We start from the raw sequence: 55955 nt of genomic DNA on the forward strand, positions 1-55955 counted from the left end.
TCGGCTCGCAGGAAGGCGGGCTGGGCCTTGCCGCGGTGGCGGGGATCCTGATTGCGCTCTATTCGGCGTCCAAGGGCATGAACAGCCTGATCGAAGGCATGAACGTGGCCTATGACGAGGAGGAGAAGCGCGGCTTCTTCATGAAGACCTTTGTTACGCTCACCCTGACCTTGTTCCTGATCACCGGCTTGCTGATGGGGCTGCTGGCGACGCTGGCGGTGCCTTCGGTCATCGCCCTGGTGGACGCCGGGCCGGTGACCGAGATCCTCGGCACGCTGCTGGTCTGGGGCGTGCTGCCGCTGATGACCATGGCCGGGCTTGCGGTGCTGTACCGCTTTGGCCCGTCGCGGGACAAGCCGCAGCTGCTGTGGGCATCCCCCGGCGCGATTGCCGCCTGTGTGCTGTGGCTGGCGGGGTCGGCGGGGTTTGCCTTTTACGTTGGCAATTTCGGGTCCTACAACGAAAGCTTCGGCGCGCTGGCCGGGGTTGTCGTGCTGCTGATGTGGCTGTGGATTTCCGCCTTCATCGTGCTGCTGGGTGCCGAGATCAACGCCGAGGCCGAGGCGCAGACCGCCTACGACACAACCGTTGGCCCGGAGGAGCCGATGGGAGAGCGCGGCGCGGTCAAGGCCGACAAGCTGGGCGCAGCGCAGGACACCTAGGCCGTCCGCCGCTTATGCAGGCTGTCTGCCCGCGGCAGGCTTCGCTGCACGATGCAGGTTTGACCGGATTTTCAGGGAAGGGTGGTAGCGGAGGAGGGACTTGAACCCCCGACACGCGGATTATGATTCCGCTGCTCTAACCAACTGAGCTACTCCGCCGCTCGCTGTGTGGACGCGATTTAAGGAATGCCGGCGGTGGGGTCAAGCGGAAAAGAAGGGGAAATGCAAATTCTTCCGAAATTTTTCCAGCGCGGAAGAAAAACGTCGTGAAAACAAAGGATTGCAGGCTGGCGTGCACTTCGCGTGCCGGGGCGTGCTGCAGAGCGTTCGGACTGCAGCGGAGCCTTCCGGTTAATCGGTCTGGGCGTCCAGGGCGGACAGTTCTGGCCGCGGCAGGCGGTCCAGAAGCTGGAACACCAGGGCTCGGCAGGTTTCCCCGGCCCAGTTCTCCGGGTGGAAGCCGGGCGGCAGGTCCGGGTGGCGCAGCACCACGCGGCGCCAGCGGTGCACGATCAGCGTCCGCAAGGTCCCGGTCTGCGCCGGTGTCAGGCCGCCAGGCGGCGGGGCGATCTGTTCGAGGTCGCGCTGCAGCGCGGCGCAGGCGTCCTGCAACGGTTCCGGAAACAGCCGGGCCTTGAGCCAGCCCGGCACGCTCATGCTGCTGACCCCGACGGCCATCAGGTCGTCCAGGTTGCGCGGCATCGGGCCGCGGCCAAGCGCGGTGGTGCGGTTCACGGCGACGTAGTTGGACAGCAGCAGCACCTCGTCCAGGGTTGCCTGGCCGGCGCCGTCCTCGGCAATCAGCAGGTGCCAGTCGCCGGGAGCCGCGGCGCGGCGCTCGTAGATCCGGGGCGTCACCGCGGCCGATTGGCTGCGGCCGTATTCGGTCAGGTAGTGGACCGAGGCGCGGCCCGCGCGCTCGCTCTCGATCCAGCCGTCCTTGCGCAGCCGGTGCAACGCCACCCGGATTGCCTCGGGCTTGATTCCCATCGGGGTGATGATGCGGGTCAGGGCGCCGCCGCTGATCTGGGCGCCCTTCTCCTGCGCCAGATCGCCGAACAGGGAAACGATCACCGACCAAACCCGCTGGTTCTGCGGGTCGTTCAGCTGCTGGACGGTGGTGTCAAACCAGGGGTTTTGCTGTTCGTTCATAGGGATAAACATAGTTCGCCCGGACCGGATAGGCCAGTCCGGGCGGGTGGCAGCGGTGCCGCTGCCTGGCTCTTTTTCGCAGCCTTAAAAGGCGTTCATTGTCAGCAGTTCGTACTCTGCGGCAATCTCGCCGTCCTGGTTGGTGAGAGTCACGTGCCAGCGGACCTCGCCGTACTCCTCGTTGCGCGGAGTCTTCTTCTTGACGGTCAAACGCACCTTGATGCTGTCGCCTGCCGAAACCGGCTTCATGAAGCGCAGATTGTCGAGGCCGGTGTTGGCCAGAACCGGGCCCTCGTCCGGCTGCACGAACATGCCGGCGGCGAAGGACAGCAGCAGGTAGCCATGTGCGACGCGGCCCGGGAAGAACGGGTTCCGCTTGGCGGCTTCGTCGTCCATATGGGCATAGAAGGTGTCGCCGGTGAAATGAGCGAAGGTCTCGATATCCTCCAGCGTGACGGTGCGCGGCGCGGTGTGCAGGGTCTCGCCGATGGACAGCTCGCCGAATTTGCGGGTGAAGGGGTGCGCCGGGCCTTTGACCTCGGTGCCGCCGGGGACCCATTTCTCGCCGATGGCCGACAGGATATCGGGCGAGCCCTGGATGGCGGTGCGCTGCATGTAGTGTTTGACGCCGCGCACGCCGCCCATTTCCTCGCCGCCGCCGGCGCGGCCCGGGCCGCCGTGCACCATGTGGGGAAGGGGGGAGCCGTGGCCGGTCGATTCCTTCATCGAGTCGCGGTTGTTGAAGTAGAGGCGGCCGTGGTAGGCGCCGGCGCCGATGGCGACCTCGCGGGCGACGGCCGGGTCGTGGGTGATGACCGAGGCCACCAGGGAGCCCTGGCCGCGGTTGGCCAGATCAATGGCGTGGTCTAGATCGCGGTAGCCCATGATGGTGGAGACGGGGCCGAAGGCCTCGGTGTCGTGCACGCGCTGTGCCTTGTCCGGGTCGGCGCAGTGGAACAGCATCGGCGGCACGAAGGCGCCTTTATCGGCGTCGGCGCCGTCTACGGAGAAGTTCGCCGGGTCGCCAAAGACACGTTCCGCTTCCTGGCCGATGATTTCGGCCTTTTCCAGCACGTCGCGTTTCTGGCTGTTGGAGACCAGTGCGCCCATGCGGGTGGTTTCCAGACGCGGGTCGCCGATCTGGGTTTTTGCCAGGCGGGCCGACAGGGCCTCGATTACCGCGTCCACCTGTGCTTGCGGTGCGATGATGCGGCGGATGGCGGTGCATTTCTGGCCCGCCTTGGTGGTCATCTCGCGGCTGACTTCCTTGACGAAGAGGTCAAACTCCGGCGTGCCGGGCTGGGCGTCGGGGCCCAGGATCGAGGCATTGAGGCTGTCCTGTTCGGCGACGAACCGGACCGAGTTTTCCAGGATCACCGGGTTTGCGCGCAGCTTCAGCGCGGTGCTGGCGGAGCCGGTGAAGCTGACCACGTCCTGCATGGTCAGATGGTCCAGCATGTCGCCGAGGCCGCCGGAAACCAGCTGCAGCGCGCCCTCGGGCAGGATGCCGCTGTCGAGCATCAGTTTCACCGCCAGTTCCGTGACATAGCAGCTGTTGGTGGCGGGTTTGACGATGGCGGGAACGCCGGCCAGCAGGGTGGGGGCGAGTTTTTCCAGCATGCCCCAGACCGGGAAGTTGAAGGCGTTGATATGCACCGCGACGCCGCGCAGCGGGGTGCAGATGTGCTGGCCCAGGAAGGTGCCGTTGCGGCTGAGCTGCTCCACATCGCCGTCGAGGTAGACGTGGCCGTCCGGCATCTCGCGGCGGCCCTTGGAGGCGAAGACGAACATGGTGCCGATGCCGCCGTCGATGTCGATCATGTGGTCGGACTGGGTGGCGCCGGTGTTGAACGACAGGTCATAGAGCGCCTGCTTGTGCTGGTTCAGGTGGCCTGCCAGCGCCTTCAGCATCCGGGCGCGGTCGTGGAAGGTCAGCTTGCGCAGGTTGGCGCCGCCCACGGTGCGGGCGTAATCGAGCATCGCCTGCACGTTAAGCGCGTCATTGCCGGCGCTGGCGATCACCTCGCCGGTGATGGCGCTGGCGATGTTGCGGGCACCTGCGCCCGGTGCGACCCATTGACCCGCTGCAAAGCTGGAAATCTCTAGAAGGCTCATGATGCTGTCCTTTTCGTCAGGCCGGCAGGGGGCCGGCTGGCTGGAATCCGATGCTGAGATATATTGACCGTCCGGTCGGTTTATGCAAGGAATTTGTCAAATGCACCGCTGACAGGGTGAGGGAGCGATGAGCGATACGATTCTGGTGGAGGACCACGGGACCTGGGTGGAGATCACTCTGAACCGTCCGGACCGGCTGAATAGTTTCAACGAGGAAATGCACAATGCCTTGCGTGGCGCTCTGGAGGCGGCGCGTGACGGGGGCGCCCGCGCGGTGCTGCTGACCGGGGCGGGCCGTGGCTTCTGCGCCGGGCAGGATCTGGGCGACCGTGATCCGCGCAAGATGGACGGGCCGCCGGACTTGAGCCAGACCGTGCGCACCTTCTATGCGCCGCTGGTGCGGCTGATCCGCTCGCTGGACTTCCCGGTGATCTGCGCGGTGAATGGCGTGGCCGCCGGGGCAGGTGCCAATCTGGCGCTGGCCTGCGACGTGGTGCTGTCGGCGGAAAGCGCCAAGTTCATCCAGTCGTTCTCCAAGGTCGGCCTGATCCCGGACACCGGCGGCAGCTGGCAGCTGCCGCGGCTGCTGGGCGAGGCGCGCGCCAAGGGGCTGGCGCTGACCGCTGAGCCGTTGCCTGCGAAGAAGGCCGAGGACTGGGGCCTGATCTGGAAGTCGCTGCCGGATGACGAATTGATGGCAGAGGCCCGCGCCATGGCTGAGAAATTCGCTAACGGCCCGACGCTGGGGCTGGGGCTGACCAAACAGTGCATCCAGGCCGCGGCGGTCAACACGCTGTCCGACCAGCTGGAGATCGAGGCGGACGCCATGAAGACCTGCGGCGAAAGCGCGGATTACGCGGAGGGGGTTGCGAGCTTCCTGGAAAAACGCGCGCCCGAGTTCAAGGGCAAGTGACCATGACCCCGAAAGAACGTGCCGAGAAATCCGCCGCCGCCATGTGGGCCGATGACCACGCGTCCAAGTGGGCGGGCATGGAGATTACCCATGTGGATGAGGGCGAGGCCACGCTGGAGCTGACCATCGCCCAGCACCACTGCAACGGCCACGGCATCTGCCACGGCGGCGTGACCTTCATGCTGGCCGACAGCGCCTTTGCCTTTGCCTGCAACAGCCGCAACCAGTCGACCGTGGCGCAGCACAACGTGATCAGCTTCACCGCGCCGGGACGGCTGGGCGACAAGCTGATTGCCACGGCCCGCGAGATTTCCCTGACCGGGCGCAGCGGCATCTACGACGTGACAGTGACCAACCAGGACGGCCAGCAGATCGCTGAGTTCCGGGGCTTCTCCCGGGCGGTCAAAGGCCAGTTGTTTGACGAATAAGGTGTGGAGGACGCCATGGAAGACCTGAGCCCCAAGAAGGGTGAACTGGAGCCGATCGAGATCGCCTCGATCGACGAAATCCGCGCATTGCAGCTGGAGCGGCTGAAGTGGTCGGTGCGCCATGCCTATGACAACGTGGCGATGTACAAGCAGCGGTTTGACGAGGCAGGCGTGCATCCGGACGACCTGCAACAGCTGTCCGATCTGGCCAAGTTCCCCTTCACCTACAAGAACGACCTGCGGGACAATTACCCGTTTGGCCTGTTTGCCGTGCCGCGCAGTGAAATCATCCGTCTGCATGCGTCCTCCGGCACCACCGGCAAGCCGACCGTGGTGGGTTACACCGCGAATGACATCAGCAACTGGGCCGATCTGGTGGCGCGGTCCCTGCGGGCCTCGGGCCTGCGCAAGGGCGACATGGTGCATAACGCCTATGGTTATGGCCTGTTCACCGGCGGCCTGGGTGCGCACTACGGGATTGAGCGCTTGGGCGCGACCGTGGTGCCGATGTCGGGCGGGCAGACCGAAAAGCAGGTTGGCCTGATCACCGATTTCAAACCCGACGGGATCATGGTGACGCCGTCCTACATGCTCAACATCCTGGAGCAGTACCACAAGGTCGGCATGGACCCGCGGGAGTGCTCGCTGAAGGTTGGCGTCTTTGGCGCCGAACCCTGGACCGACGCGATGCGTAAGGAGGTCGAGGAGGCCTTTGACATGCACGCGGTCGATATCTACGGCCTCAGCGAGATCATGGGGCCGGGTGTGGCCAATGAATGCGTCGAGACCAAGGACGGTCCGGTGATCTGGGAGGATCACTTCCTGCCGGAAATCATCGACCCACAGACCGGCGAGGTGCTGCCGGACGGGGAGCTGGGCGAGCTGGTGTTCACCACGCTGACCAAGGAAGGCCTGCCGATGATCCGCTACCGCACCCGCGACCTGACCCGGCTGCTGCCGGGCACCGCGCGCTCGATGCGGCGGATGGAGAAGATCACCGGCCGCAGCGATGACATGATCATCCTGCGCGGCGTCAACGTCTTCCCCAGCCAGGTGGAGGAGCAGCTGCTGGCGACCGGCGGCCTGGCGCCCTACTACCAGATCGAGCTCTACAAATCCGGCCGCATGGATGCGATGCGGGTGTTTGTGGAGGCCAATCCGGATGCCACCGACGAGCTCAGCAAGACCGCAGCGGCGCGGATGCTGACCAAGCGGATCAAGGATATGGTTGGCGTTTCCACCGAGATCATTGTAGGCGACCCGGGATCCGTCGAGCGCAGCCAGGGCAAGGCCAAGCGCGTCGTCGACAACCGCAGCAAGTCCTGAACCGGGGAAGTGAGCCTTGGCCCGCACGATCGCAAAAGACCACGATGAGAAACGCGCACAGATCCTGAAGTCGGCGGCCAAGGTGTTTGCCGAATCCGGTTACGACCGCGCGTCGATGACCCAGCTGGCGCGGGAATGCGGGATCTCCAAGGCGAATATCTATCACTATTACGACAGCAAGGACGCCGTTCTTTTCGGCGTCCTTGACACCTATCTGAGCGAGCTGCGCGACCGGGTCTGCGAGGTGGAGCTGGACGGTTTTGGCCCGCAGGAGCGGCTGCGCCGTATCGTTTCGGAAATCCTGCTGGCCTATCAGGGCGCGGATCACGAGCACCAGGTGCAACTGGGCGCGATGGGGGCGCTGCCCGAGGAGCAGCAGAAACATCTGCGCGGCTATCAGCGCGAGATGGTTCAGTTCATGAGCGATGCGCTGAAGGAAGTAGCCCCCGAGGTCTTTGACGGCGACAGCGCCAAGCTGCGCGGCGCCACCATGTCTGTCTTCGGGATGCTGAACTGGTATTACATGTGGAATACCGGCGCCGGCTCCAAGGCGCGCGAGGATTACGCCCGGCTGGTCTCAGATCTGACCCTGCACGGGGTGAAGGGGCTGTAACGGCGCTTTTGCGTTTCCGCTGTTTCGCGCTAGCTTTCTCCGCCAAGGGAGGATGCGATGCAGAGACCTGAGAGCTTTAAGAGTTTCTATTACAAGAAGGTGGGCCTGGGCGAAGCCTGCGGCTGCGCCGAACGTGCCATCGACATGTATGAGTTCGACCGGACCACGGGCGGGCGGAAGGGCGCAAAAACCGGAAGGCGCCGGTTCTCCCTGAAGTCATTTGCCCTGAAATACGGGCTTTGGTCCCGGCGCAGGACACCGGCGGAATAGGAATGAAATCGCACCCGGCGGGGGAAAGTCCCGCCGGGTGCGGCTGTTCAGGCTAATGGATCAGCCTTCGCTGCCCAGCAGCGGTGTGATCCGGCGCACGGCGACGCGGCGGTTGACGCGTTCAGCGGCCAGGGTCTGCACGGCCAGGTCGCTTTCGCCATAGCCCTGCACCACCATGTTTTCCGGCGGCACGTCGAAGTATTCGGTCAGCGCCAGCGCCACGGTTTCGGCGCGCCGGTCTGACAGCGCCAGGTTATAGGTCGCTGCGCCCACCGCATCGGTGTGGCCTTCGATCAGGAACACCTCGCCCGGGTTGCGGTCGATCAGCTCGCGCAGCGCGTTGCCCAGGGCGGCCAGCTCTTCGGCCTCCTGCGGGCGGATCACTGCGGAGCCGGTGTCGAAATTCACCGAATCCACATTGATCACCGGCACCAGGCGGCGCACTGCGTCAATGTTGCGTATTTGCGCCAGCGAGAAGCGGCGGTCCACGTCAGGCGCCTGCTGCGCGGCCAGCGCTGCGGCCAGGTCCTCAGCCGAGACCGCGCCGGTGCTGGAGAAGGCGCGGCGGTTGTCCTGCACCTGCGGCAGTTCGTTGATGACGACCTTTTCGGCCTTTTGGGTGTCGTCGAACAGCACCACGCTGCGGCCGTCCGGCAGAATGCGGGTGCGGCGCAGCACGCGGCCCTCGGCGGAGCGGATGGTTTCCACTTCCACCCCGTTCTCGCGGGTCACGACGGTGCGGGTGGAGCCGTCCTGGAAGCGGTAGGTTGTCACGTTCGAGCCCGGCTGGCGCAGCAGCGCGTCGTCGTCTTTCAGCACGCGGTACTGGCCGTCCTGCTCCACAATGGCGCGGTCGCCGGTGTTGGAGACAACCTTGCCGCCGTTGTTGAGCAGCGTGCCGATGGCCAGGGCGCCAAGGCCGAGCAGGGCGTTGCGCTGCTGGTCGGACAGGCCGCTGTCCTCTTCGGTGGCGGCATTGGCCTGCGGGGCAGGGGCTTCTGCCGCAGCTTGGATGTTTTCACCGGCTTTGGTCTCGAACTCCTCGTCTGAGCTGCGCACGGTGTCTTCGGTCACCGTTTCCTCGATCACCTCAGCTTCGCCTTCGCTGCTGTCCGCGGCGGCAGCGGCAGCTGCTGCGGTCTCAGTCTCAGCTTCGGCCTGTGCGTCGGCCTGGGCCTGGCTGTCCATCTCCACCAGTTCCGGGTTGTCGGCGGCTTCGCTGACCTCGCCCTGCGACTGGGCCAGATCGGCGGCAATGGCTTCTGCAGTTGCGCCGGTGCTTTCAGCCGCGGTGTCCTCTGCGGGCTGGTCAGTTTGCACATCGGCCTGCTGTTCAGCCTGAGCGGCGTCCTGTTGTCCGGCATCAGCCTCGGGCTGCGGTTCTGCCTGGGCCTCAGTCTGCTGGTCAGCCTGGGCGTCGGTCTGCTCTTCCTGAGCTTCGGCCTGCTGTTCCAGTGCCTCTGCCAGAGCTGCGGCTTCGGCGGCAGCCTGCGTCTCAGCGTTGGCCTCTGCGCCGGCCTCAACATTGGCCTCGGCGCCTGTCTCAGCCGCGGCGGCCTCTGCGGCCTCTGCCTGCTGCTGGGTGTCCTCACCGCCTGCCGCCTGGGCTTCCGCGGCGGCCTGTGCTTGCACCTCTGCTTCGGCAGCGGCCTGTGCTTCGGCGGTGACTGCGGCTTCCGCCTCAGCCCCGGCAGTCATCTCCGCCACGCTGGCCAGCACGCTGGCGGATTGCAGTTCAGCCGGCAAATCCGCGTCAAAGGCGCCAGTGCCATAGGCCTGGCAGAACTTTGCGACCGGGCCGGTTTTTTCTTCGATTTCCGCGCCAGCGGCCAGTTTCTTCTGCCGCCTCTCAGCGCGTTTCCGGCAGCGGTCGACAAGATCGCCGATCTCGGCAGCGGTCATCTGGGTGAGGTCAATGCGCTTGTTGCCCGTGTCCTGCGACAGGGCGGGCAGCGGCGCTGCCAGCGAGACCATCACTGCCAGCGCCGTGGTCGATTTGAAAATTCCCGGTTTCATTGCGGTTCCTTCCTTGTTCCGGCACAGGGCCGTACGGGGGTAACCGCTGAGTGGCGGAAAAGTTTCCGCGCGTCCCGGCAAAAAAGAAGCCGCCCCGGAGGGGGCGGCTGAAATCTGGCCGTTTTCCGCCAGCGGCGTCCCGTTTCAGAGGCTTACGGGCGGAACCATGCCGACAATGTCATAGGTCTTGCGCAGGATCGGCGCGGTGATTTCGCGCGCACGCTCCGAACCGCGGGAGAGAATCTTGTCGATCTCGTCCTGGTTCTGCATCAGCCGAGCCATCTCGGTCGAGATCGGCGCCAGTTTCGACACCGCCAGGTCCGCCAGCATCGGCTTGAATTCCGAAAACTGCCTGCCGCCGACATCTGCCAGCACCTGTTCCACGGTCTGCTCGCTCAGGGCAGCGTAGATGTTGACCAGGTTGCGCGCTTCGGGGCGGCCTTCCAGGCCCTCGGCCTCGGACGGCAGTGCCTCGGGGTCGGTCTTGGCTTTGCGGATCTTCTTGGCGATGGCGTCGGCGTCATCGGTCAGGTTGATGCGGGAGGCGTCGGAGGCATCCGATTTCGACATCTTCTTGGAGCCGTCGCGCAAGCTCATGACACGGGTGGCCGCGCCTTCGATCACCGGTTCGGTTTCCGGGAAGAAATCAACACCAAAGTCGTGATTGAACTTGATAGCGATATCGCGGGTCAGCTCCAGGTGCTGCTTCTGGTCCTCGCCCACCGGCACATGGGTGGCGTGGTAGACCAGGATGTCCGCCGCCATCAGCGCCGGGTAGGCAAACAAACCCAGCGAGGCGTTCTGCTGGTTCTTGCCGGCCTTGTCCTTCCACTGGGTCATCCGCTGCATCCAGCCCATGCGGGCGACGCAGTTGAAGATCCACGCGAGCTGTGCGTGCTCGGGCACCTGGGACTGGTTGATCAGGATCGACTGCTCCGGGTCGATGCCCGCTGCGATGAAGCCCGCGCACAGCTCCCGGGTTGATTTCATCAGGTCCTTGGGATCCTGCCAGACGGTGATCGCGTGCAGATCGACCATGCAGTAGATGGTCTCAAAGTCCTGGCCCTGCATGTCGACAAAACGCTTCATCGCGCCGAGGTAATTGCCGAGGTGCAGGTTGCCCGTGGGCTGGATGCCCGAGAACACACGCGGGGTGAAGGCGGATTCGCTCATATGGGCGTAACTCCCGTCTGGAAATAGCAACCCCGGTGGCTTACCCATGGGGCCAGGATAGGTCAACAGGCGCGGGGGATTCCGTGCCGCAAGGAGCCCGGATGAGCAGCCAGCCCCACAATGCCCCCGTCAACCCTTTGCCCGCCGCCGTGGTGGCGCTGGTGCTGATCATCATGGGGATTGAGGCCGTGTTTTCGCTGGGCGCCCGCGGCATCCTGGGCGGGCCGGAGGCGATCGGCTGGCGGCTGGAGGCGATCCAGTCCTATGCGTTTTCCAGCGAGATCTTCTGGTGGATGCAGGAAAGCGGCCGCTGGCTGCCGGAGCATCTGAAGCGCTTTGTCTCCTACACCTTCGTGCATGGCGCCTTTACCCATGCGCTGTTTGTCTGCGTCTTCGTGCTGGCGATGGGCAAGATGGTGGGCGAGGTGATGGGCGATCTGGCGATGGTCATCATCTTTGTCCTGTCCGGCGCCGGCGGCGCGCTGGGTTATGCGCTGCTGATCAGCGGCGGCCAGCCCCTGATCGGCGGTTTCCCGGCGGTCTACGGGCTGATCGGGGCGTTCACCTTTCTGCTGTGGCGCTCGCTGGCCTCGGTCGGGGCGCAGCAGAGCCGGGCGTTTTCGCTGATTGCCTTCCTGATGGGGGCGCAGCTGCTGTTCGGGCTGCTGTTTGGCGGCCAGAAGGACTGGGTTGCGGATCTGAGCGGCTTTGCCACCGGATTCGGGCTGTCGTTTTTCCTGGCGCCGGGCGGCTGGGCCCGCATCCGAAACCGCATCCGCCACGATTGAAGCCACCACGATTGAGACGGCGCGCTCCCGCCCGCTGGTGAAGCCCCTTAGGGGGCATCACCAGCCGTTGGGCCGGGCCGCGCTGACGCGCGGCAGGAAGAGCTGCTGAGAAGCGCTTCAGGGGCAGGTTTGCCCTGAAGGCGCCATCGCTATTGTGTGATTGGCCAATCCCGCCTCAAGAGTGAACCGCGCGTGCCGCGCGGCGGCTATGCCGCTCTTGACCCGGGACTGGCCGGGAGGGTCAGCCTTGCTTCTTCAGCGGGCAGGTGTTCAGGCCGAGGATCTGGTAGAGCGGGCAGTAGCCCATCAGGCCGGTCAGCAGCGGCACCAGGCCGATCAGCCCCCACAGGGTTTGCGGGCCGGTGAAGACCAGCGACAGCAGGATCAGGCCGAGGATGATGCGCAGGGCGCGGTCGAGAGTGCCTTCGTTGCGGGGCATTGTTCTGTCCTTTCGAACTCACTTGCGGAATTGCGAGTCCTTTCTAGGCCAGTTGCGGAGCCCTGTCGGTGACAGTGTCACCAAAGCTCAGCTTTCATCCTGAGCCACCCGCTCCAGCCCGGTACGGTCGAGGATACGCAGGTGTCCGCGCTGTGTTTCCACCAAGCCAAGGCGGGCGAACTCGCGCAGGCGGCGGGTCACGAAGGCGCGGCCAGAAGCGGTTTCCGCGGCCAGCGCGTCATGGGTGATGCGGATCTCGCCGCTGGTCTGTGCCAGCCGCAGAAGCACCCGGGCGAGACGTGCATCAAAGCCGGTCAGGGCGACATCCTCGACCAGCTGCTCGTAGTCGGCAAAGCGGCGGGCAACGGCGGTCAGGACTTCGCTGCGGAATGCCCCGTCCTCCGACATCGCCTGGCGGAACGCCGCGTGCGGGATGATCTCGCCTTCCAGCGCGGTTTCCGCCACGCCTTCCGCTGCATAGGAGCGCCCGTCGGTGAGGCAGGCAAAGGTCTGCAGGCAGACATCGCCCGGGCCGACGCGGTAGAGCACGACTTCGCGGCCGTTGGCGGCTGTCAGTGTGACCTTGATGCGGCCGGCAGTGAGGCGGACAAAGCCGGGGCACTCCTGTCCCGGGCGGAACAGCACGGTGCCTGCGGCGCAGGAGAGGCGGCTCATGCCCGTTTCCGGCGGCTGAGGGCACTGCGGAATTCCGACAGGCGGAAGGCACCAAGGGCCTGACCTGCGGTGAAGTAGACCGCGCCGCCCAGCATCACCAGGCCAAGCAGGGACAGGTAGCGCCAGTAATCCAGCGTGAACAGCCAGCCCGCCGTTTCGGCCACGGCGTAAAGCACCGCGCCCATCACGGCAGAGGCCGCCAGGATGCGCCAGGCGCGGCGGCGGAAGCGGGCGTCGAACCGGGCTTCCTCCCCCATGCCGCGGGCGCCGAGCGCCAAGAGCGCCACCATGGCCCAGCCTGCAGCGGAGGCGGCAATGGCGGGGGCGATCCAGCCTAGAACCGGCTTGAGGCCAAAAGCCAGGGCAGCGTTCACCGCCATCGCTACCAGCGCATAACGGAACGGGGTTCTGGTGTTCTCGCGGGCGAAATAGAGCGGCTGCAGCACCTTTTGCAGCATGAAGGCCGGCAGGCCCGCGCCGTAGATGGCGACGGCGATGGCGATGGCGGCCACATCCTCCGGGCCGGTGGCGCCGCGCTCATAGAGGACCGAGACCAGCGGCAGCGGCACGGTGATGAAGGCAACCGCGGAGGGCACCGCCAGCAGCAGCGAGAACTCCCCGGCGCGCGACAGGGCGTCTTGCGAGCCTGCACCGTCGCCGGCCCGCAGGCGGCGCGACAGGGCGGGCAGCAGCACGATGCCGACGGCAATGCCCACGACCCCCAGCGGCAGTTGGTACAGGCGGTCGGCAATGAACAGCCAGCTGGCGGCCTTTTCGATGTCCGAGGCCACGTATTGCCCGACCACCAGGTTGATCTGGGTGACGCCCATGGCCAGCGCGGCGGGCACGGCAATCCGGACCAGATCGCGCATCTCGCTGTTCCAGCGGGGCAGGCCGGGACGCAGGGAGATGCCTGCCCTGCCGGCGGCTGCCCAGACCAACGCCAGCTGGGCAACCCCGGCCACCGGGATGGTCCAGACCAGCCAGGTGATCACCTCGCCGCCCAAGAGCGCGCCTGCAGTCATGGCAGAGCAGGCAAAGATGTTGAGGAGAACCGGCGCAGCAGCGGCGGCTGCAAAGCGTCCGGTGGCGTTCAGCACCCCGGAAAACAGCGCCGCGAGCGACATGAACAGGATGTAGGGAAAGACGATATGGCCGTATCCCACCGCCAGATCGAACCGTGCATCCCCGACAAAGCCGCCGGCCGTCAGCCAGACCAGCCCCGGCATGAACACCATGCCCAGGCCCACCAGCGCCAGCACCGCGGCGGCCAGCAGGTTGAAGGCCTGCTGGGCATAGGCCCCCGCGTCTTCGCCAGCCTCGTAGCGTTTGGCAAAGGCGGGGACAAAGGCCGCGTTGAAGGCGCCTTCGGCAAAGAACCGGCGGAACATGTTGGGCAGGCGGAAAGCGACGATAAAGGCATCCAGCACCGGCCCCGGGCCGATGAAGGCCGCGATCAGGATTTCGCGCGCAAAGCCGAGCACACGGCTGGCCAGCGTCCAGAACCCGACGGTCAGGAACCCCGAAAGCAATCTGATTGGCTTCATATATCCGCCCGCTTTGCGCCCTCGGCAATCGCCTCGCGCAGCTTCTTCTCCAGCGTCCGCTGTTTGGACTCCGAATAGTATTTCAAGCCGAACATGTCCTTGACATAGAAGGCATCCACCACCTGCTCGCCATATGTCGCAATCACCGCATTGGCAATATAGACATTGGCGGAGGCCAGGGCGCGTGCCAGGTCATACAGCAGGCCGGGCCGGTCGCGGGTGTCGACCTCGATGATGGTGTAGATCTCCGAGCCCTCGTTGTCGAAGGTGATGTGGGTCGGCACCTTGAAGGCGCGCTCGCGCTTCTTGATCTTGTCGCGGGATTTCAGCGCCTCGCGGGCGATCACCTCGCCCTTGAGCGTCTTCTCGATCATCTGCTTGAGCCGGTGCAGGCGCATCGGGTCAAAGGGATGGCCCTCGCTGTCCTGGATCCAGAACGCGTCCGTCACATAGCCGTCTTTGGTGGTGTAGGAGCGTGCATCCACCACATTGGCCCCGACCAGTGCCAGCGCGCCGACGATGCGGGCAAAGATGCCGGGGTGATCCTCCATCACGAAGCAGGCGCGGGTGGCGTCGCGGTCCACGTCAGGGTAGAGCCGGATCATCACTTCGCCGGGGTCGCCCTTGGCGGTGTAGTCGCGCAGCATCTCGGCAAAATCCACATGCGCGGTGACATGCAGCCCGTGCCAGTAGGGCGGGTAGTGGCGGGCGGTCTCGGTCTTGAGGTCAGCCTTGGACCAGTCCGGCAGCGCCTTGCGCAGCGCTTTCTTGGCCGAGGCGCCGCGGTGCTCGCGGTTCAGCGCCTCCATGCCGCCTTCGAGCGCGGCGCGGGTCTGGCCGTAGAGCGCGCGCAGCAGCGCCGCTTTCCAGTTGTTCCAGGTGTCCGGTCCGACGCCGCGGATATCGCAGACGGTGAGCAGCAAGAGCAGGTCCAGCCGCTTGACGGTCTGCACCGCCTTGGCGAAATCGCGCACCGTGCGCGGGTCGGCGATGTCGCGTTTCTGGGCCATGTCCGACATCAAGAGGTGATAGCGCACCAGCCATTCCACGGTTTCGCATTCCGAGGGTTTCAGCCCCAGCCGGGGCGCCACCTTGCGGGCGATCTGGGCGCCCAGGATTGAATGGTCCTGAGGCCGGCCCTTGCCGATGTCATGCAGAAGCATCGCCACCATCAGCACCTTGCGGTTCAAACCCTTGCGCAGCACCTCCGAGGAAAGCGGCAGCTCATCCTCCAGCTCGCCGCGCTCCAGTGCGGCGAAATTGGCGATCACCTGGATGGTGTGCTCGTCCACCGTGTAGGAGTGGTACATGTTGAACTGCATCATCGCCACGATCGGCTCGAACTCGGGCAGGAAGGCGGACAGCACCCCCAGTTCGTTCATCCGCCGCAACGCGCGTTCCGGGTTGCCGTGCTTGAGCAGCAGGTCGAGGAAGAGTTTCCGCGTCTCCTTGTCGTTACGCATGCTGTCGTCGATCAGGTGCAGGTTGGCAGTCACCAGCCGCATCGCGTCCGGATGGATCAGCATGCCGGTGCGCAGCGCTTCCTCGAACAGCCGCAGCAGGTTGACCTTGTCCTGCAGAAACGCGTCGGGGTCGACAACATCCAGGCGGTTGTGCACCACCCGGTAGCCGGGCTTGATCCGAGGGCGTCGGCGGAAGATCCGCTCCAGCAGCGGTGCGCCCTTCTGGTGGGTGGCTTCCAGCTTGGTCAGGAAAATCCGGGTGAGGTCGCCGACGCGGGTGGCGTGGCGGAAGTAGTCTTGCATGAACAGCTCGACGCCGCGGCGGCCGGCCCGGTCCTCGTAGCCCATGCGCGCGGCCACTTCGACCTGCATGTCAAAGGTCAGCTGCTCGGTGGCGCGGCCGGTGGCCAGATGCAGATGCGAGCGCACCGCCCACAGGAAGGAGGCCGCCTTGGCAAACAGTTCCATTTCCTCGGGGTGGAACAGGCCCAGGGGCACCAGGTCTTCGGCGTCCTTGACCTGGTAGAGGTATTTGGCGATCCAGAACAGCGACTGCAGGTCGCGCAGGCCCCCCTTGCCCTCTTTCACGTTGGGCTCAACCACATAGCGCTGGCCCTGTTTAAGGTGGCGCGCGTCGCGCTCGGCCAGCTTGGCTTCGATGAACTGCTCGGCATCCTTCGAGAACAGCTCTGCCCGCAGCCGCTTGTCCAGCTCCTTGGCCAGCGGTGCATGGCCGGCCAGAAACCGGTGCTCCAGCATCGCGGTGCGGATGGTGTAATCCTCGCCGCCCAGGCGGATGCAATCCTTGATGGTGCGGCTGGCGTGGCCCACCTTCAGCCGCAGGTCCCACAGGATGTAGAGCATGGATTCGATCACGCTCTCGGCCCAGGCGGTGATCTTGTAGGGGGTCAGGAACAGCAGGTCGACGTCCGAGGCCGGCGCCATTTCGCCCCGGCCGTAGCCGCCCACCGCCATCACCGCGATGCGCTCGCCGCGGGTCGGATTGGCAAGCGGGTGCAGCAGGCCGCTGGCCACATGCAATGCGGTGGTGACCAGCCCGTCGGTGAGGAAGGTATAGGAGCGGGTCAGCTCGCGCGCGGCAAAGGGTTTGGCGGCAAAGGCCTCGGCAATGACCGCGCGCCCGGCCTTGTTGGCCGCGCGCAGGATCTTCACCGTCTCGCCGCGCAGCTCTGCTGGACGGGTGTCCGCTGCCAAAGCTTCGATCTGTGCACGGACGGCCGCGGCATCAAAGATCTCCGCGGGCTCGCAAATCAGCGGCCCCAGCGGTTCGGGAAAACCGTTGGCAGTGTGCCGCGCGGAGCCGGCAGAGGCTTCAGAAACCTGCGCCGGCGAAGCTGCTTGGGGCTGGGTCAATGATCACGACCTTCTGTTCTTGGATGGTGGCAACTGCAAGGCCGCGCTCATTGGTGCCGTCCGGCAGCAGGCGGAAGATGCCGCCGGCCCCCTGGAACCCGGCCCCCTGGGTCAGCGCCGCGCCGGTCAGGGCGTCGGATTTGCCCGCTGCAACCAGCGCGCCGATGGCGGCAATGCCGTCATAGGCCAGGCTGCCGATCGAATGCGGCGCTGCGCCGTAGCTGGCCTGGTAGCGGGCGCTGAACTGCTGCACCTTGCCCTGGTCCGGCAAGGCGAACCAGCCGCCTTGCACACCGGGCAGGGTCAGGGTTTGCGGCGGGATGTCCCAGCGGGTCAGACCGATATACTGTGTCACCGCCGGATCGACGCCGGCTTCGGGCATCAGCTGCGCCAGCAGCGGCAGCGCGCCTGCGGTGGTCGAGGTCAGGAAGACCGCATCCGCGCCCGCCGCTTCGCTGCGGATGGTGGGGATGGCATTGATCACGCCCTGCTGAGACAGCTCATAGCCGACACTGCCCGCGATATTGGCGCCGGTCTGGCTGGCGGCGCGCTGGATGGCCGCCCGGCCTGCGGTGCCGGCCGCATCATTGCCGCCGACAATCAGGATGCTGCGCTTGCCGTTGCGGGCCGCAAAGCTGGTCAGCCTGCGGGCGGTGTTGTCAAAGGTCGGCCCCAGGATGAAGACATTGCCGCCGGCGATCGCCGGGTTGTTGGAGAAGGCCAGAACGTTCACGCCGCGCTGGCGGGCGGCGATGCCCGCCGCATTGGCGGCCTCGGCATAGACCGGCCCCAGAATCACACGGGCACCGTCATCCAGCGCTTGCTGCGCGGCGTCGGAGGCGACTTCGGGGCTGCCCGCGGTGTCATAGACCCGCAAGTCGATCTGCGCCCCCTGCAGGTCGCCGATTGCCATCCGGGCCGCATTCTCAAGGCTCTGGGCCAGCACCCGGTCGCCCTGCTGGGCCGAGCCGCGCGGCACCAGAAGTGCCACCGGCACCGGCTTGGAGGTGTTGATGGTTGGGCCGGTGCCGATGGCAACCGGATCACAGGCCGTCAGGGCAATGGCGGAAAGTGCCGCGGCGGCTGTCAATGCCGCCTTGCGGGCCCGTTTGAAAACAGCAAACATAATGGCTTGAAACTCCGTTCTCCCGGCGTGGTTGCGCCGCGTGGGTTTAAAGACGGATCATAAACGACCAAAAAGGCGGGTCCAGCGTTGAATCACCAGAATGTCATATTGTCCCCCGGGCTTTACTTTGTTGCCACGCCGATCGGCACCGCCCGTGACATTACCCTGCGTGCGTTGGATGTGCTGGCCTCGGCGGATGTGCTTGCGGCCGAGGATACACGCTCGCTGCGCAAGCTGTTGGAAATACATGGCGTGCCGCTGGGCGGGCGGCGGATCATCGCCTACCACGACCACAGCGGCACCGGTGCGCGGTCGAAACTGCTGGAGGCGCTGGCGGAAGGAAAGTCGGTTGCCTATGCCTCCGAGGCAGGGATGCCGCTGATTGCCGACCCGGGCTTTGACCTCAGCCGCGCGGCTGCGGAGGCCGGGCACACGGTTACTTGCGCGCCCGGCGCCTCGGCGGCGGCAACGGCGCTGACACTGGCGGGGCTGCCGACGGATGCGTTCTTTTTCGCCGGTTTCCTGCCCAATGCGTCCAGCGCCCGCCGCAAGCGGCTGGAGGAACTGCGGGAGATCCCCGGCACGCTGATTTTCTATGAATCGCCCAAGCGCGTTGCAGCCTCGGTTGCCGACATGGCCGCAGTTCTGGGCAACCGCCCGGCGGCGCTGTGCCGCGAGCTCACCAAGAAGTTCGAGGAAGTGCGCCGTGCGCCGCTGGCGGATCTGGCCGCGGGTCTGGAAGACAACCCGGTCAAGGGCGAGATCGTGCTGCTGGTCGACCGTGCTCAGGAAGCGGAAGTGAGCGAAGGGGATCTGGAAAGCGACCTGCAGGCGGCCTTGCAGGGCAATTCTGTCAAGGATGCCGCCGGGATCGTTGCCGAGATGCACGGGCTGCCCCGGCGCAAGGTGTATCAGCTGGCGCTGCAGCTGGCGAAGGGCGGCTAGGCCGTGTCCCGCGCGCGCCAGCACCGCGGCAGCCGCGCCCATCTGGCAGGCGAGGCGGCGGAGGAGATCGTGGCGCGCCACTACGAGAACCGCGGCTATACCGTGGCGGAGCGCCGCTGGCGCGGGCAGGGCGGCGAGATCGACCTGATCCTGCAGGGGGCAGACGGGCTGGTGTTTGTCGAAGTGAAGCACAGCGCCACCAGCGCAGCAGCAGCCTTGCGCATCACCCCACGGCAGGCGGAGCGCATCTATGCCAGCGCCGGCCAGTATCTTGAGAACGAACCGCAGGGCCAGCTGACGCCGGTGCGCTTTGACGCGGCGCTGGTCGACGGAACCGGCGCCGTGGAAATCATCGAAAACGCTTTCGGGATGGACTGAACCGCGCCTGACCCATTGAACCCCGGGGCAGGGTGGGCCATGTATTTGGCCAGTTTACAAGGGATACTGCCATGAAGATCGCCTTTCAGATGGACCCTGTCATGGGCGTGGACATCAATGCGGACAGCAGCTTCCGCCTGGCCGAAGAGGCGCAGGCACGCGGGCATGAGCTGTTTTTCTACACCCCGGACCACTTGGCCTATCAGGAGGGCCGCGTCACCGCCCGCGGTCAGGACATGACGGTGCAGCGCATTGCGGGCGAGCCGGCGGTTCTGGGACCCGTGCGCGAGGTGGACCTGGGCACTTTTGACGTGGTCTGGCTGCGCCAGGACCCGCCGTTTGACATGCATTACATCACCTCGACCCATCTGCTGGACCGGCTGAAGGGGCAAACGCTGGTGGTGAACGATCCCTTCTGGGTGCGTAACTACCCGGAAAAGCTTCTGGTGCTGGACTTTCCGGAACTGACCCCGCCGACGGCAATTGCCCGCGATCTGGTGACCATCAAGGCATTCAAGGAAAAGCACGGAGACATCATCCTCAAGCCGCTTTACGGCAACGGCGGGGCCGGGGTGTTCCGGCTCGATTACGGCGACCGCAACCTGACTGCCCTGCACGAGCTGTTCACCGGCTTCAGCCGCGAGCCGCTGATCGTGCAGAAGTTCCTGCCCGACGTCAGCAAGGGCGACAAACGGATCATTCTTGTCGATGGCGAGGCTGTGGGCGCAATCAACCGGGTGCCCGCCGCCGGCGAGACCCGGTCGAACATGCATGCGGGCGGGCGGCCTGAGAAGATCGGTCTGACGGAGCGGGACGAGGAAATCTGCGCCGCCATCGGGCCGCTGTTGCGCGAGAAGGGCCAGATTTTTGTCGGCATCGACGTGATCGGCGACTACCTGACCGAGATCAACGTGACCTCGCCCACCGGCATTCAGGAGCTGGAGCGGTTTGACGGGGTGAACATCGCAGAGAAGGTCTGGCAGGCGATCGAAGCCAAGATCCGCTGATGAGCTGGCAGCGCCGGGCCATCAATGCGTGGATGCGCTATGGCATGAAACCGGTGCTGCAGGTGACCAGCAGCCCGCAGCTGGCGCGCAGGGTCTTCGAGCTTGCGGCGCCGCTGTTCTGCCCGGCGCTGCCCTTTACCCGGGTGCTGCGGCGGCCTGCTCCGGTGCCGCTGTACCTGGTGTCTGCCGGTCAGACCCGCAGCAGGCAGATCATTCTGTTCCTGCATGGCGGAGCCTTTCTGGCCGGCAGCGCCCGTGCCTATCAGGGAATGCTGTCCCGTCTGTCCTATGCTTCCGGGTTGGAAATAGCGGTGCCCGACTACCGGCTGCTGCAGGAGGCTCCGTTTCCGGCCGCATACGACGATGCCATGGCGGCCTGGCAGTCTCTGCGCGGCATGGGTTATGCGGCGGGTGATATCCTGCTGGCGGGCGACAGTGCCGGGGGCGGGCTGGCGCTGGCGCTGCTTGGCGGGCTGCTGGCCGAGGGGGAACGCCCGGCGGGCCTGATTGCCTTTTCCCCCTGGTGCGATCTGACGCTGAGCGGCGCAAGTATACAGGCCAACCAGGCGAAGGATGTGCTGATCCCGACGGGGCGGATGAAAGAAGTTGTGGAGCAGTATCTGGCGGGGGCAGACCCCGCGGATGCCCGGGCGTCTCCCTTATTCGCTGATTATCCCGATCCGCCGCCGGTACTGATCCAGGCAGGCGATGTTGAAGTGCTGCTGTCGGATTCGCAGCGCATGGCAGAACGGCTGCAGGCGGCGGGCGGGTCAGTGCGCCTGAGTCTGTGGCGCGGTGTGCCGCATGTCTGGCAATTCATGGCCGGACATCTGCCGGAAGGGCAGGAAGCGCTGGAAGAGGCGGCAGCCTTTGCGGTGTCGGCCCTGGACGGCGGCTCAGCGGGATGAGGGCAGCCGGAAGCTGAGTGCCTCGGCGAAGTGCTGTCGCTGCACCCGCTCTTCACAGGCCAGGTCGGCGATGGTGCGGGCCACCCGCAGCACCCGGTGATAGCCGCGCGCGCTGAGGCCGAACCGCTCCGCGGCGCGGACCAGCAGGGCGCGGCTTTCGGCATCCGGGGCCGCGATCTCCTCCAGCAGGCGGCCCTCGGCATCGGCGTTCTGGCGCAGGCCGGGATGGTCCCGGAACCGCGCCGATTGCACCTCACGGGCGATGGCCACCCGTTGCGCCACCTCGGCAGAGCCTTCGGCGCTGGGCGGCAGCTCCAGATCGGCGACATCCACCGGCGGCACGTCCAAGTGCAGGTCGAAGCGGTCCAGCAGCGGGCCGGAGATCCGGCCCAGGTAATCCGCGCCGCAGACGGGCGCGCGGGAGCAGGCGCGGTTGGCATCGGCCAGATAGCCGCATTTGCAGGGGTTGGCGGCAGCCACCAGCATGAACCGGCTGGGGTATTTCACATGGGCATTGGCGCGCGCCACCATCACCTCGCCGGTCTCCAGCGGCTGGCGCAGGGTTTCCAGCACGGAACGGCCGAACTCCGGCAATTCGTCCAGGAACAGGACGCCGTTATGGGCCAGGCTGATCTCGCCGGGCTGGGCGCGCCGCCCGCCGCCCGCAATCGCCGCCATCGAAGCAGTATGGTGCGGCTCGCGAAAAGGGCGGGCGCGGCTGATGCCGCCGTCGTCGATCAGCCCGCACAAGGAATGGATCATCGAGGTTTCCAGCGCCTCCGAAGGCGACAATGGCGGCAGGATCGAGGGCAGCCGCGCCGCCAGCATGGATTTGCCGGAGCCGGGCGGGCCGATCATCAGCATGTGATGGCGCCCGGCAGCAGCGATTTCCAGCGCCCGCTTAGCCGTTTCCTGGCCCTTCACGTCGCGCAGATCCTTGCCGCCCAGGCCGCTGACGGCCTCCCCGGGCGCGGAAGGTTCAATGCGGCGCTGGCCGGTGTAATGCTGCACCACCTCCGTCAGCGTGGCGGCGCCGATCACCTGTGCGGCATCGACCCAGGCGGCCTCCGGCCCGGAAGATTTCGGGCAGAGCAGCATCCGGCCTTCCTCCGCCGCGGTCACGGCGGCAGGCAGGGCCCCGGCCACGGGCATCAGTTGGCCGTCCAGCGACAGCTCACCCAGGGCGATGGTCTCCTCAGCCTTTTCCGCCGGGATGATGCCGATGGCAGCCAGCAGCGCCAGCGCAATCGGCAGGTCGAAGTGGCTGCCTTCCTTGGGCAGATCGGCGGGGGACAGGTTGATGGTGATCCGGCGCGAGGGCAAGGCGATGGACATCGCCGCAAATGCCGCCCGCACCCGCTCGCGCGCCTCGGACACCGCCTTGTCCGGCAAACCGACGACCGAGAAGGCGGGCAGGCCCGGGGCGACGGCGCATTGCACCTCGACCAGCCGGGCCTCGACCCCTTGAAAGGCAACTGTGTAGGAACGTGCGGTCATCTCTCCCAACCCTCCTGGTTCAGGGAGAAATGCTTGGCAATCGTGGTTTCCGAGTCGTTAACGCGAAGGGCTGCGGGAGGCGAATTCACGCAGAATTCGCGCTCCTTCCAGGTTCAGTCCAGCGACCAGGGGCGCCGGGGCAGATCTATCGCGTAAGGTTCAGGATCATAGCTGACCTCATGGGCCTGCTCCTGCCAGCGCAGGACTGCGGGATCGGACAGCAGCAGGCTGCAATAGGTCCGGGTTTCTGCCAAAACCGGCAGGCCGTAGCCGACGATCCGGGCTGCCACCGGGGTGTAGAACACATCCGCCAGCGAATATTCCCCGAACAGATAGCCGCCACTGTGGCCGGAGACCTTGCGGGCGTGGGCGAACAGGGTTTCTATCCGGTGCAGATCCGCCTTCACCGCCTTGGAGACCTCAAACCCGTCGTACACATGGGCCAGCTGCATCGGGCATTCGCCGCGCAGCGCGCCAAAGCCCGCGGCCATTTCCGCGCAGAGCCAGCGCGCCGTGGCACGCTGCTCCGGGCCGGACGGCCACAAGCCTGCCTCCGGGTGCCGTTCTGCCAAGGTCTCGGCAATGGCAAGGCTTTCGCCGACCACCGTGCCCTCGGGTGTGCGCAGGGCGGGCACCAGCCGCGCCGGGGCCAGATGCGCCATGTCATCCGCCATGGTTCCGGAATACAGCCCCACCATATGCACAGTGTGGGGCAGGGAAAATTTTTCGAGCATGAGCCAGCCGCGCAAGGACCAGCTGGAGAACATGCGGTCGCCAATATAGAGTTCATAAGCCATGCCAGGAGGCTAGCGCTTGGCGGCGTATCGCGAAATGGAATGTTTGTGATGGTATCCGTCACGGAAGGTGATTGATCGCACCTGTCCGCCACCCGTCGGGGCCATGGGATACTTCGCTGACCGACAAGTTGTCGATGCGGTGGGCAAAGGCCTCTTCCGCGGTCAGCAGTTCCGCCCGCTGGATCTGGGTCAGGATCTGGCCGAAATGGCCCACCACGATCAGGTCGCGGCCCCGATGCGCGGCAATCAGCCCGTCAATCGCCGCGTTCACCCGGTTGCAGACCTGGTGCCAGCTTTCACCGCCCGGCGGGGTCACATCCCCTGGGGTTTCCCAGTAGGCGCGGATGCGCTCCGGGTCCTCGGCGTCCACCTCGGCCCAGGTCCGCAGCTCCCAGGCGCCAAAGTGGATTTCGCGCAGGGCCTGAATATGGGGCAGGCGCTGCCGGCGTCCCTGAATAGCGGTGGCGGTCTCTGCCGCGCGGGACAGGTCCGAGGACACGACCAGCGCGTCTGCGGGCAGATAGTCCGACAGGCGCGCCAGCGCCACCGAATCGGACAGATCGGCGGGCAGGTCCGACCAGCCGACCATGGACTTGGCGTGGGTTGGCCCGTGCCGGATCAGGAACAGCCGGGTGATCATATGGCCCCCTTCAGCACCAGCGGCAGGCCCGCGGTCACTTGCACGACGGTGTCCGCCCGCGCTGCCAGCGCGATATTGAGCCGGCCCTGCGCCTCGCGGAAGCGGCGGGCGAGCTTGTTCTCGGGCACGATGCCAAGGCCGGTTTCGTTGGAAACGATTACCAGGTCGGCCTGGCAATGCTCCACTGCCGCCAGCAGCCCGTCCTGAGCAGCCTCCAGGTCATGATCGGCCAGCAGGTGGTTGGTCAGCCACATGGTGGCGCAGTCCATCAGGCAGATCTGGCCCGGCTCCAGCGCGCCAAGAACCCGATCCGCCGTTTCCGGCTCCTCAACAGTTCTCCAGTCCGGGCCTCTTTGTTCGAGATGCCGGGACACTTTTTCGCGCATTTCGCTGTCAAAAATTTGCGCAGTCGCCCAGTAAACCCTGCTTTTCCCGGAGTTTATGCAAAGCTGCTCGGCAAAGGCGGACTTCCCCGAGGCGGCGCCCCCCAGAATAAAAGTTACATTTGCAGGCATTCTTTGCTAACCTGTAAGTACGAAGCCGTTCCTGTGGGTAACCGCAGGGCCCGGTGAAGACAAGAGACCGCAGCGTCCCGGGGTTCCACAGTTTTTGTCCGGGACAGGCTGCGCAGGGGCCAAATTACAATTTCACTTTTCCAGTTTTGGCCCGTGGATGTGCCGAAAGTCGTATCCAGTGCGCCGCTGCTGTTGGCCGAATTAAGAACCGGGCCCCAATTGTTCCATGCGCGTCCCCAGACGGCAGTTTGTTAATTAGTTTCCGGGGGGAAATCACATGGCACTAGATCATACAATCGAAAACCCATTGCCGAGACAGGCGATGAAGGCGGAGCTTTTGGACGCCGAAACCGAGCGGCGGCTGGCCTATGCCTGGCGCGATGACCGCGATGTCAAATCGCTGCACCGGCTCATTAATGCCTATATGCGCCTGGCCATTTCCATGGCGGCCAAGTTCAAACGGTACGGGGCGCCGATGAACGACCTGATCCAGGAGGCAGGCCTGGGCCTGATGAAGGCGGCCGACAAGTTCGACCCGGACCGCGGGGTGCGATTCTCGACCTATGCGGTCTGGTGGATCAAGGCATCGATCCAGGACTACGTGATGCGCAACTGGTCGATGGTGCGCACCGGCTCGACCTCGTCGCAGAAATCACTGTTCTTCAACATGCGCCGGGTGCAGGCGCAGCTGGAACGTGAGGCGCGGTCCTCGGGCGTGCGTCTGGACCAGCATCAGCTGCATCAGAAGATCGCCACCGAGATCGGTGTGCCGCTGCGCGATGTGGAAATGATGGAGGGGCGCCTGTCCGGTGCCGACTTCTCGCTCAACGCGGTGCAATCCACCGACGAAGAAGGCCGCGAGTGGATCGACGCGCTGGAGGATGATGCCTCGCAGGCCGAAGAGCTGGTGCAGGAGCGGCACGACCGCCGCCAGCTGCGCAAGTGGCTGGTGACGGCGCTGCAGGCGCTCAATGACCGTGAGCGCTTTATCATCACCGAGCGCAAGCTGCGCGAGCGGCCGCGCACACTGGAAAGCCTCGGCACCGAGCTGGGCCTCTCCAAGGAGCGGGTGCGCCAGCTGGAGGCTGGAGCGTTCCAGAAGATGCGCAAGAGCCTTGAAAGCCAATCGCGCGAGGTGCACAGACTGCTTTCATGAGAAAGCGGTTTAAAATCCTGAAAACACTGGCACGCGCCGCCGTTCTGGCGGCGCTTTGCTTGTCCGCAGCCCGCGCCGGTGATCTGCCCGCCGCGGCTGAATTGCTGCGCGGGGCGGATGTGGCGGTTCTCGGCGAGGTGCATGACAACGCGGTTCATCACCAGCGGCAGGCTGCGCTGCTGGCGGAACTGCAGCCCAAGGCGGTGGTCTGGGAGATGATCACGGCGGAGCAAGCGGCTAATCTGGATCCGGAAATGCTGTCGGATGCGGAGCGGCTGGCGGAAGCTTTGGACTGGGCGGGGTCCGGCTGGCCGGAGTTTTCCCTGTACGCACCGGTCTTTGCTGCCGCTCAGGGCGCCCGGCAGTACGGCGCGCTGGTGCCGCGGGCGGAGGCCGCACGGGCGCTGGAGCAAGGTGTGGCTGCCTATTTCGGTGCTGAGGCCGCCGCGCGTTTTGGCCTGGATCAGCCGCTGCCGGACGCTGAGCAGGCAGCGCGCGAGGCGGATCAGCTGGCCAATCACTGCAATGCGATGCCGACAGAAATGCTGCCGGTTCTGGTGGAGTTACAGCGCCTGCGCGACGCGGCTTTGGCTACTGCTGCGGACTCGGCGCTGGCGGAGACTGGCGGCCCGGTGGCAGTGATCACCGGCAATGGCCACGCCCGCACCGACCGCGGGCTGACGGTGTACCTGGCCAAGGCCCGCCCAAAGGCCCGGATCCGCAGCCTGGGCCAGTCGGAGGACGGGCAGATCAGCGGATCTTTCGATCTGGTGCTGGATGCTCCGGCGGCAGATCGGCCCGATCCCTGTCTGGTGTTTCAGAAAAGCAACTGAGGAAATCTGCGCAAGCAGCCGGCAGGGCGTCTGTCCCGGCCCGCGCCGTGCGCAGCACGGCGCCCGGCCCAACACCGCCAAGGGCAGGGGCCGCGGGCCCGTGCCGCGCGGGGGCGGGAGCCTTTGTGCGGGCGCTTGCGCTTGGGGGTGCAGCCGGGAAAACCGTTTCACACTTCCGCTGCGGCGCAGTACAGTCGCCTCAAACCGGGCGAGGGTGCGCAAATGCTGGCTGGCAAACATATTCTTCTGATCATCGGCGGCGGTATCGCCGCCTACAAGTCGTTGGAACTGATCCGCCGCCTGCAGGACCAGGGTGCACGGGTGACGCCGGTGCTGACCAAGTCCGGCGCAGAATTTGTCACTCCCCTGTCGGTCTCGGCGCTGGCCGGAACGCCGGTGCATCAGGAGCTGTTCGACCTGACGGCAGAGGCTGAGATGGGCCACATCCAATTGTCGCGCAGCGCCGATCTGCTGGTGGTGGCGCCGGCAACGGCGGATCTGATGGCGAAGATGGCGCAGGGGCACGCAAATGACCTCGCTTCGACGCTGCTGTTGGCCACCGACACGCCAGTGCTGCTGGCGCCGGCGATGAACGTGCGCATGTGGGACCACCCCGCCACCCGGCGCAACCTTGAGACCTTGAAAGCGGATGGCGTGTCCCTTGTGGGCCCCAACGAAGGCGGCATGGCCTGCGGCGAATTCGGCCCCGGCCGGATGGCGGAGCCGGACGAGATCCTGGCCGCCATCGCCGCCAGGCTCGCGGACGGGCCCCTGAAGGGCAAGCGCATCCTGGTGACCTCCGGCCCGACGCATGAGCCGATCGACCCGGTGCGCTATATCGCCAACCGCTCCTCCGGGGCGCAGGGGGCGGCGGTGGCCCGTGCTCTGCGGGACCAGGGCGCGGAAGTGGTGTTCATCACGGGCCCGGCAGCGGTCCGGCCCCCCGAGGAGGTGCAGGTGGTGCCGGTGGAAAGCGCCCGCGAAATGGAAGCCGCGGTGCAGGCGGCGCTGCCCGCCGATGCCGGGGTCTTTGCCGCCGCGGTGGCGGACTGGCGGGTGGCCAGCGCCTCTGACCGCAAGCTGAAGAAGTCCAAGGACGGGCTGCCGGTTCTGGAGTTCGCGGAGAACCCCGACATTCTGAAAACCGTCTCGCAGATGAAGACTGGCCGCCCGCCTCTGGTCGTCGGCTTTGCTGCCGAGACCAACGACGTCGTCGAGAACGCCACTGCCAAGCGCAAGCGCAAGGGCTGTGATTGGATCGTGGCCAATGATGTCTCGCCTGCAACCGGCATCATGGGCGGCAGCGAAAACGCGGTGATCCTGATCTCCGATGACGGTGCCGAGGAGTGGCCGCGCATGGGCAAGGATGAGGTCGCGCGCAAGCTGGCAGAGCGGATTGCTGCGGCGCTGGCCGGGTGATTTTGAGTATTTAGGCAAAGAAGAAGCAGGGGCGCTGTGATGGTGACTATCCGTGTGATCCACGATGAGGGGGCAGACCGGGATGTGCCGCTGCCGTCGTATGAAACCGCCGGTGCCGCCGGCGCCGATGTGCGCGCCAACCTGCCGGACCGAGGTTGCCTGGTGCTGCAGCCGGGGGAGCGGGCTCTGGTGCCCACCGGGCTGCGCATTGAGATCCCCTCAGGCTATGAGGTGCAGATCCGGCCGCGCTCCGGGCTGGCGCTGAAACACGGCATCACCTTGCCCAACACGCCAGGCACCATCGATAGCGACTACCGCGGTCCCTTGGGGGTGATCCTGATGAATGCGGGGCAGGAGGCATTTCAGATCGCGCATGGCGACCGCATTGCGCAAATGGTGGTGGCGCCGGTCCTGCAAGCGCGGTTTGAACTGGCGGATGCGCTGTCCGGAACGGCCCGCGGGGCGGGCGGCTTTGGCTCCACCGGGCAGGCCTGATGCTGCGGATCCTGATTCTGGCAGCGCTGATCTGGTGGGGCGGGCGCTTCCTTGGCCTGCCGCGCAACCTGCGCCTTGGGCTGCTGGCAGTGCTGTTTGCCGCCGTGCTGGCCGTGCAGCTGACGCTGCCGGCCGGGCATCCATTGCGGGAAGGGACTGGCGGTTCGGTGGCGCCCTGGCTGATGCTGGGCGGCTTTGCCCTTGTGGCCGGCTTTTATGCGCGTATCGTGGCCGCCCTGAAAGCCCGCGCCCAGCCTCAGGATACGCAGATGACCCAGCCCGCCGGCACCTTCACCGAAAGCGAACTCGACCGCTATGCCCGCCATATTGTTTTGCGTGAGCTGGGCGGGCCTGGACAGAAGAAGCTGAAAACTGCCAAGGTGCTGGTGATCGGCGCGGGCGGTCTCGGCGCGCCTGCGCTGCAGTATCTGGCCGCCGCGGGCGTTGGCACCATCGGGGTGATTGACGACGATTTGGTCGACAATGCCAATCTGCAGCGCCAGGTGATCCACCGCGACAAGGATATCGGCACGCCCAAGGTGTTCTCCGCTCAGGCCGCGATGGAGGCGCAGAACCCCTATGTGGAAGTGCGCCCGTACAACCGCCGCCTGACGGACGAGATCGCGGAGGAGCTATTTGCGGAGTATGATCTGATCCTCGACGGCACCGATAACTTTGACTCCCGCTACCTGGCGAACCGCACCGCCGTGGCGCTGGGCAAGCCGCTGATCTCCGGTGCGCTGTCGCAGTGGGAGGGTCAGCTGAGCGTCTTTCACCCGGCCAAAGGCGGGCCCTGCTATCAGTGCATCTTCCCCGAGGCCCCGGCGCCGGGCCTGGCGCCAAGCTGCTCCGAGGCCGGGGTCATCGGCCCGCTGCCGGGCGTGGTCGGGTCGATGATGGCGGTGGAGGCGGTCAAGCAGATCACCGGAGCCGGAGCCGTCCTGCGGGGTGAAATGCTGATCTATGACGGGCTCTACGGCGAGACCCGCAAGATCAGGCTGTCCCAGCGGGACGAGTGCCCGGCCTGCGGCGGCACGCCAGCAAGCTGATCCTTTCCCGTGAATGAAGCCTATTACATTGCGCTGCTGTGCGGCGCCCTGTTCGGCGGCCAGCCGGAGACGGTGCGTGAGTTCACCTATCCCGGCGGCGCGGCGTCGATCCGGACCGATTGCGAGAACGCAAACCGGGTCATCGAGTTCGGCCTCGACAAGCGCAGCAGCCTGGACAGTATTCAGCAGGCGCTGTTTGCGGCTGAAATCACCGGCAAGGAGCCGGTGGTCGCTCTGATTGACACCGACGGTGCAATGGGCCGGTACGAGTGGCGCATTGCCCGTGCGGCCAATGTGGCCGGGGTTCCGATCCGGATCATTCCGGCGGCGCTGGCGGACGGCCTGGGGGCTGGCGGCTGAACGGCCCATGCCCGCAATCCGGGCAGGTATGGGCGCGGCTTCTCAGCCCGATTGCAGCCCTCTGGCTTTCCCGCTAGCGTCGCCGTTAAAGGAGATCAGCATATGTCCAATCCGCTTTTGTCCCGCTGGGACACGCCGTTTGAAATCGCGCCGTTCCACAGCATTTCCGATGACGATTTCGCCCCCGCGCTGGAGCAGGCGCTGGCGGCGCATAAGGCGCAGACCGACGCTATTGCAAACAGCAGCGCGCCGCCCGGCTTTGCCAATGTGATCGAGGCGCTGGAAACCCCTTGCCGCGAATTGGAGCAGGTGCTGGGCGTGTTTTTCACCGTGGCAGGTGCCGACAGCAACCCCAAGCGGCAGGAACTGCAGCGGGAGTTTTCCCCGAAACTCGCGGCGCATTTCTCGGCAATCACCGCCAACAAGGCGCTTTATGCGCGGGTCAAGGCAGTGTGGGACCAGCGCAACGATCTGGATCTGACGGAAGAACAGCAGCGCGTCCTGATGCTGACTCATCGCGGCTTTGTCCGTGGCGGTGCGGCGCTGGAGGGCGCGGCCGACAAGCGGATGCAGGAGATCAAGGGGCGGCTTGCCACCTTGGGCACCCAGTTCACCCAGAACCTGCTGGCCGATGAACGTGACTGGTTCATGGAGCTTTCCGAAGAAGACCTGGAAGGCCTGCCGGGCTTCGTGGTCAAGGCGGCGCGCGCCGCGGGGGAGGAAAAGGGCAAGGACGGTCCGGTTGTCACCCTGTCGCGCTCTCTGATCACGCCGTTCCTGCAGTTCTCCCCGCGCCGGGACCTGCGCGAGAAGGCCTTCAAGGCCTGGGCCGCCCGCGGGGCCAATGGCGGAGAGACCGACAACCGGGCCATTGCAGCTGAGATCCTGCAGCTGCGCGAGGAGCGGGCGCGGCTCTTGGGCTATGAAAACTTTGCTGCCTACAAGCTGGAAACCGAAATGGCCAAGACGCCGGGCGCCGTGCGCGGGCTGCTAATGGAGGTTTGGGAAGCTGCCAAGGCCCGGGCAGGCGAAGACGCCGAGGTGCTGACCCGGATGATGCAGGCCGATGGCATCAACGGCGACCTGGAGCCTTGGGACTGGCGCTACTACGCCGAGAAACGCCGCAAGGCCGAGCACGATCTGGACGATGCGGAGCTGAAACCCTATCTGCAGCTCGACCGGATGATCGAGGCGTCGTTTGCCTGCGCAAACCGCCTGTTCGGGCTGGAGTTCCAACCGCTGGATGTGCCGCTCTACCACCCCGACTGCCGCGCATGGGAAGTGACCCGGGACGGCCGGCACGTGGCGGTCTTCATCGGCGACTATTTCGCCCGCAGCTCGAAACGCTCCGGCGCCTGGTGTTCGGCGATGCGGCAGCAGGCCAAGTTCCCGGAGGCGCAGGCACCGGTGGTGATCAACGTCTGCAACTTCGCCAAGGGCGACCCGGCGCTACTGTCCTGGGACGATGCCCGCACCCTGTTCCACGAGTTCGGCCACGCGCTGCACCAGATGCTGTCGGATGTGACCTACGAGAGCATCTCCGGCACGTCTGTGGCGCGCGACTTCGTCGAACTGCCCAGCCAGCTCTATGAGCACTGGCTGGAAGTGCCGGAAGTGCTGCAGGAGTTCGCCACCCACGCGGAGACCCGCGAGCCGATGCCGCAGGAGATGCTGGAGAAAGTGCTGGGCGCGTCCAATTTCGACATGGGCTTTCAGACGGTGGAATATGTGGCCTCGGCCCTGGTGGACCTGGCCTTCCACGATGGTCCGGCACCTGCTGACCCGATGGCAAAGCAGGCCGAGGTACTGGAAGACATCGGCATACCGCGCACGATCATCATGCGCCACGCCACGCCGCATTTCGCCCATGTGTTTTCCGGCGACGGTTACTCCTCGGGCTACTACAGCTATATGTGGTCGGAGGTGATGGACGCCGATGCTTTTGCTTCCTTTGAGGAGGCAGGCGGGGCTTTTGATGCCGAACGCGCCAAGGCGCTGGAGGCGCATATCCTCTCCACGGGCGGCTCTGCGGACCCGGCGGAGCTCTATACCGCTTTCCGCGGGCGGCTGCCGGGCGTGGAAGCACTGCTGAAAGGCCGCGGGCTGGCTGCGGAGTAAAGAAAGCGCCCTGACGGGCGCTGCCTCCGGTTTGAGTATTTGGGAAAGATGAAAGAGCGGGCGCGAGTCCGCTCTTTTCCGTTCAGTAACCGAGGTTGCGGTCGACCAAATGCAGCAGCGGCTCGCCCGCCTCGCCGCGGCGGATGTTTTCGGCAATGACTTCAGCCGCGGTGCTTTCGCGGGTTTCCGAGGCGATATGCGGGGTCACCGTCACGTTGGGATGCGCCCAATAGGGGTGTTCCGGCGGCAGCGGCTCGATCCGGAACACATCCAGCGTCGCATGGCCCACCTGGCCGCTGTCGAGCGCGGCCAGCAGCGCGTCATCATCGACCAATGGCCCGCGGCCCGGGTTGATGATCTTTGCCCCCTTGGGCAGCAGGGCCAGGGTCTCGGCATTCAGCGTATTTTTGGTCGCAGGGGTGTCCGGCAGCAGCAGGATCACGATCTCGGCCTGCTCCAGCGCGGCCTTCAGCCCGTCCTGTCCGGCGTGGCAGGTGATGCCTTCGATGTCCTTTTGCGTCCGGCTCCAGCCGGAGACCCGAAACCCTAGTGCCGCCAGCGCCTTGGCCGAGGCGGTTCCCAGCGCACCCAGGCCCAGCACCGTGACGCGCCGGTCCTTGGCCAGTGGCGGGACATGCCGGTGCCAGCGCCCGTTCAGCCCGTGGATCTGCATGTCCATCCCGAGGTGATAGCGCAGCGTGTGCCCCACCACCCATTCGGTCATGCCCTGTTCCAGCCCGGTGTCCGCCATCCGGGTGAGCGGCACGGTCAAGGTCTTGTTCGGCACGATCTTTTCGACACCTGCCCACAGGCTCAGCACCGCCTTCAGGCGGGTGAACGGGGTGAAATCGCTGACCGGTCCGTTGGGGGCATAGACGATATAGTCGACCTCCGCAGGGGCGAAATCACTGCGCAGATCGGCATCGACGCCAAGTCTTTCGAATTCCGCCAGCAAAAGCGGCTCATAGGCGGGCCAGGCATCGGGGCGGCCTGCAAACAGGACATTGGCGGTCATGAGATCTCCCTGAATTTCTTAGCGCGGCGAGTGCCGCGGACGGTGGATATGGGCGCTTTGCACAATGCCGAAGGCGCCCAGCAGCACCAGCATCGCCGAGCCGCCATAAGACACCATCGGCAGCGGCACGCCAACCACCGGCGCCAGCCCCATCACCATCGACATGTTCACGGCAAAGAACAGGAAGAAGGTGATGGCAATGCCCATGATCACCAGCGAGGAGAACCGGTCCTTGGTGGCGATCGCCGAAGCGATGCAGAACAGGATGATCAGCATGTAGATGAACAGCAGGGTAAAGCCGCCGATGAAGCCGAATTCCTCCGCCAGGGTGGTGAAGATGAAGTCGGTGTGCTTCTCAGGCAGGAAGTTCAGCCGCGATTGGGTTCCTTGCATGAACCCGCGCCCGGACCAGCCGCCGGAGCCGAGCGCGATCTTGGACTGGGTGATGTGATAGCCCGCGCCAAGCGGGTCCTGCGAGGGATCCAGGAAGGTGTCGATGCGGCGGAACTGATAGTCTTTCAGCAGCTGCCAGTCGGTGCCGCGGCTTTGGAACACGGCGCTGACCAGCCCCACGCCCGCCGCGATCACCGCAACAAAATAGGCCCAGTGCACGCCGGCCAGGAACATCACGCCGCCGCCTGCTGCCATCAGCAGGATCGAGGTGCCAAGGTCCGGCTGTTTCAGCACCAGCGCTGTCGGCAGCAGGATCAGGGCCACCGGCAGCAGCACCCACAGGGGGCGCGAGGTTTTTTCGGCAGGCAGCCAGTCGTAATAGGCCGCCAGCAGCATCACCAGGGCGATCTTGGTGACTTCCGAGGGCTGCAGCCGCATGAAGCCGATGTCGATCCAGCGCTGCGCGCCCATGCCGACGGTGCCGAACAGCTCCACCGCGACCAGCAGGCCCAGCGACGCAAGGTAGGCCAGCACCGAGACGTTGCGCCAGAACCAGATCGGGATCATCGCCACTACGAACATGGCAGCCAGGCCCAGAGCAAAACGCTTGACCTGCGGTTCCACCCAGGGGCTGAAGGAGCCGCCGGCCACCGAGTAGAGCATCAGGAAGCCGACACTGGCGACCGTGATCAGCAGCAGCGTCAGGCCCCAGTTCAGATACAGGATCTTGCGGAACCCTGTGGGGGTCGATTTGGCGTGGTACTCAAGATAACTCATGCCCGGCTGCTCCTGCTGCCCAGGGGGCGCTTGACGCGCTCGCGCTCGAGCCGTTCCTGCTGGGCCTTGATGCGGCTGCGGTCGGCCTTGGGATAGGCCTCCAGCGGCGGGGTGCCGTCATACAGCGCCTGCAGCATCACGTCGCGGGCAATCGGCGCCGCCGCCTTGGAGCCGCCACCGCCATGTTCGACAACCACTGCAACCGCGTATTTCGGATTGTCGTAAGGCGCGAAGCAGACAAACAGCGCGTGATCGCGCCGTTCCCAGGGCAGGTCCTCGTTGCGGATCACTCCCGCCGCGCGTTCGGCGGCCGTAATGTTGCGGACCTGGCTGGTGCCGGTCTTGCCCGCCATCTCCATGTCCTTGGGGACAATGCGGGAGCGGTAGGCGGTGCCGCGGCGGTCATTGCTGACTGAGTACATCCCGCGGCGCACCATGCGCAGGTTGTTTTCATTAACGGGCAGGGGCTCTCCCGCACCGCTGGGCTGTTCCACCCCGTCGATGGATTTCAGCAGCCGCGGCGTCACGCTGCGCCCGGTGGCAATCCGCGCCGACATCACTGCCAGCTGCAGGGGTGACGCCAGCATGTAGCCCTGGCCGATCGAGGCGTTTGCCGTATCGCCGATCAGCCAGTCCTTGCCATAGGAGCTGGCCTTCCAGTCCTTGGTCGGGGTGATGCCTTGCGAGACCGCCGACATAGGCAAGTCGTGCTTGACGCCCAGGCCAAACAGGTTGGCCATGGCCGAAATCTTGTCGATCCCGGTTTTGATCGCAACGTCATAGTAATACACGTCGCAGGAGCGCTTGAGCGAGGTGTTCAGGTCCACATGGCCGTGGCCTGCGCGCTTCCAGCAGTGGAAACGGCGGCCCGCAACCTTGAGGTAACCCGGGCACCAAACTGTTTCTTCCGGCCCGATCACGCCGTTTTCCAGCGCCGCCAGCGCGGTGATCATCTTGAAGGTGGAGCCTGGCGGATAGGTGCCTTGCACCGTCTTGTTGGAGAGGGGCCGGTATTTGTCCTCGGTCAGCATCCGGTAGTCGGCCACCGAAATGCCGCGCACGAACAGGTTGGGGTCAAAGCTGGGCGAGGAGCAGATTGCGCGGATGTCGCCATCCTCGCAGTCGATCACCACCGCGGCGGCGCTTTCCCGGCCCAGCCGCGCCTGCACATAGTTCTGCAGCTCGGCATCTATGGTCAGCTGCATGTCAGCGCCGGAGATCCCTTCGCGCCGGTCCAATTCGCGCATCACCCGGCCGGTGGCGTTGACCTCGACCCTTTTTGCGCCGGCCTTGCCGCGCAGCACGTCCTCGCGCCTGGCCTCAAACCCGACCTTGCCAATCTGGAAGCGGGGGATCATCAGCACCGGCTCCGGGTCTTCCATCTTGCTGAGGTCGTAGTCGGACACCGGGCCGACATAGCCCACGACATGGGCAAAATCGCCCAGCTGCGGATAGAACCGCGTGAGGCCGACCTCTGGCGTGACGCCGGGCAGGGCAGGGGCGTTGACCGCCACCTTGGAGATGTCCTCCCAGCCGATCCGGTCGGCCAGGGTGATCGGCAGGAACGGGGGCGAGCGGCGCATCTCGGTGCGGGCGCGCTCCAGATCCTCCGGATCCAGCGGCACCAGGCTCGCCAGCTTGGCGATCACTTCCTCCACATCGCCGGCATCCTCCGGCACCACGGTGATCCGGTAAGAGGGCGAATTCTGCGCGATGATCAGCCCGTTGCGGTCAAAGATCTGGCCGCGGGCAGGCGGCAGCAGGCGGATGTTGATCCGGTTTTCCTCGGCCAGCAGTCGGAATTCATCGGCCTGGTCCACCTGCAGATAGCGCATCCGGGCCGCCAGCCCGCCGGCAAAGGCCAGCTGCAGCCCGCCCAGGAACAGCGCCCGCCGGGTCATCTTGCCGTGAGAGGCATCCACGTCCTTGGAATTGCGTTTCATCGGCGGCTCACCAGGGTTTCGGCCTCGGCAGGGGACAGTTTACGCACGCCCAGCATAGCCTGGCTGACCCAAACTGCCAGCGGGTAGGCGGCAATGGTCATAACCACCTGGATCACCGTCAAGCCGAGCGGTGCCTGCTGGACGCCGAACAGCAGCAGAACCAGCCGGTTCAGGGTAGCAATCCCGGTCACCACTAGGGCCACCGCCAGCCATTCGCTGGCAAAGGTGCTCTCGCGGTGCGGCGCGGCGCGGGCCTTGAGGAAGCCGCAGCCCAAAACCGTCAGCAGGGCCAGCAGCCCGGGCGGGCGGTGGAACAGCAGGTCGGCCAGCAGCATCACCAGGCCGATCGACAGCGCCGGCACGAAATCGGGCCGCCGCAGCGACCAGGCCATGGCCAGCAGCATCAGCAGGTCCGGCGGCGCCCAGAAGCGCGGCTCGGTCTCCAGCGGCAGAAGGTGAAAGAACATGATCAGCAGCGCCAGCGCAGGGAAGGCCAGGCGCATGGTCCAGATCCGGGCGGGCGAGGTGTTAGCCATTGCCCGCCTCAGCCGTGCCGTCCCCGCTCTCTGCCCCCAGGCCCTCGGGCCGCGGCTGCGGCACCGGATCGCCGGGAGGCGCCCCGACCAGCCCGCCGGGGTCCTGGATCACCTCGGTGCCGTGATGGCGCAGCACCCGCAGGAACTCCAGCCGGCTGTAATCCGCGGCCAACCGCACCCGCATCCGGCCGGAGCGGTCCTTGGCAACCTGGCCGATCAGCAGACCGGCCGGAAATACTGAGCCATCACCGGAAGAGATCACACGGTCGCCGGGACGCACCAGATCCGGGTTTTCCAGAAAGCTTAGCACCGGCGCGGCGCTGTTGTCGCCGGTCACCAGCGCCGTCTGCCCCGATGGCTGGATGGTAGCGGGAACTGCGCTGGCAGCATCGGTCAGCAGGATCACCCGGGCGGTGTCGCGTCCGGTGCCGGAAATCCGGCCCACCAGGCCAATCCCGTCCATCGCAGCCCAGCCATCATGCACCCCGTCGCGGCTGCCCACGTTCAGCAGCACCGACTGGCGGAAAGGCGAGCCGCTGTCGGCCATCACCACCCCGGTGATATAGGTCAGCTGAGGGTCCAGCCGCACGTTGTTGAGGTCCAGCAGCCGGGCGTTTTCCTGCTCCAGCTGCAGCGCAGCCTCTTTCCAGGCCCGCATCTGCCGCAGCTCGCTGCGCAGCTCGCGGTTCTGTTCGGCCAGCCGCTGGTAGCTTTGGAAGTCCCGGATCAGGTTGATGGTGGCCGTCACCGGCACCATTGCCCAGTCCATGCTGGGCACCACCTTGTCCACCACTTGGGCGCGGAAGCGTTCCACCCGCGGGCTGTCGATACGCCAGACGATGAAGATCGCGGCCAGGCACAGGCACAGAACCGCTGTCAGCAGACGCCGCAGCGGGGTTGCGTAATCGTCGCGCTGTGACTTGTCCTTAGCCACGTCTCTCCTTCCAGCCGCCCTTCCAGCCTCCTGTCAGCTGGCGCCGTTCCGGCGGTCAGGGTCTGTTAGCTGTCGTAGTCGATGGCGTGGGCCAGCTGTTTTTCGTATTCCAGCGCCTTGCCAGTGCCAAGGGCCACGCAGTTGAGGCTCTCGTCGGCGATGGACACCGCCAGTCCGGTCTGTTCCCGCAGGGCCAGATCCAGATCGCCCAGCAGCGCGCCGCCGCCGGTCAGCATCACGCCGCGGTCGACGATGTCGGCAGCCAGATCCGGCGGGGTGGTCTCCAGCGCGGTCATCACCGCCTCGCAGATCTGCTGTACCGGTTCGGCCAGTGCCTCGGCCACTTGGGCCTGGGAGATCTCGATTTCCTTCGGCACACCGTTCAGCAGGTCGCGGCCGCGGATCTGCATCGACTGGCCGCGGCCGTCGTCGGGCATCCGGGCAGTGCCGATGGAGGTCTTGATGCGCTCGGCGGTGGATTCGCCCACCAGGAGGTTCTGCTGGCGGCGCAGGTAGCTGATGATCGCCTCGTCCATGCGGTCGCCGCCGACGCGGACCGAGCGCGCGTACACAATATCGCCCAGCGACAGGACCGCCACCTCGGTGGTGCCGCCGCCGATGTCGACAACCATGTTGCCGGTCGGGTCGGTGATCGGCATGCCTGCCCCGATGGCGGCAGCAATCGGCTCGGCAATCAGGCCGGCGCGGCGGGCGCCTGCGGACAGCACCGACTGGCGGATCGCGCGTTTCTCAACCGGGGTGGCGCCATGCGGCACGCAGACGATGATCTTGGGCTTGGAGAAGGTCGAGCGCTTGTGCACCTTGCGGATGAAGTGCTTGATCATTTCCTCAGCGGTGTCGAAGTCGGCAATCACGCCCTCGCGCATCGGCCGGATCGCCTCGATCGAGCCGGGGGTGCGGCCCAGCATCAGCTTGGCGTCCTCGCCCACGGCCAGCACTTTCTTGACGCCATCCTTGACGTGGTAGGCCACCACCGACGGCTCGGACAGGATCACGCCGCGGCCTTTGACGTAGACCAGGGTGTTCGCAGTGCCGAGGTCGATGGCCATGTCCGAAGAGAACAGACCGCCCAAGTTTCCGAAAAGCGCCATATAAAAGGGATCCTGTGAGTGCTGCCATTGTACCTTGGGCGACTCCAAAGAGCCGCCTGCACCCACCTTATAAGCGGCACAAGGGTGCCGCGAAAGGGCGTATTATGGTGAAACAGCGCGTTTCCGCCAAGTCGCCGAAGCTGCGCGCCGGACCGGACGTGCAGGCCGTGGCGGTCAGGCGGCGAGGCTGGCGGGGCCGGGTTTCCCGCCGGCACCGGAGCAACGCAATCGCCTCGGCAGCGGCGGTCCCGGTATCCTGCGGATCAGCTTGGAAAAATCCGCTGCATTTCCGATTTGAAATGGGCCCAGGTCAGGCTGGCGCTGTTGCCCGCATAGCCCTCGTAATAGGATTTTCCGGTCGAGATAGGCAATCCGGCCCAGATCTTGGCCAGGTTCAGCATGAAGGTCTTGCGCGGCATTTCGGAGCGCAGGAAGGCACTGTACCCTGCTTCCTCGATCAGCTGATGCGCCAGCTGGTCCTGCAGCTCGGGTGAGAAGCGGGCCTGCGGCTTCACCCCCTGGTGGCGGACCAGGCGCCGCAAAGTTGCGGGGATCATCTGATACCGTCCGATGGCGTGGGGCTGGCCCGGGGTGGCGTCGATCCAGGCGTTGATCTCGGCGATCGTCATCTGGGTCGGCTTCTTTGGCGGCTTACGCGTGGCGCCATACTGCACCGCATCATATTGCGCCTTGCCGGCCTCGGCGCTGGCGATCAGGTCCAGCAGCCGTTTCACGCTGGGCGGCGCCTTCAGGATCGGGGCAAACAGGCCGCCGCCGCTGCGGCCGCGGAACAGGCTGGCCGCGCCGGGATCCAGCGAAACGGCCCCGCGCCCAGTGTCTGCGCCGGGCAGCGTGTCGGGCAGCAGGCTGGCCACGGCCTGCGGTGCGGTGGCCGGTTTCGGAGCGGGGCCGGGCTGCGGCGCAGAGGCCTGGTGCAGGAAGAACTGATTGCCCACCAGCGAATACCCTTGGGCGCTGACGGCCGCCGCGGCGCACAGCAGCAGGGCCAGAATGGTCAGGAAAAGGGCAAGGGCGCTCATTCTAAGGGGCATCGGAACCTGCATTCTGCGGGGCATTGGTGGCCGCAGTCTGCCGCTTCGGGGTTGAGATTCCGTTTATCCGCCTCAGCGGCCTCTTCCGCCGCCCGGCGATTGCGGCTAGACGGGGCGCATGCTCTCCTATCAGCACATATATCACGCCGGAAACCTGGCCGATGTCCAGAAGCACGCGCTGCTTGCCTGGATGCTGGCCTACCTCACCCGCAAGGACAAGCCGCTCAGCTATATCGAGACCCACGCGGGCCGGGGCCTCTACCAGCTGGATGCGCCGGAGGTGGTCAAGACCGGCGAGGCGGAGCAGGGCATCACCCGGGTTCTGTCCGAGCAGGGGCTGGCAGCGGACCACCCGCTGCACCGGGCGCTGACGGAGACCCGCAACCAGTATGGCGAGGCTGCCTATCCCGGCTCGCCGCTGATCGCGGCCTCCTTGCTGCGCCCTGGTGATGCGCTGCATTTCGCCGAGCTGCACCCGCGGGAAAATGCTGCCCTGCGCGCCGCCCTGAAACCGTGGAAAGCCAAGGTGCATCAGCAGGACGGGTTCGAGCTGGCGTTGTCGCTGGTGCCGCCGACGCCCCGCCGCGGCCTGTTGCTGATCGACCCGAGCTACGAGATCAAAACCGACTATGCCCGTATCCCCGGCATCATCGGCCAGCTGCATAAGAAGTGGAACGTGGGCGTTCTGGCGCTGTGGTATCCGATCCTCAAGGATGGCTCTCACAAACAGATGCTCAAAGCGCTGGAAGCGCAGGACCTGCCCGGGGCGTTGCGCCACGAGGTCTCTTTCCCGCCGGTCCGTGAAGGGCACCGGATGACCGGCTCCGGCATGTTCGTGGTCAATGCGCCCTTCGGGGCGGAAGAAGAGGCCGCACGGATCAGCCGGATGTTCAAAGCTGCCTGATCTGACGGACCTGCACCCCGGTTTCAGCAAATAGATGGATTTCTGCCTTCCTCAGGCTAGAACCTTTGGAGGAGGGGTGACGAATGGAACGCAGGCTGGCCGCCGTGCTGGCGGCGGATATGGTTGGCTACAGCCGCCTTATGGAGGCGGATGAGCAAGGCACGCTTGCCCGCCTGCGCACGCACCGGATCGAGCTGATCGATCCTTCGATTACCAAGAACCGCGGCTCCATCATCAAGACCACCGGCGACGGGATGCTGGTGGAGTTTGCCAGCGTCTCCGATGCGGTGGCCTGTGCGGCTGAGGTTCAGGGCCGGATGCGGCGGCGCAATGCGGATGTGCCGCCGGACCAGCGGATCCAGTTCCGGGTCGGGATCAATCTTGGCGACATCATTTTCGACGGCGGTGACATCTACGGCAGCGGCGTCAATGTGGCGGCGCGGCTGGAGCAAACCGCGGGGGTCGGCGAGGTCTGCATCTCCGCCGCGGTTTACGAGCAGGTGCGCAGCTCGTCAGGCCTGCAGTTCGAGGACCTGGGCGAGCAAAGTCTGAAAAACATCTCCGAACCGGTGCGGATCTACCGGCTGATGCTGGAGGACGAGGCGCCGGCCGCGGCGGCGGAAGACACCAGCGCTCCGGCGCCGGTGGTCAAACCTTCGATCGCGGTGCTGCCCTTTGCCAACATGAGCGGCGACCCGGATCAGGAGTTCTTTGCCGATGGCCTGACCGAGGACATTCTTACAGAGCTCAGCCGCCGCCATGAGTTGTTCGTGATCTCCCGTAATTCGACCTTTGTCTACAAGGGGCAGGCGGTGAATGTGCGCGAGGCTGCGGAAAAGCTCGGTGCCCGCTACATCGTCGAGGGCAGCGTGCGCAAGGCGGGCAACCGCTTGCGGGTCACCGTGCAGCTGATCGACAGCCGCAACGACTCTCATATCTGGGCGGAAAAATACGACCGGACCCTGGACGATATATTCGAGATCCAGGACGAGGTGACCTCAGCCATTGTCGCGACCTTGCCCGGGCGGATCGAGGCGGCGCAGCAGGACGAGGTGTCGCGCAAGAAACCCTCCAGCCTGGCCGCCTATGAATGCGTTCTGGCCGCCAAGGTGCTGCATCACCGCAGCACCCGGGAGGACAATGGCGAGGCGATGAAGCTGATCGACAGGGCAATTGAGCTGGACCCCGAATATGCCCATGCGCACGCCTGGCGCGGCTGCATCCGCGGCCAGGCCTGGGGCTATGGGTGGTGCGAAGACCGCGACGCGATGCTGGCGCTGGCCAGCGAGTCGATCGAGAAGGCCGCGGCGCTGGACGACAATGACGCGGACGTGCACCGGCTGATGGCAGCCCTCGGTATCGTCCGCAATGACCTGGACCGGGCGCGCTATCACCAGGAGCGCGCGCTGGCGCTTAATCCGAACTACGACCTGTCCGTCGTGCAGATGGGCGAACTGCTGACCTGGACGGGCCGGCCGGAGGAGGGCGCCGATTGGATCGAAAAGGCGATGCGTCTGAACCCGCATTTCCCGGTCCGATTCTGGAGCCATCTGGGCAAGGCGCATTTCACGGCGCGGCTGTATGAACAGGCGCTGTCGGATTTCATGCGCCTGCCGGCGCTGGACGCGGTGCAGTCGGCACTGGTGGCCGCCTGTCATGGCTGGCTGGGACATCAGGACCAGGCCGCAGAATACGCAAACCGGGTGCGCGAACTAGAGCCAGAGGCGGATATTCCCGCCTTGCTGGCTGGACTGCATTACGGCCGCAGCGAAGATTCCGAGCATTTTTGCGAAGGCCTGCGCAAGGCGGGGCTGACGTGAAACAGGCAGACGGCCGGTCCGGGACCGCCTGGCCTTTGCCGCGGCAGCATTGAGGGGCGGGGCTGCAAATGGAATTGGCAACTGCGGCGGTTCTCGCCGGGGCCGGGATGCTGGCGGGTGCGGTGAACGCAATGGCGGGCGGCGGCACGTTCTTTACCTTTCCGGTGCTGATCTGGGCGGGGCTGCCGCCGATGGTGGCCAACATCACCAACATGGTGGCTTTGCTGCCGGCCAACCTGGCGGCGCTGCCTGCCTTCCGGGCCGAACTGGCCGCGCTGGGCCGCCGCAGCCTGCTGCCCCTCGTGATCAGTGTCGTGGGCGGCACCTTTGGCGCGCTGTTGCTGCTGTGGCTCGGCGCGGCTGCCTTTGCCGCCGCGGTGCCGTATCTGATCGCCTTTGCAACGTTGCTGTTCGCCGCCGCCCCGCGCCTGCGCCGGCATGTGCAGGGTCTTACAGCGGGGCAAGCGGTTCCGGCGGCAGTGCTGCTGCTGTTTTCCGTCTATGGCGGGTACTTCGGCGCCGGACTGGGGCAGATCACTCTGGCGGCGCTGATCCTGGCGGGTTTCGGCAGCCTGCATGAGGCCAATGCGCTCAAGAATGCGATGGTCTTTGCAGTCAGCCTGATGGCGGTGATGATCTTCGGCTTGAGCGGGCAGGTGGCCTGGGGCCATGCGCTGGTGATGATGCTGAGCTCCGCTGCCGGCGGCTATCTGGGCGGGGTGCTGTCACTGCTGCTGTCGCCCAGCCTACTGCGCGGCGGGATCATCGCCTTCGGAAGCTTCCTCAGCCTCTATTACCTGACCGCGGGGGCGTAGGGCAGAGGCACTCCCTTGAAAAGAAACAGGCCGCCCCGAAGGGCGGCCCGTCACATTCTGGATCAAGCGAGATCCTTGTAGGAGATTTCCTTGGTGTCGGCCCCTTCGCCTACGCGGCCGCGGCGCACGATCAGACGGTTCAGTGCGTTAACATAAGCCTTGGCAGAGGCCACGACCGTATCGGTGTTGGCGCTTTCGCCGGTGGCGATGTTGCCGTCCTCTTCCAGCCGGACAGAGACGGTTGCCTGCGCGTCGGTGCCTTCGGTCACCGCGTGGACCTGATAAAGCTGCAGCCGTGCCGTGTTCGGATAGATCATGCGGATTGCCTTGAAGGTGGCATCCACCGGCCCGTCGCCCTCAGCCGTCTCAGTGACGTCCTTGCCGTCGATCTCCATCTCGACGGTGGATTCCGCCGGGCCGCCGGTGCCGCAGACCACTTTCATCGAGACGATCTTGAGGTGATCGTTCTCCGCGTCGGTGCCGATGCGCATCAGCGCGATGAGGTCGTCGTCGAACACCTCTTTCTTGCGGTCGGCCAGTTCCTTGAAGCGGACAAAGACGTCCTTCAGCTGGTTGTCGCCAACCTCATAGCCGAGGTGCTCCAGCTTGTCGCGCAGCGCGGCGCGGCCGGAGTGCTTGCCCAAGGGCAGCGAAGTGCCGGAAAGGCCGATGTCCTCGGGCCGCATGATCTCGAAGTTCTCGCGGTTCTTCAGCATGCCGTCCTGGTGGATGCCGCTTTCGTGGGCAAAGGCGTTCTTGCCGACGATGGCCTTGTTCGGCTGCACCACAAAGCCAGAGACGGTCGAGACCCGGCGCGAGATATGCATGATCTTGGTGGTGTCGATGCCGGTGTGCCAGGGCATGATGTCATTGCGCGTCTTCAGCGCCATCACCACTTCTTCCAGCGCGGTGTTGCCCGCACGCTCGCCGAGGCCGTTGATGGTGCATTCGATCTGGCGCGCGCCGCCAGCCACCGCGGCCAGCGCGTTGGCGGTCGCCATGCCAAGGTCGTTGTGGCAATGGGTGGCAAAGATCACCTCATCCGCGCCCGGCACGGTCTCGATCAGGCGCTTGATCAGGTCGGCGCTTTCCGCAGGCGCGGTATAGCCCACCGTATCGGGGATGTTGATGGTGGTGGCGCCGGCCTTGATGGCGATCTCGATCACCCGGCACAGGTAGTCCCATTCGGTGCGGGTCGCATCCATCGGCGACCACTGCACGTTGTCCACCAGGTTGCGGGCGTGGGTCACGGTTTCATGGATCTTGTCGGCCATCTCGTCCATGGTGAGGTTCGGAATGGCGCGATGAAGCGGAGAAGTTCCGATGAAGGTGTGGATGCGCGGCTGCGCGGCTTTGCGCACCGCTTCGGCGCAGCGGTCGATGTCCTTGAAATTAGCGCGCGCCAACCCGCAGATCACCGCGTTTTTTGAACGCTCGGCAATCTCGGACACGGCAGCAAAGTCGCCTTCGGAGGCAATCGGGAAGCCGGCCTCGATGATGTCCACGCCCATTTCGTCCAGAAGCTCGGCAATCTCAAGCTTCTCGTCATGGGTCATGGTGGCGCCGGGGCTCTGCTCGCCGTCGCGCAGGGTGGTATCGAAAATCAATACACGGGATTTGTCGCCGGAAATCGGGGATGCGTTTGTCATTTTGGTATCTCTTGTCTCTGTCCTAGGCCCTCAGGGGGCATCATAAGCCTTCGATGGCGCGCGTGCGGCTATCCTCTGAGCGGGCGCGCCGGAAGGGCACGCTCAGAGGCGGGCTAGGATCAGTAGGGCGCGCAGAGCGGCACCGCGGGGGGCGGTGGCTGCAATTGTGATATCTGCGCAAATGGTCATGGCAGGGATTTATACAGAGGTGCCGCCGAATGGAAAGGGGGATTCTGACCTCGGGGCATTCCTGCGTGTTTGCTGCAAAAGGCCTGCATGCGGCCGCCGGCGGTAATTTCGCGACACTGTTGAAAAAGGCGTGTAATATAATTATGGGGCGTAGCCAGTTTCAATGCGACAGTTTGTCAGGGCTGCGCCAGGCTTTGGTGCGGAAGCGGCAAGCGGCTCGCGTTGGCGGGTTTTCTGGCGCCTGCAGCCAGGATCCGGCGCCTTTGCCAAAAGGGGCGCCATCGATAGGAGGAAACAGTGTCGAATAAAATTGTTCTTGGGTATGACGACAGCGAGGCAGCCAAGTCGGCGCTTGCTTTTGCCGTCAGCCTTGCCAAAGCGCAAGGGGCAGAACTGGTGATTGCGCATGTGCTGGAATGGTCGCCCTATTCCTTCCTCACCCCGGAGGAGATCGAGCAGCGCCACCAACGCCGCGAGCAGGAGCTGAAGCGGGCCGAGGATGCGCTGCTGGCGCCGGTGCGCAAAAGCCTGGAAGGCAGCGGTGTCACCGTCACGACCGAACTGAAATACGGGCATATCGCGGAAACCCTGTGCGATGTGATCAAGCAGAGCGGCGCCAGCCATCTGATCATCGGCCGCACCGGGCATTCGGCGCTGTCGTCGCGGCTGTTCGGCTCTGTCGCCGGCAGCCTGGCACAGGTTGCGCCGGTTCCGGTCACCATCGTTCCTTAACATCAATTTCAGAGGACAGTCATGAGTATTTCAGTCAAGGCGGCAGCTCTGTCTGCACCGCTGCTGCTGGCGGCATCCGCGCCGGCGATGGCACAATCTGTCGACGAGCGGGTCAATGAGCTGTTTGCCAATTCGACCGGCTGGTTCGTCAACCTGATCTTCAGCCCCTTCCCGGGCACCAGCTTCCCCTGGATCGTGGCCTGGCTGGTGATCGCGGCCACCGTGTTCACCATCTATTTTGGCCTGATCCAGTTCCGCGCCTTCCCGCATTCGATCGCGCTGGTCAAGGGCGACTACGCCGACCCCAATGACGCGGGCGAAGTCAGCCACTTCCAGGCGCTGGCGACCGCGCTGTCGGGCACTGTTGGCCTCGGCAACATCGCAGGTGTCGCAGTGGCCGTGGGCATCGGCGGCCCCGGCGCCACCTTCTGGATGATCCTGGCCGGCCTTATGGGCATGGCCTCCAAGTTCACCGAATGCACCCTGGGTGTGAAATACCGCAACGAATTCGAAGACGGCCACGTCTCCGGCGGCCCGATGTACTATATGACCAAGGGCTTTGCCGAGCGCGGCCTGCCGATGGGCAAGGTTCTGGCGGTGATGTTCTCGGTATTCTGTATCCTCGGCGCCCTGGGCGGCGGCAACATGTTCCAGGCCAACCAGGCGCATGCGCAGATCTCCGGCGTTGTTGGTGAATATCCCGGCTGGATCACCGGCGTGGTGTTTGCTGGCGTTGTATTTGCCGTAATCGTGGGCGGCCTGAAATCCATTGCCCGGGTGACCGAAAAGGTCGTGCCGTTCATGGGGGTTATGTACGTCGCAACAGCGCTGGTCATTCTGGCGATGAACGCGGACCAGATCGGCTGGGCCTTCGGCCAGATCTTCGAAGGGGCCTTCACCGGTCTCGGCGTTGCCGGCGGCATGGTTGGCGCACTGATCCAGGGCTTCAAGCGGGCGGCCTTCTCGAACGAGGCGGGCGTCGGCTCGGCAGCCATCGCCCACTCCGCCGTGCGCACCAAGGAGCCGATCACCGAAGGCTTTGTGTCGCTGCTGGAGCCGTTCATCGACACCGTGGTGATCTGCACCATGACCGCGCTGGTGATCATCATCACCGGCCAGCTGGTCCAGGATCCGGCAACCGGCCTTTACCTGCTGGACGAGGGCGCAGCCACCATTCAGACCGTTGACGGCAACAAGGGCGTGGCGCTGACCTCGGCCGCCTTCTCCTCCGCCTTCGGCTGGTTCCAGTACGTGCTGGCCATCGCGGTGATCCTGTTTGCCTTCTCCACCATGATCAGCTGGTCCTACTACGGCCTCAAGGCCTGGACCTTCCTGTTCGGCGAAGGCGAAACCAAGGAACTGGTGTTCAAGGTGATCTTCTGCATCTTCGTGGTGATCGGCGCAGCCGCCAACCTCGGCCCGGTGATCGACTTCTCCGACGCGGCGATCTTTGCCATGGCGGTGGTCAACATCATCGCGCTCTACTTCCTGATGCCGATCGTCAAGAAAGAGCTGAACAGCTACATGTCGCGCCTGAAAACGGGTGAGATCAAGAAGTTCGTCTGACCGGCTCAGGCCACATCTTTGATGAAAGAAACCAAGCCTCTCCGGACATCCGGGGAGGCTTTTTCCTTTGCCGCTGTCTATTTGCTGTCCTCCACGATCCGGCGCAGCCCGGCAATCTGGCCTTGCAGCTCGCCGGCCTGGGATTGGCAGAACCCGATGAGCAGCCCTTGGGACCGCCCGGCGGGGTCATGCGGCGATAGGGGGCGGACACCATAGCCTGCTTTCGCCGCGTGCCGGCAAATCTGAGCGTCTGCCCGGGGGTTCGCCAGATGAAAGCAGATCTGCATGCCCGCATTGTGCCGTCTGAAATACCCCAAGGCTTCGGGCCACTCTGCCAGCGCATCCGCCGCCGCAGCATAGCGTTCGGCATAAAGCCTGCGGGCGCGGCGGATGTGGCGGTCATATTGCCCGGACGCCATGAATTCGGCCAAGGGCCGCTGTGCAGTGATAGCTGCGCCGGCGCTGGGGTGGATGAACTGGGCCCGGAACCGCGGCACCAGCGCAGGCGGCAGGATCGCATACCCCAGCCGCAAAGCGTGCGAGAAGGTCTTGGAGAAGGTGCCGGCGTAGATGCAGCGCCCCTCCCGGTCCAGCGCCGCCATCGCCGGCACCGGCTGGCCCGCATAGCGGAACTCGCTGTCGAAATCATCCTCGATGATCCAGCCGTCCCGCTCCCTGGCCGCCTGCAGAAAGGCCTGCCGCTGCGGTACCGGCAGGGTGCCGCCCAGCGGAAACTGGTGCGACGGTGTCAGCAGCGTGACCTTGGCCATCTGCCGCGGCACCTCCGCACCGCGCTCCCCGGCCCGCAGCCACCGCACCGTCCAGCCGCGCGCCCTGGCAAAGCGCTGGGTCGGGGTGAAGCCGGGGGCCTCCAGTGCAATGTCCTCGCCCTCGACCAGGAAATCCATTGCCAGCTCCAGCGCCTCGCGCGCGCCGCTGGTCACCAGCACCTGGTCAGCACTGCATTCGATCCCGCGCCAGCGCGCGGCATAGGCGGCAATCTCGCGCCGCAGTTCCGGATCGCCAAAGGAGTCCTCCTGGTGGCTCAGGCTGAGCGGATCCATCCTTGCCACACGTGAAACACAGCGCGCCCAGGACCGGGCCGGAAACACAGCGGGGTCCGGCGCGCCGGGCTGCAGCATCCCCGGAGCGGGCGGGGTTAGCACAGTCTGGGGCGGCGGTGGCGCTTGCGGCGGCTGGATCGGCGCCACGTCGCAGACAAAGATCCCGGCGCCGCGCCGGGCCTCGGCAAAACCCTCGGCCACCAGCTGCTCATAGGCCGTCACCACGGTGGACCGTGCAACCCCCAGATCCTGCGCCAGCGCCCGGGATGACGGCAGCCGGGTGCCGATGGCCAGGCTGCCATCGCTGATCTGGCGGCGCAGCGCGCTCACGATTTGCAGATAGATGGGCTCGGCGCTGGCCTTAGACAGCAGTCCGGAAAGGTCAATCATACTGGACTGCTCTTTTTGTCGGAAACTGGAAGTTAATTGCGGTCCAGTTTGCGCATAGCAATCACCGTGACACAACAAGAATTCACGAGGTCCGCCAATGCGCCAGCCCGCATCCGAAACCGCCCTGAAATCCGAGCGCAGCCGCCTGCGCCGCGCCAACGAACGCGGGCTGTATGACCGCGAGACCGTGTATCAGGTGCTCGATGCCATGCCGCTGGCCCATATCGGCTATCAGATCAATGGCGCCACTTCCGTGCTGCCGACGCTGCAATGGCGTGAGGGGGATCATGTCTACTGGCACGGTTCCGCCGCCAGCAGGGCGATCCGCGCGATGGAGGGGGCTGAAGTCTGCCTCTCCGTTACCTGCATGGACGGCTACGTGCTGGCCCGTTCGGCGTTTCACCACTCGGTCAACTTCCGCTCCGCGATGCTATTTGGTGTGGCGGAGAAGGTCACCGATGAGGACGCCAAGGCTGCCAGCCTCAAGGCGATGGTGGACCGCATCTTCCCCGGCCGGTGGGAGGCCCTGCGTTCGATGACGAAGCAGGAGCTGAAGGCAACGGCCCTCATGCGGATGCCGATTGAGGAGGGCGCTGCCAAGATCCGCTCCGGCCCGCCCAAGGATGATGAAGAGGATTACGCCTTGCCGATCTGGGCCGGGGTGGTGCCGATGGCCATGGAGCTCAAGCCGCCGCAGCCGGATCCTGCCAATCTGGCAGAAGTGGCGATGCCGGATCACCTGAGCCGCATCCGCATCGGCTGAAACGAAAAGGCGCGCCGCCATGGCGCGCCTTTTTCTTTAACGTTCCGGCTTACTCGGTCCCGGTGCTCACCAGCGCGCCGTTTTCCCATGTGCCGTCCGCCTGCTGGCCGCTGGCGTATTTCATCGTGCCCGGCCCCTGGCGCTTGCCGTTGACAAAGCTGCCCTCGTAAACGTCGCCATTGGCATAGGTCGCCACACCCTCACCGTAGATCTTGCCCTCTTGCCACTGGCCCTCATAGGTGAAGCCGTCGGGCATAACGATCTTGCCCGTGCCGTGCCGCTGGCTGTTTGCGAACTGGCCGGTATAGACCGACCCGTCGGCGTAGGTGACCTTGGCCTCGCCGTGGCGCTGCCCGTCCTGCCAGCCGCCTTCGTAGCGGTAGCCGTCGGCATAAGTCATCACCCCCTGACCGTGGTTCTTGGCGTTCTTGAAGCCGCCGGTATAGGTGATGCCGCTGGGGTAGGTGGCAGTGCCTTCGCCCTCGATCACACCGGCAACCCAATCGCCCTCATAGGTGGAGCCGTCGGGATAGGTGATCTTGCCTTGGCCCTCTGCCAGGTCATCGCGGAAATCGCCCTCGTAGACCGAACCGTCGGGATAGATCGCCTTGCCCTTGCCTTCGATCTGCCCCTTCACCCATTCGCCGGTGTAGCTGTAGCCGTCCTTTTCGGTGAAAGTGCCGGTGCCGTGCCGCTGATCGTTCAGGAAGTCACCGGTGTAGACATCGCCATTGGCATAGGTCTGCGTGCCGGTGCCATGACGGCGGCCCTTTTGCAGCTCGCCTTCGTAGACGTCGCCGTTGGGCTGCTCCAAGCGGCCGGTGCCATGCATCTGGCTCGCCATCCACTCGCCTTCGTAGACCAGACCGTCCGAGGTCTCCAGCCGGCCTTGCCCCTGCAGCTGGCCATCGGCGACGCTGCCCTCATAGACGGTGCCCTCGGCATAGGTGATCTTGGCCTGGCCCTGCTGGCGCCCGTCGGCCCAATCGCCGTCATAGGTGTATCCGTCGGGCGATTGCATCACGCCTTTGCCGTGCCGCTTGCCATTGGCAAAGCTGCCCTGGTAGCGCACGCCGCTGGCATAGACCGACACGCCGTCGCCGTGGATCTGGCCGTCCTGCCATTCGCCCTCATAGGTACTGCCATCCGCGCGGGTCAGCTTGCCCAGCCCGTGCGGCTTGCCTTGCGCAAACTCGCCTTCGTAGACTGAGCCGTCCGGAAAGCGCGCCACACCCTGGCCGCGGACTTCTCCGTCGACCCACTCGCCGGTGTACTCATAGCCGTTGGGCAGCCTGTAGGTGCCGGTGCCGTGCTGCAGCCCGTTGCGGAAGGTGCCCTCGTAGACGCCGCCGATCTCATCCTGCGTGGTGATGATCTCCCCCTCCTGGGCCCAGGCCGGAGCGGCCAGTGCCAGGATCGTGGAAAACGCGAGTGCGGTGCCGAAACGGGTCATTCAAAACCTCTGCCTGCCCAGGAATTACGGTGCTGCTGCCATATTGGGTTGCTCGCCCGGAAACTAAGCTACCGCAGACTGGGCCGCAATGTCTTTTCCCTGTTCCCAAGCCCTTGCCCTTTCCCTTGGCGGTCAATCTGGTAAATGGCTGGAGGAGGATTTTTGCAAAGGGCCCAAGCAGCATGGCAGACCGTTTCCGCGTGACACTGGCGCAGCTGAACCCCACGGTGGGCGATCTGGCGGGCAACGCCGCCAAGGCCCGTGCCGCCTGGGAGGAGGGCCGCAAGGCCGGTGCCGATCTGGTGGCGCTGCCGGAAATGTTCATCACCGGCTACAACACCCAGGATCTGGTGATGAAGCCGGTTTTCCACCAGGCCGCCATTGCCGAGGTTGAAAAGCTGGCGGCGGATTGCGCCGATGGTCCGGCCCTGGCGATTGGCGGGCCGTGGGTCGAGGGCGGCCGGCTCTACAATGCCTATCTGATCCTGAAGGACGGCAAGATCGCGTCTCGCAGCCTCAAGCATCATCTGCCGAACGAGACCGTGTTTGACGAGGTCCGTATCTTCGAAGCCGGGCCCTTGGGCGGGCCCTATTCCGTAAACGGCACCCGCGTCGGATCTCCCATCTGCGAGGACGGTTGGCACGAGGACGTGGCCGAGACCCTGGCCGAGACTGGTGCCGAATTCCTGCTGATCCCGAACGGCTCGCCCTATTTCCGCAACAAGATGGAGGTGCGCTTCAACCACATGGTTGCGCGCGCGGTCGAGACCCATCTGCCGGTGATTTACCTCAACATGGTGGGCGGCCAGGACGACCAGGTCTTTGACGGCGGCTCCTTCGTCTTGAACCCGGGCGGCGCGCTGGCGCTTCAAATGCCGGTGTTCGACGAAGCCTATGCCCATCTGGACCTGGAGCGCACTGACGACGGCTGGCACGCGGTCGAAGGCGAAAAGGCGCATCTGCCCGACGAGTGGGAGCAGGACTACCGGGTAATGGTGGAGTCCTTGCGCGACTACATGGGCAAAACCGGTTTCAAAAAGGTGCTGCTGGGCCTCTCCGGCGGCGTGGACTCGGCAATCGTGGCGGCGATTGCGGTGGATGCGCTAGGGGCGGAGAACGTCCGCTGCGTGATGCTGCCGTCCGAATACACCAGCCAGGAGTCGCTCGACGATGCCGAGGCCGTGGCCAAGGCGCTGGGCGTTCACTACGATTATGTCCCAATCTCCGAGGGCCGCGCCGCGATCACCAATACGCTGGCACCGCTGTTTGCCGGCCGGGATACGGACATCACCGAGGAAAACATCCAGTCCCGTCTGCGCGGTCTGCTGCTGATGGCAATGTCCAACAAATTTGGTGAGATGCTCCTGACCACCGGCAACAAGTCCGAAGTGGCCGTGGGCTATGCCACCATCTATGGCGACATGAACGGCGGCTACAACCCCATCAAGGATCTGTACAAGACCCGGGTGTTCGAGACCTGCCGCTGGCGCAACGCCAACCACCGACCCTGGATGAAGGGCCCGGAGGGCGAGGTGATCCGCCCCAACGTGATCGACAAGCCGCCTACGGCTGAGCTGCGCGAGGATCAGAAGGACAGCGACAGCCTGCCGGACTACCCGGAGCTGGACGCGATCCTGGAAATCCTGGTCGATAAGGAGGGCTCAATCGCAGATTGCGTCGCGGCGGGTTTCGAACGGGATGTGGCCAAACGGGTCGAGCATCTGCTTTATATCAGCGAATACAAGCGCTTCCAATCCGCGCCCGGCGCCCGGCTGACACCGCGGGCCTTCTGGCTGGACCGCCGCTATCCGATTGTGAACCGCTGGCGCGACCCGTCCTGAGGCGTGCGTTAACCCATTGAAGGCGCGGATCTTTTCCGCGCTTTTCTGTATTCGGTCAAGCCAGTTCCGGTGGCGGTAACGCCCTGATATGCGGCGAAAAAAACACAATGGCGGAAAGCGGCGCAGGGCGCGTCGCCTGTACGCTGGACCGGCGATTCCGCAGCGGGCATAGAGGCCTCATGCCTGGACCGCGACTGCCTCATTTCCAATCCAATCTGGCCTTGCCCAAGGCCGTCGACGCCGTTGTGATCGGCGGCGGCATCATTGGCGCCGCCACCGCGCTGGAGCTGGCCGAACGCGGCCACTCGGTGCTGCTGTGCGAAAAGGGGCAGATCGCAGGCGAGCAGAGCTCGCGCAACTGGGGGTGGGTGCGCATTTCCTGCCGCGACCCGCGGGAAATCCCGCTGATGGCGGAATCGCTGCGGCTCTGGGAGGGATTGGCGGCACGCACCGGGCAGGAAACCGGGTTCACCCGTTCCGGCATTCTCTACACCGCGGAAACCGCCAAGCGCGAGGCGCAGCTGGAACGCTGGCTGCGCAACCTCGACGGCTGGGGGCAGGGTGCCCGGATGGTGCGCGGGCAGCAGCTGGAGCAGCTGATGCCCGGCCATCAGACCAAAACCTGCGGCGGGCTGCTGACACCGATGGATGGGCGGGCCGAGCCGCAGATGGCCACCCCCGCAATCGCCACCGCCGCCCAGGCCGCGGGGGCCAAGATCATGACTGAATGCGCCGTCCGCAGCGTCGAGACCTCGGCCGGGCGCATCAGCGGTGTGATGACGGAGCGCGGCCGCGTCGCCTGTTCGGCGGTGGTGGTGGCGGGCGGCGTCTGGTCGCGGCTGTTTCTGGGCAACGCGGGCATCAGCCTGCCGCAACTCAAGGTGCTGAACTCGGTCCTGCGCACCTCGCCGGTGCAGGGCGGGCCGGAGACCGCGGTGCGCACCGGCAACCTGGGCCTGCGCAAGCGGGCCGATGGCGGTTACACCGTCTCGGACGCGCTGGAGAATATGGTCGATATCGTGCCCGACAGCTTCCGCCTGGCCTGGAAGTTCCTGCCCAGCCTTCGGCACGAATGGCGCGCGCTGCAGTTCCGCCTGACCAGCCGCTGGCGCGAGGAAGCTGCCCAAGCCCGCCGCTGGCAGCCGCAGCAGACCACCCCGTTTGAGCTGTGCCGGGTGCTGGATCCGGCCCCGTCGCAGAAGGCGCTGAAAAGCGGCTGGGCGGCAGCGCAAAAGGCCTTCCCTGTGCTGCAGGGCGCCGATGTGGTGCAAAGCTGGGGCGGGCTGATCGACGTGACCCCGGACGCGATCCCGGTGATCTCGCAGGCCGACCAACTGCCGGGCCTGTTCATCGCCACCGGGTTTTCCGGCCACGGCTTTGGCATCGGCCCGGCCGCGGGCAAGCTGGCCGCCGACTTGGTGACTGGCGACAGACCCGTGGTCGACCCGCATGACTTCCGCCTGTCCCGCTTTACCGATGGCAGCAAATACGGCCCGCGAAGCGGCTATTGAGCAGCCGCCGTCAGCCCATCAGCTGATAGCTCACCGGCACGTACCGGAACCCCTCGCCGCGGGTCTCGACGAAACCCGCCGCCGGGAACGGCATGTGATAGCCGATCATCGGAATCTTGTCCGCCGCCAGCATCCCCAGCACCTCGCGGCGCGATGCAGTCGCCGCCGCCTTGTCCATGTCGAATTTCACCTCCCAATCGGGCCGGGCAAAGCTCCAGACATAGTGGTTGGCCAGATCCGCCGTCAGCACCAGCTGGCGGTTGCCGCTCTCCAGCATGTAGCACATATGCCCGGGCGTATGGCCAAAGCTGGCCATCGCGGTGATCCCCGGCGCCACGCTCGCGCCGTCATCGACAAAAGTGGTTTTCTCCGCCAGCGGCGTCATGTTCTTGGCCACCAGATCGCCCACCCGGTCGCCCGGGTCGCGTTTGGACCAGAAATTGTATTCCTCCGCCCCAGTCACATACCGGGCGTTCGGAAAGGTTGGCGTGCCATCCGCCATCAGCCCGCCGATATGGTCCGGATGCATATGGGTGATCACCACGACATTGATCTGGTCCGGCGTCACCCCGGCGGCGGCCAGCGCCTTGGCAATGCCGCCATTGCCCAGCCCGGTGTCAAACAGCACCAGCTCCCCGCCGGTATCAACGAGTGTGGGCGTGAAATAGAACTGAACGCTGTCGGCAGAGATGAAATTCTCCTCCGACACCTGGGCAAACTCTTCATCGCTTGCATTGCCGCCAAAGATGGCTTTCGGCCCCTCCCGCTGCGCCGAGGCATCCAGCAGCGTGGTGACAGGCATATCTGCCAGCTGGAAGGAATGGGCAACCGGCGCTTCGGCGCGGCCGCCATGTGCGCCGGCCAGCAGCGGCGTGGCAGCACCGGCCACGGGCAGGGCAGCGGCACCGGCCAGGGCCGCGCGGCGGGACAGGGAAACAGTCATGGCATAACCTCCTGTGGAGTTGGACTGGCCATACCCTAGCGCTCTGGCGGCAGAGGGCTGTAAACAATCCCGTGATGCGGGTTAGGGTACGGTCAGGAGGCCGCGTGATGAGCCAGAACAAGACCGTCCCAACCGGGGCAAGCGTCGAAGCGTTTCTTGCCGGTGTGGAACCAGCCCGCAAGGCAGCCGAGGCGCAGCAGCTGGATGCGCTGTTCCGCCGGGTGACCGGCTACGCGCCGCAGATGTGGGGGGCATCACTCGTTGGCTACGGCCGCTACCACTACCGCTATGCCTCGGGGCGCGAGGGCGACTTTCTCGCCACCGGCTTCTCGCCGCGAAAGGCCCGCCACTCGGTC

At 65.4% G+C, this 55955-nt stretch carries 51 protein-coding genes and 1 tRNA gene (2 of these 52 running past the window's edge); 27 read left to right on the forward strand and 25 right to left on the reverse strand.

The genetic code is table 11. The annotated features are described in order from the left end of the window. Window positions 1-662: the 3' portion of a YihY/virulence factor BrkB family protein gene (locus tag ACFMBG_RS08105; RefSeq protein WP_421054203.1), read on the forward strand. 286 nt of this gene lie to the left of the window's left edge; 662 of the gene's 948 nt are visible here — the last part of the coding sequence; its start codon lies beyond the left edge, outside the window; it ends in the stop codon at window positions 660-662. Between the two features lie 82 nt (window positions 663-744). On the opposite strand, the gene ACFMBG_RS08110 is transcribed toward ACFMBG_RS08105, so the two are convergent. The 3 genes from ACFMBG_RS08110 to paaZ form a co-directional block, all read right to left on the reverse strand. After that, window positions 745-821: transfer RNA gene (locus ACFMBG_RS08110), tRNA-Met, on the reverse strand. Window positions 822-1013: 192 nt separating this feature from the next. Beyond that, window positions 1014-1814 carry a PaaX family transcriptional regulator C-terminal domain-containing protein gene (locus tag ACFMBG_RS08115; RefSeq protein WP_421054204.1) on the reverse strand — a complete coding sequence of 267 codons (801 nt, stop codon included), beginning with the start codon at window positions 1812-1814 and terminating at the stop codon, window positions 1014-1016. 84 nt (window positions 1815-1898) lie between these two features. Continuing rightward, window positions 1899-3929 (reverse strand): phenylacetic acid degradation bifunctional protein PaaZ, encoded by a 2031-nt coding sequence (paaZ, locus tag ACFMBG_RS08120; protein ID WP_421054205.1) that lies wholly within the window; start codon window positions 3927-3929, stop codon window positions 1899-1901. A gap of 127 nt (window positions 3930-4056) precedes the next feature. On the opposite strand from paaZ, the gene paaG reads away from it, so the two are divergent. Genes paaG through ACFMBG_RS08145 form a run of 5 tightly spaced genes read left to right on the forward strand, consistent with a single transcriptional unit; the run spans window position 4057 to window position 7479 of the window. Next, window positions 4057-4842, forward strand: a complete 786-nt coding sequence (gene paaG, locus ACFMBG_RS08125) for a 2-(1,2-epoxy-1,2-dihydrophenyl)acetyl-CoA isomerase PaaG (protein WP_421054206.1) — start codon at window positions 4057-4059, stop codon at window positions 4840-4842. 2 nt (window positions 4843-4844) lie between these two features. Then, window positions 4845-5270: a hydroxyphenylacetyl-CoA thioesterase PaaI gene (paaI, locus tag ACFMBG_RS08130; protein ID WP_421054207.1), complete on the forward strand. Its 426-nt coding sequence runs from the start codon at window positions 4845-4847 to the stop codon at window positions 5268-5270. A gap of 15 nt (window positions 5271-5285) precedes the next feature. Beyond that, the gene (paaK, locus tag ACFMBG_RS08135; RefSeq protein ID WP_421054208.1) at window positions 5286-6596 is read left to right on the forward strand and encodes a phenylacetate--CoA ligase PaaK; all 1311 of its coding nucleotides are present in this window, start codon (window positions 5286-5288) and stop codon (window positions 6594-6596) included. Window positions 6597-6612: 16 nt separating this feature from the next. Further along, complete coding sequence (locus tag ACFMBG_RS08140; RefSeq protein WP_421054209.1) at window positions 6613-7209, forward strand: TetR/AcrR family transcriptional regulator; 597 nt, start codon at window positions 6613-6615, stop codon at window positions 7207-7209. A gap of 57 nt (window positions 7210-7266) precedes the next feature. Then, on the forward strand, window positions 7267-7479 hold the full coding sequence (locus ACFMBG_RS08145; RefSeq protein ID WP_421054210.1) for a hypothetical protein: 213 nt from the start codon (window positions 7267-7269) through the stop codon (window positions 7477-7479). A 60-nt stretch (window positions 7480-7539) separates the two neighbouring features. Here ACFMBG_RS08145 and ACFMBG_RS08150 read toward each other — a convergent pair whose 3' ends face one another. Continuing rightward, window positions 7540-9495 carry an OmpA family protein gene (locus ACFMBG_RS08150; RefSeq protein ID WP_421054211.1) on the reverse strand — a complete coding sequence of 652 codons (1956 nt, stop codon included), beginning with the start codon at window positions 9493-9495 and terminating at the stop codon, window positions 7540-7542. 144 nt (window positions 9496-9639) lie between these two features. Further along, complete coding sequence (trpS, locus tag ACFMBG_RS08155; protein WP_421054212.1) at window positions 9640-10668, reverse strand: tryptophan--tRNA ligase; 1029 nt, start codon at window positions 10666-10668, stop codon at window positions 9640-9642. A 101-nt stretch (window positions 10669-10769) separates the two neighbouring features. Between trpS and ACFMBG_RS08160 the strand changes: the two genes are divergently transcribed. Next, a complete protein-coding gene (locus ACFMBG_RS08160) occupies window positions 10770-11456 on the forward strand; it encodes a rhomboid family intramembrane serine protease (RefSeq protein ID WP_421054213.1) in 687 nt (228 codons plus the stop codon). A gap of 241 nt (window positions 11457-11697) precedes the next feature. On the opposite strand, the gene ACFMBG_RS08165 is transcribed toward ACFMBG_RS08160, so the two are convergent. From ACFMBG_RS08165 to ACFMBG_RS08185, 5 genes are all read right to left on the reverse strand, one after another. Continuing rightward, window positions 11698-11895 (reverse strand): YgaP family membrane protein, encoded by a 198-nt coding sequence (locus ACFMBG_RS08165; protein ID WP_421054214.1) that lies wholly within the window; start codon window positions 11893-11895, stop codon window positions 11698-11700. Between the two features lie 87 nt (window positions 11896-11982). After that, window positions 11983-12570: a Crp/Fnr family transcriptional regulator gene (locus ACFMBG_RS08170; protein ID WP_421054215.1), complete on the reverse strand. Its 588-nt coding sequence runs from the start codon at window positions 12568-12570 to the stop codon at window positions 11983-11985. Beyond that, entirely contained in the window at window positions 12567-14117 is a 1551-nt protein-coding gene (murJ, locus tag ACFMBG_RS08175; RefSeq protein ID WP_421054216.1) for a murein biosynthesis integral membrane protein MurJ, read from the reverse strand. The genes ACFMBG_RS08170 and murJ overlap by 4 nt, the downstream gene beginning before the upstream one ends. Further along, window positions 14114-16954: a [protein-PII] uridylyltransferase gene (locus ACFMBG_RS08180; protein WP_421054217.1), complete on the reverse strand. Its 2841-nt coding sequence runs from the start codon at window positions 16952-16954 to the stop codon at window positions 14114-14116. The genes murJ and ACFMBG_RS08180 overlap by 4 nt, the downstream gene beginning before the upstream one ends. Then, complete coding sequence (locus ACFMBG_RS08185; protein WP_421054218.1) at window positions 16914-18080, reverse strand: penicillin-binding protein activator; 1167 nt, start codon at window positions 18078-18080, stop codon at window positions 16914-16916. Before ACFMBG_RS08185 ends, ACFMBG_RS08180 begins: the two co-directional genes overlap by 41 nt. Before the next feature lie 87 nt (window positions 18081-18167). Here ACFMBG_RS08185 and rsmI point away from each other — a divergent pair, with 87 nt between their 5' ends. The 4 genes from rsmI to ACFMBG_RS08205 all read left to right on the forward strand — a co-directional run bounded on the left by rsmI (window position 18168) and on the right by ACFMBG_RS08205 (window position 21318). Then, the gene (gene rsmI, locus ACFMBG_RS08190) at window positions 18168-19025 is read left to right on the forward strand and encodes a 16S rRNA (cytidine(1402)-2'-O)-methyltransferase (RefSeq protein WP_421054219.1); all 858 of its coding nucleotides are present in this window, start codon (window positions 18168-18170) and stop codon (window positions 19023-19025) included. A 3-nt stretch (window positions 19026-19028) separates the two neighbouring features. After that, window positions 19029-19403 (forward strand): YraN family protein, encoded by a 375-nt coding sequence (locus ACFMBG_RS08195; RefSeq protein WP_421054220.1) that lies wholly within the window; start codon window positions 19029-19031, stop codon window positions 19401-19403. 71 nt (window positions 19404-19474) lie between these two features. Next, window positions 19475-20410, forward strand: a complete 936-nt coding sequence (gene gshB / locus ACFMBG_RS08200) for a glutathione synthase (RefSeq protein ID WP_421054221.1) — start codon at window positions 19475-19477, stop codon at window positions 20408-20410. Next, a complete protein-coding gene (locus ACFMBG_RS08205; protein WP_421054222.1) occupies window positions 20410-21318 on the forward strand; it encodes an alpha/beta hydrolase fold domain-containing protein in 909 nt (302 codons plus the stop codon). Before gshB ends, ACFMBG_RS08205 begins: the two co-directional genes overlap by 1 nt. Here ACFMBG_RS08205 and ACFMBG_RS08210 read toward each other — a convergent pair. The 4 genes from ACFMBG_RS08210 to cobU form a co-directional block, all read right to left on the reverse strand. Then, window positions 21307-22815 carry a YifB family Mg chelatase-like AAA ATPase gene (locus tag ACFMBG_RS08210; RefSeq protein ID WP_421054223.1) on the reverse strand — a complete coding sequence of 503 codons (1509 nt, stop codon included), beginning with the start codon at window positions 22813-22815 and terminating at the stop codon, window positions 21307-21309. The genes ACFMBG_RS08205 and ACFMBG_RS08210 overlap by 12 nt on opposite strands. A 113-nt stretch (window positions 22816-22928) precedes the next feature. Beyond that, the gene (locus tag ACFMBG_RS08215; protein WP_421054224.1) at window positions 22929-23612 is read right to left on the reverse strand and encodes a glutathione S-transferase; all 684 of its coding nucleotides are present in this window, start codon (window positions 23610-23612) and stop codon (window positions 22929-22931) included. Between the two features lie 58 nt (window positions 23613-23670). Beyond that, window positions 23671-24252 carry a histidine phosphatase family protein gene (locus tag ACFMBG_RS08220; protein ID WP_421054225.1) on the reverse strand — a complete coding sequence of 194 codons (582 nt, stop codon included), beginning with the start codon at window positions 24250-24252 and terminating at the stop codon, window positions 23671-23673. After that, window positions 24249-24767, reverse strand: coding sequence for a bifunctional adenosylcobinamide kinase/adenosylcobinamide-phosphate guanylyltransferase (gene cobU, locus ACFMBG_RS08225; protein WP_421054226.1), 519 nt, complete (start codon window positions 24765-24767; stop codon window positions 24249-24251). The genes ACFMBG_RS08220 and cobU overlap by 4 nt, the downstream gene beginning before the upstream one ends. Before the next feature lie 277 nt (window positions 24768-25044). Between cobU and ACFMBG_RS08230 the strand changes: the two genes are divergently transcribed. The 7 genes from ACFMBG_RS08230 to ACFMBG_RS08260 all read left to right on the forward strand — a co-directional run bounded on the left by ACFMBG_RS08230 (window position 25045) and on the right by ACFMBG_RS08260 (window position 32197). After that, window positions 25045-25923 carry an RNA polymerase factor sigma-32 gene (locus ACFMBG_RS08230; protein WP_421054227.1) on the forward strand — a complete coding sequence of 293 codons (879 nt, stop codon included), beginning with the start codon at window positions 25045-25047 and terminating at the stop codon, window positions 25921-25923. Beyond that, window positions 25920-26756, forward strand: a complete 837-nt coding sequence (locus ACFMBG_RS08235; protein ID WP_421054228.1) for a ChaN family lipoprotein — start codon at window positions 25920-25922, stop codon at window positions 26754-26756. Before ACFMBG_RS08230 ends, ACFMBG_RS08235 begins: the two co-directional genes overlap by 4 nt. Window positions 26757-26978: 222 nt before the next feature. Further along, complete coding sequence (gene coaBC / locus ACFMBG_RS08240) at window positions 26979-28175, forward strand: bifunctional phosphopantothenoylcysteine decarboxylase/phosphopantothenate--cysteine ligase CoaBC (protein ID WP_421054229.1); 1197 nt, start codon at window positions 26979-26981, stop codon at window positions 28173-28175. 39 nt (window positions 28176-28214) lie between these two features. After that, a complete protein-coding gene (gene dut / locus ACFMBG_RS08245; protein WP_421054230.1) occupies window positions 28215-28670 on the forward strand; it encodes a dUTP diphosphatase in 456 nt (151 codons plus the stop codon). After that, window positions 28670-29719: a HesA/MoeB/ThiF family protein gene (locus ACFMBG_RS08250; protein WP_421054231.1), complete on the forward strand. Its 1050-nt coding sequence runs from the start codon at window positions 28670-28672 to the stop codon at window positions 29717-29719. Before dut ends, ACFMBG_RS08250 begins: the two co-directional genes overlap by 1 nt. A 9-nt stretch (window positions 29720-29728) precedes the next feature. Continuing rightward, window positions 29729-30079, forward strand: coding sequence for a hypothetical protein (locus ACFMBG_RS08255; protein WP_421054232.1), 351 nt, complete (start codon window positions 29729-29731; stop codon window positions 30077-30079). A gap of 102 nt (window positions 30080-30181) precedes the next feature. Then, a complete protein-coding gene (locus ACFMBG_RS08260) occupies window positions 30182-32197 on the forward strand; it encodes a M3 family metallopeptidase (protein WP_421054233.1) in 2016 nt (671 codons plus the stop codon). A gap of 82 nt (window positions 32198-32279) precedes the next feature. Here the strand turns inward: ACFMBG_RS08260 and ACFMBG_RS08265 are convergent, their stop codons facing one another. The 7 genes from ACFMBG_RS08265 to ACFMBG_RS08295 form a co-directional block, all read right to left on the reverse strand. Beyond that, a complete protein-coding gene (locus ACFMBG_RS08265; protein WP_421054234.1) occupies window positions 32280-33212 on the reverse strand; it encodes a 2-hydroxyacid dehydrogenase in 933 nt (310 codons plus the stop codon). 18 nt (window positions 33213-33230) lie between these two features. Continuing rightward, the gene (gene rodA, locus ACFMBG_RS08270; RefSeq protein ID WP_421054235.1) at window positions 33231-34382 is read right to left on the reverse strand and encodes a rod shape-determining protein RodA; all 1152 of its coding nucleotides are present in this window, start codon (window positions 34380-34382) and stop codon (window positions 33231-33233) included. Then, the gene (gene mrdA / locus ACFMBG_RS08275) at window positions 34379-36325 is read right to left on the reverse strand and encodes a penicillin-binding protein 2 (protein ID WP_421054236.1); all 1947 of its coding nucleotides are present in this window, start codon (window positions 36323-36325) and stop codon (window positions 34379-34381) included. The genes rodA and mrdA overlap by 4 nt, the downstream gene beginning before the upstream one ends. After that, the gene (locus tag ACFMBG_RS08280) at window positions 36322-36861 is read right to left on the reverse strand and encodes a rod shape-determining protein MreD (RefSeq protein WP_421054237.1); all 540 of its coding nucleotides are present in this window, start codon (window positions 36859-36861) and stop codon (window positions 36322-36324) included. Before ACFMBG_RS08280 ends, mrdA begins: the two co-directional genes overlap by 4 nt. Then, the gene (mreC, locus tag ACFMBG_RS08285) at window positions 36854-37795 is read right to left on the reverse strand and encodes a rod shape-determining protein MreC (RefSeq protein ID WP_421054238.1); all 942 of its coding nucleotides are present in this window, start codon (window positions 37793-37795) and stop codon (window positions 36854-36856) included. Before mreC ends, ACFMBG_RS08280 begins: the two co-directional genes overlap by 8 nt. A gap of 65 nt (window positions 37796-37860) precedes the next feature. Further along, window positions 37861-38907 (reverse strand): rod shape-determining protein, encoded by a 1047-nt coding sequence (locus ACFMBG_RS08290; protein ID WP_008554722.1) that lies wholly within the window; start codon window positions 38905-38907, stop codon window positions 37861-37863. A gap of 263 nt (window positions 38908-39170) precedes the next feature. Further along, window positions 39171-39947, reverse strand: a complete 777-nt coding sequence (locus ACFMBG_RS08295) for a hypothetical protein (RefSeq protein WP_421054239.1) — start codon at window positions 39945-39947, stop codon at window positions 39171-39173. Window positions 39948-40077: 130 nt separating this feature from the next. Here ACFMBG_RS08295 and ACFMBG_RS08300 point away from each other — a divergent pair, with 130 nt between their 5' ends. The 3 genes from ACFMBG_RS08300 (at window position 40078) to ACFMBG_RS08310 (ending at window position 43498) form a co-directional block, all read left to right on the forward strand. After that, a complete protein-coding gene (locus tag ACFMBG_RS08300) occupies window positions 40078-40863 on the forward strand; it encodes a 23S rRNA (adenine(2030)-N(6))-methyltransferase RlmJ (protein ID WP_421054240.1) in 786 nt (261 codons plus the stop codon). An 83-nt stretch (window positions 40864-40946) separates the two neighbouring features. Beyond that, entirely contained in the window at window positions 40947-42683 is a 1737-nt protein-coding gene (locus ACFMBG_RS08305) for an adenylate/guanylate cyclase domain-containing protein (RefSeq protein WP_421054241.1), read from the forward strand. A gap of 68 nt (window positions 42684-42751) precedes the next feature. Beyond that, the gene (locus ACFMBG_RS08310; protein ID WP_421054242.1) at window positions 42752-43498 is read left to right on the forward strand and encodes a sulfite exporter TauE/SafE family protein; all 747 of its coding nucleotides are present in this window, start codon (window positions 42752-42754) and stop codon (window positions 43496-43498) included. Between the two features lie 62 nt (window positions 43499-43560). Here the strand turns inward: ACFMBG_RS08310 and ACFMBG_RS08315 are convergent, their stop codons facing one another. Beyond that, a complete protein-coding gene (locus ACFMBG_RS08315; protein WP_421054243.1) occupies window positions 43561-45147 on the reverse strand; it encodes a 2-isopropylmalate synthase in 1587 nt (528 codons plus the stop codon). Between the two features lie 486 nt (window positions 45148-45633). Here ACFMBG_RS08315 and ACFMBG_RS08320 point away from each other — a divergent pair, with 486 nt between their 5' ends. Then, window positions 45634-46068, forward strand: a complete 435-nt coding sequence (locus tag ACFMBG_RS08320) for a universal stress protein (protein ID WP_421054244.1) — start codon at window positions 45634-45636, stop codon at window positions 46066-46068. A gap of 21 nt (window positions 46069-46089) precedes the next feature. Then, the gene (locus ACFMBG_RS08325) at window positions 46090-47634 is read left to right on the forward strand and encodes an alanine/glycine:cation symporter family protein (protein ID WP_421054245.1); all 1545 of its coding nucleotides are present in this window, start codon (window positions 46090-46092) and stop codon (window positions 47632-47634) included. Window positions 47635-47711: 77 nt separating this feature from the next. Here the strand turns inward: ACFMBG_RS08325 and pdxR are convergent, their stop codons facing one another. Beyond that, entirely contained in the window at window positions 47712-49088 is a 1377-nt protein-coding gene (gene pdxR, locus ACFMBG_RS08330) for a MocR-like pyridoxine biosynthesis transcription factor PdxR (RefSeq protein WP_421054246.1), read from the reverse strand. Between the two features lie 97 nt (window positions 49089-49185). Between pdxR and ACFMBG_RS08335 the strand changes: the two genes are divergently transcribed. After that, the gene (locus tag ACFMBG_RS08335) at window positions 49186-49851 is read left to right on the forward strand and encodes a pyridoxamine 5'-phosphate oxidase family protein (RefSeq protein WP_421054247.1); all 666 of its coding nucleotides are present in this window, start codon (window positions 49186-49188) and stop codon (window positions 49849-49851) included. A gap of 49 nt (window positions 49852-49900) precedes the next feature. Here ACFMBG_RS08335 and ACFMBG_RS08340 read toward each other — a convergent pair whose 3' ends face one another. Then, on the reverse strand, window positions 49901-51304 hold the full coding sequence (locus ACFMBG_RS08340) for an MORN repeat-containing protein (protein ID WP_421054248.1): 1404 nt from the start codon (window positions 51302-51304) through the stop codon (window positions 49901-49903). A 182-nt stretch (window positions 51305-51486) separates the two neighbouring features. On the opposite strand from ACFMBG_RS08340, the gene ACFMBG_RS08345 reads away from it, so the two are divergent. Together ACFMBG_RS08345 and ACFMBG_RS08350 are read left to right on the forward strand one after the other, a co-directional pair. Next, entirely contained in the window at window positions 51487-53145 is a 1659-nt protein-coding gene (locus tag ACFMBG_RS08345) for an NAD+ synthase (protein ID WP_421054249.1), read from the forward strand. Window positions 53146-53324: 179 nt separating this feature from the next. Further along, window positions 53325-54656, forward strand: coding sequence for an NAD(P)/FAD-dependent oxidoreductase (locus ACFMBG_RS08350; protein WP_421054250.1), 1332 nt, complete (start codon window positions 53325-53327; stop codon window positions 54654-54656). A gap of 10 nt (window positions 54657-54666) precedes the next feature. On the opposite strand, the gene ACFMBG_RS08355 is transcribed toward ACFMBG_RS08350, so the two are convergent. Beyond that, window positions 54667-55599, reverse strand: coding sequence for an MBL fold metallo-hydrolase (locus ACFMBG_RS08355; RefSeq protein WP_421054251.1), 933 nt, complete (start codon window positions 55597-55599; stop codon window positions 54667-54669). Window positions 55600-55706: 107 nt separating this feature from the next. Between ACFMBG_RS08355 and ACFMBG_RS08360 the strand changes: the two genes are divergently transcribed. Beyond that, window positions 55707-55955 carry the 5' portion of a DUF1801 domain-containing protein gene (locus ACFMBG_RS08360; protein ID WP_421054252.1) on the forward strand. It continues 180 nt past the right edge of the window, so the window shows 249 of its 429 coding nt (coding positions 1-249); the start codon lies at window positions 55707-55709; the stop codon falls past the right edge of the window.

Source organism: Leisingera coralii (genome assembly GCF_049056525.1).
GTDB lineage: Bacteria > Pseudomonadota > Alphaproteobacteria > Rhodobacterales > Rhodobacteraceae > Leisingera > Leisingera coralii.

Bases quoted from the DNA above. Each gene is read 5' to 3' on its own strand.
- ACFMBG_RS08345 (WP_421054249.1), top strand. From the start codon at position 51,487: ATGGCAGACCGTTTCCGCGTGACACTGGCGCAGCTGAACCCCACGGTG.
- ACFMBG_RS08170 (WP_421054215.1), bottom strand. From the start codon at position 12,570: ATGAGCCGCCTCTCCTGCGCCGCAGGCACCGTGCTGTTCCGCCCGGGA.
- ACFMBG_RS08260 (WP_421054233.1), top strand. From the start codon at position 30,182: ATGTCCAATCCGCTTTTGTCCCGCTGGGACACGCCGTTTGAAATCGCG.
- ACFMBG_RS08325 (WP_421054245.1), top strand. From the start codon at position 46,090: ATGAGTATTTCAGTCAAGGCGGCAGCTCTGTCTGCACCGCTGCTGCTG.
- ACFMBG_RS08295 (WP_421054239.1), bottom strand. From the start codon at position 39,947: ATGAGCGCCCTTGCCCTTTTCCTGACCATTCTGGCCCTGCTGCTGTGC.
- ACFMBG_RS08210 (WP_421054223.1), bottom strand. From the start codon at position 22,815: ATGACCGCACGTTCCTACACAGTTGCCTTTCAAGGGGTCGAGGCCCGG.
- coaBC (WP_421054229.1), top strand. From the start codon at position 26,979: ATGCTGGCTGGCAAACATATTCTTCTGATCATCGGCGGCGGTATCGCC.
- ACFMBG_RS08185 (WP_421054218.1), bottom strand. From the start codon at position 18,080: ATGTTTGCTGTTTTCAAACGGGCCCGCAAGGCGGCATTGACAGCCGCC.
- ACFMBG_RS08230 (WP_421054227.1), top strand. From the start codon at position 25,045: ATGGCACTAGATCATACAATCGAAAACCCATTGCCGAGACAGGCGATG.
- ACFMBG_RS08340 (WP_421054248.1), bottom strand. From the start codon at position 51,304: ATGACCCGTTTCGGCACCGCACTCGCGTTTTCCACGATCCTGGCACTG.
- mrdA (WP_421054236.1), bottom strand. From the start codon at position 36,325: ATGAAACGCAATTCCAAGGACGTGGATGCCTCTCACGGCAAGATGACC.
- ACFMBG_RS08355 (WP_421054251.1), bottom strand. From the start codon at position 55,599: ATGACTGTTTCCCTGTCCCGCCGCGCGGCCCTGGCCGGTGCCGCTGCC.
- ACFMBG_RS08310 (WP_421054242.1), top strand. From the start codon at position 42,752: ATGGAATTGGCAACTGCGGCGGTTCTCGCCGGGGCCGGGATGCTGGCG.
- ACFMBG_RS08115 (WP_421054204.1), bottom strand. From the start codon at position 1,814: ATGAACGAACAGCAAAACCCCTGGTTTGACACCACCGTCCAGCAGCTG.
- ACFMBG_RS08150 (WP_421054211.1), bottom strand. From the start codon at position 9,495: ATGAAACCGGGAATTTTCAAATCGACCACGGCGCTGGCAGTGATGGTC.
- ACFMBG_RS08215 (WP_421054224.1), bottom strand. From the start codon at position 23,612: ATGGCTTATGAACTCTATATTGGCGACCGCATGTTCTCCAGCTGGTCC.
- rodA (WP_421054235.1), bottom strand. From the start codon at position 34,382: ATGAGTTATCTTGAGTACCACGCCAAATCGACCCCCACAGGGTTCCGC.
- pdxR (WP_421054246.1), bottom strand. From the start codon at position 49,088: ATGATTGACCTTTCCGGACTGCTGTCTAAGGCCAGCGCCGAGCCCATC.
- ACFMBG_RS08220 (WP_421054225.1), bottom strand. From the start codon at position 24,252: ATGATCACCCGGCTGTTCCTGATCCGGCACGGGCCAACCCACGCCAAG.
- paaK (WP_421054208.1), top strand. From the start codon at position 5,286: ATGGAAGACCTGAGCCCCAAGAAGGGTGAACTGGAGCCGATCGAGATC.
- gshB (WP_421054221.1), top strand. From the start codon at position 19,475: ATGAAGATCGCCTTTCAGATGGACCCTGTCATGGGCGTGGACATCAAT.
- ACFMBG_RS08205 (WP_421054222.1), top strand. From the start codon at position 20,410: ATGAGCTGGCAGCGCCGGGCCATCAATGCGTGGATGCGCTATGGCATG.
- murJ (WP_421054216.1), bottom strand. From the start codon at position 14,117: ATGAAGCCAATCAGATTGCTTTCGGGGTTCCTGACCGTCGGGTTCTGG.
- dut (WP_421054230.1), top strand. From the start codon at position 28,215: ATGGTGACTATCCGTGTGATCCACGATGAGGGGGCAGACCGGGATGTG.
- cobU (WP_421054226.1), bottom strand. From the start codon at position 24,767: ATGCCTGCAAATGTAACTTTTATTCTGGGGGGCGCCGCCTCGGGGAAG.
- trpS (WP_421054212.1), bottom strand. From the start codon at position 10,668: ATGAGCGAATCCGCCTTCACCCCGCGTGTGTTCTCGGGCATCCAGCCC.
- ACFMBG_RS08315 (WP_421054243.1), bottom strand. From the start codon at position 45,147: ATGACAAACGCATCCCCGATTTCCGGCGACAAATCCCGTGTATTGATT.
- ACFMBG_RS08335 (WP_421054247.1), top strand. From the start codon at position 49,186: ATGCGCCAGCCCGCATCCGAAACCGCCCTGAAATCCGAGCGCAGCCGC.
- ACFMBG_RS08160 (WP_421054213.1), top strand. From the start codon at position 10,770: ATGAGCAGCCAGCCCCACAATGCCCCCGTCAACCCTTTGCCCGCCGCC.
- ACFMBG_RS08350 (WP_421054250.1), top strand. From the start codon at position 53,325: ATGCCTGGACCGCGACTGCCTCATTTCCAATCCAATCTGGCCTTGCCC.
- ACFMBG_RS08290 (WP_008554722.1), bottom strand. From the start codon at position 38,907: ATGGCGCTTTTCGGAAACTTGGGCGGTCTGTTCTCTTCGGACATGGCC.
- ACFMBG_RS08145 (WP_421054210.1), top strand. From the start codon at position 7,267: ATGCAGAGACCTGAGAGCTTTAAGAGTTTCTATTACAAGAAGGTGGGC.
- paaI (WP_421054207.1), top strand. From the start codon at position 4,845: ATGACCCCGAAAGAACGTGCCGAGAAATCCGCCGCCGCCATGTGGGCC.
- ACFMBG_RS08265 (WP_421054234.1), bottom strand. From the start codon at position 33,212: ATGACCGCCAATGTCCTGTTTGCAGGCCGCCCCGATGCCTGGCCCGCC.
- ACFMBG_RS08250 (WP_421054231.1), top strand. From the start codon at position 28,670: ATGCTGCGGATCCTGATTCTGGCAGCGCTGATCTGGTGGGGCGGGCGC.
- paaZ (WP_421054205.1), bottom strand. From the start codon at position 3,929: ATGAGCCTTCTAGAGATTTCCAGCTTTGCAGCGGGTCAATGGGTCGCA.
- ACFMBG_RS08305 (WP_421054241.1), top strand. From the start codon at position 40,947: ATGGAACGCAGGCTGGCCGCCGTGCTGGCGGCGGATATGGTTGGCTAC.
- ACFMBG_RS08235 (WP_421054228.1), top strand. From the start codon at position 25,920: ATGAGAAAGCGGTTTAAAATCCTGAAAACACTGGCACGCGCCGCCGTT.
- ACFMBG_RS08280 (WP_421054237.1), bottom strand. From the start codon at position 36,861: ATGGCTAACACCTCGCCCGCCCGGATCTGGACCATGCGCCTGGCCTTC.
- paaG (WP_421054206.1), top strand. From the start codon at position 4,057: ATGAGCGATACGATTCTGGTGGAGGACCACGGGACCTGGGTGGAGATC.
- ACFMBG_RS08165 (WP_421054214.1), bottom strand. From the start codon at position 11,895: ATGCCCCGCAACGAAGGCACTCTCGACCGCGCCCTGCGCATCATCCTC.
- ACFMBG_RS08300 (WP_421054240.1), top strand. From the start codon at position 40,078: ATGCTCTCCTATCAGCACATATATCACGCCGGAAACCTGGCCGATGTC.